This is a genomic window from Arthrobacter sp. DMZ02-1R (assembly GCF_057747935.1).
The window spans coordinates 4712607-4770277 of the sequence record NZ_CM173230.1; the positions used below are offsets into that span (position 1 = coordinate 4712607).

The 57671-nt window shown below is 63.9% G+C and carries 51 protein-coding genes and 1 pseudogene (1 of these 52 only partly in view); 22 read left to right on the forward strand and 30 right to left on the reverse strand.

Going from position 1 to position 57671, the window contains the following annotated elements:
- Positions 1 to 281: 281 nt before the first annotated feature.
- From AC3ANQ_RS22405 to AC3ANQ_RS22435, 7 genes are all read left to right on the forward strand, one after another.
- The gene (locus tag AC3ANQ_RS22405) at positions 282 to 1085 is read left to right on the forward strand and encodes a putative protein N(5)-glutamine methyltransferase (protein WP_488303076.1); all 804 of its coding nucleotides are present in this window, start codon (positions 282 to 284) and stop codon (positions 1083 to 1085) included.
- A gap of 255 nt (positions 1086 to 1340) precedes the next feature.
- On the forward strand, positions 1341 to 2927 hold the full coding sequence (locus AC3ANQ_RS22410) for an MFS transporter (protein WP_488303077.1): 1587 nt from the start codon (positions 1341 to 1343) through the stop codon (positions 2925 to 2927).
- 90 nt (positions 2928 to 3017) lie between these two features.
- Positions 3018 to 6728, forward strand: coding sequence for a nitrate reductase subunit alpha (locus AC3ANQ_RS22415; RefSeq protein WP_488303078.1), 3711 nt, complete (start codon positions 3018 to 3020; stop codon positions 6726 to 6728).
- Positions 6728 to 8437 carry a nitrate reductase subunit beta gene (gene narH, locus AC3ANQ_RS22420; protein WP_488303079.1) on the forward strand — a complete coding sequence of 570 codons (1710 nt, stop codon included), beginning with the start codon at positions 6728 to 6730 and terminating at the stop codon, positions 8435 to 8437. The genes AC3ANQ_RS22415 and narH overlap by 1 nt, the downstream gene beginning before the upstream one ends.
- A complete protein-coding gene (narJ, locus tag AC3ANQ_RS22425) occupies positions 8434 to 9054 on the forward strand; it encodes a nitrate reductase molybdenum cofactor assembly chaperone (RefSeq protein WP_488303080.1) in 621 nt (206 codons plus the stop codon). Before narH ends, narJ begins: the two co-directional genes overlap by 4 nt.
- 1 nt (position 9055) lies before the next feature.
- Positions 9056 to 9886: a respiratory nitrate reductase subunit gamma gene (gene narI / locus AC3ANQ_RS22430; protein WP_488303081.1), complete on the forward strand. Its 831-nt coding sequence runs from the start codon at positions 9056 to 9058 to the stop codon at positions 9884 to 9886.
- A 61-nt stretch (positions 9887 to 9947) separates the two neighbouring features.
- On the forward strand, positions 9948 to 11231 hold the full coding sequence (locus AC3ANQ_RS22435; RefSeq protein ID WP_488303082.1) for an MFS transporter: 1284 nt from the start codon (positions 9948 to 9950) through the stop codon (positions 11229 to 11231).
- Between the two features lie 63 nt (positions 11232 to 11294).
- Here AC3ANQ_RS22435 and AC3ANQ_RS22440 read toward each other — a convergent pair whose 3' ends face one another.
- On the reverse strand, positions 11295 to 11810 hold the full coding sequence (locus tag AC3ANQ_RS22440) for a hypothetical protein (RefSeq protein ID WP_488303083.1): 516 nt from the start codon (positions 11808 to 11810) through the stop codon (positions 11295 to 11297).
- 168 nt (positions 11811 to 11978) lie between these two features.
- Here AC3ANQ_RS22440 and AC3ANQ_RS22445 point away from each other — a divergent pair, with 168 nt between their 5' ends.
- From AC3ANQ_RS22445 to AC3ANQ_RS22455, 3 genes are read left to right on the forward strand one after another with little or no spacing between them, the layout of a single operon-like run.
- A complete protein-coding gene (locus AC3ANQ_RS22445; protein WP_488303084.1) occupies positions 11979 to 12665 on the forward strand; it encodes a response regulator transcription factor in 687 nt (228 codons plus the stop codon).
- Entirely contained in the window at positions 12662 to 14029 is a 1368-nt protein-coding gene (locus AC3ANQ_RS22450) for a sensor histidine kinase (protein WP_488303085.1), read from the forward strand. The genes AC3ANQ_RS22445 and AC3ANQ_RS22450 overlap by 4 nt, the downstream gene beginning before the upstream one ends.
- A gap of 9 nt (positions 14030 to 14038) precedes the next feature.
- Positions 14039 to 14440 carry a VOC family protein gene (locus AC3ANQ_RS22455; protein WP_488303086.1) on the forward strand — a complete coding sequence of 134 codons (402 nt, stop codon included), beginning with the start codon at positions 14039 to 14041 and terminating at the stop codon, positions 14438 to 14440.
- On the opposite strand, the gene AC3ANQ_RS22460 is transcribed toward AC3ANQ_RS22455, so the two are convergent.
- From AC3ANQ_RS22460 to AC3ANQ_RS22475, 4 genes are all read right to left on the reverse strand, one after another.
- Positions 14437 to 15741, reverse strand: coding sequence for a hypothetical protein (locus AC3ANQ_RS22460; RefSeq protein WP_488303087.1), 1305 nt, complete (start codon positions 15739 to 15741; stop codon positions 14437 to 14439). The genes AC3ANQ_RS22455 and AC3ANQ_RS22460 overlap by 4 nt on opposite strands.
- Positions 15742 to 17928, reverse strand: coding sequence for an acyltransferase family protein (locus tag AC3ANQ_RS22465; protein WP_488303088.1), 2187 nt, complete (start codon positions 17926 to 17928; stop codon positions 15742 to 15744).
- Between the two features lie 212 nt (positions 17929 to 18140).
- Positions 18141 to 19397, reverse strand: a complete 1257-nt coding sequence (locus AC3ANQ_RS22470; protein ID WP_488303089.1) for a glycosyltransferase 87 family protein — start codon at positions 19395 to 19397, stop codon at positions 18141 to 18143.
- Between the two features lie 250 nt (positions 19398 to 19647).
- Complete coding sequence (locus AC3ANQ_RS22475; RefSeq protein ID WP_265980610.1) at positions 19648 to 20103, reverse strand: SRPBCC family protein; 456 nt, start codon at positions 20101 to 20103, stop codon at positions 19648 to 19650.
- 163 nt (positions 20104 to 20266) lie between these two features.
- Between AC3ANQ_RS22475 and AC3ANQ_RS22480 the strand changes: the two genes are divergently transcribed.
- Positions 20267 to 21331, forward strand: a complete 1065-nt coding sequence (locus AC3ANQ_RS22480; protein ID WP_488303090.1) for an FUSC family protein — start codon at positions 20267 to 20269, stop codon at positions 21329 to 21331.
- Here the strand turns inward: AC3ANQ_RS22480 and AC3ANQ_RS22485 are convergent.
- From AC3ANQ_RS22485 to AC3ANQ_RS22515, 7 genes are all read right to left on the reverse strand, one after another.
- A complete protein-coding gene (locus AC3ANQ_RS22485; RefSeq protein ID WP_488303091.1) occupies positions 21297 to 22073 on the reverse strand; it encodes an SDR family NAD(P)-dependent oxidoreductase in 777 nt (258 codons plus the stop codon). The two genes, AC3ANQ_RS22480 and AC3ANQ_RS22485, sit on opposite strands and share 35 nt — an antisense overlap.
- A 443-nt stretch (positions 22074 to 22516) precedes the next feature.
- Complete coding sequence (locus tag AC3ANQ_RS22490; RefSeq protein WP_488303092.1) at positions 22517 to 23023, reverse strand: hypothetical protein; 507 nt, start codon at positions 23021 to 23023, stop codon at positions 22517 to 22519.
- A 194-nt stretch (positions 23024 to 23217) separates the two neighbouring features.
- Positions 23218 to 23754, reverse strand: coding sequence for a hypothetical protein (locus AC3ANQ_RS22495; RefSeq protein WP_488303093.1), 537 nt, complete (start codon positions 23752 to 23754; stop codon positions 23218 to 23220).
- Between the two features lie 144 nt (positions 23755 to 23898).
- Positions 23899 to 24432, reverse strand: a complete 534-nt coding sequence (locus AC3ANQ_RS22500) for a hypothetical protein (protein WP_488303094.1) — start codon at positions 24430 to 24432, stop codon at positions 23899 to 23901.
- A 193-nt stretch (positions 24433 to 24625) separates the two neighbouring features.
- Positions 24626 to 26287, reverse strand: a complete 1662-nt coding sequence (locus AC3ANQ_RS22505; protein WP_488303095.1) for a sigma-70 family RNA polymerase sigma factor — start codon at positions 26285 to 26287, stop codon at positions 24626 to 24628.
- Positions 26288 to 26354: 67 nt separating this feature from the next.
- On the reverse strand, positions 26355 to 26711 hold the full coding sequence (locus AC3ANQ_RS22510; protein WP_488303096.1) for a GNAT family N-acetyltransferase: 357 nt from the start codon (positions 26709 to 26711) through the stop codon (positions 26355 to 26357).
- Positions 26708 to 28054: an acyltransferase family protein gene (locus AC3ANQ_RS22515; RefSeq protein WP_488303097.1), complete on the reverse strand. Its 1347-nt coding sequence runs from the start codon at positions 28052 to 28054 to the stop codon at positions 26708 to 26710. Before AC3ANQ_RS22515 ends, AC3ANQ_RS22510 begins: the two co-directional genes overlap by 4 nt.
- 322 nt (positions 28055 to 28376) lie before the next feature.
- Between AC3ANQ_RS22515 and AC3ANQ_RS22520 the strand changes: the two genes are divergently transcribed.
- Positions 28377 to 31241, forward strand: a complete 2865-nt coding sequence (locus AC3ANQ_RS22520; protein WP_488303098.1) for an aminotransferase class I/II-fold pyridoxal phosphate-dependent enzyme — start codon at positions 28377 to 28379, stop codon at positions 31239 to 31241.
- Between the two features lie 229 nt (positions 31242 to 31470).
- Here the strand turns inward: AC3ANQ_RS22520 and AC3ANQ_RS22525 are convergent, their stop codons facing one another.
- The 5 genes from AC3ANQ_RS22525 to AC3ANQ_RS22545 form a co-directional block, all read right to left on the reverse strand.
- On the reverse strand, positions 31471 to 31863 hold the full coding sequence (locus AC3ANQ_RS22525) for a DUF1304 domain-containing protein (RefSeq protein ID WP_488303099.1): 393 nt from the start codon (positions 31861 to 31863) through the stop codon (positions 31471 to 31473).
- 58 nt (positions 31864 to 31921) lie between these two features.
- Positions 31922 to 32782, reverse strand: a complete 861-nt coding sequence (locus AC3ANQ_RS22530; RefSeq protein ID WP_488303100.1) for a class II fructose-bisphosphate aldolase — start codon at positions 32780 to 32782, stop codon at positions 31922 to 31924.
- Entirely contained in the window at positions 32782 to 34248 is a 1467-nt protein-coding gene (locus AC3ANQ_RS22535) for a GntP family transporter (protein ID WP_488303101.1), read from the reverse strand. The genes AC3ANQ_RS22530 and AC3ANQ_RS22535 overlap by 1 nt, the downstream gene beginning before the upstream one ends.
- A 101-nt stretch (positions 34249 to 34349) precedes the next feature.
- Positions 34350 to 35249, reverse strand: a complete 900-nt coding sequence (locus AC3ANQ_RS22540) for an NAD(P)-dependent oxidoreductase (protein ID WP_488303102.1) — start codon at positions 35247 to 35249, stop codon at positions 34350 to 34352.
- A 27-nt stretch (positions 35250 to 35276) separates the two neighbouring features.
- A complete protein-coding gene (locus tag AC3ANQ_RS22545; RefSeq protein ID WP_488303103.1) occupies positions 35277 to 36779 on the reverse strand; it encodes a four-carbon acid sugar kinase family protein in 1503 nt (500 codons plus the stop codon).
- 128 nt (positions 36780 to 36907) lie between these two features.
- On the opposite strand from AC3ANQ_RS22545, the gene AC3ANQ_RS22550 reads away from it, so the two are divergent.
- The 3 genes from AC3ANQ_RS22550 to AC3ANQ_RS22560 all read left to right on the forward strand — a co-directional run bounded on the left by AC3ANQ_RS22550 (position 36908) and on the right by AC3ANQ_RS22560 (position 39009).
- The gene (locus tag AC3ANQ_RS22550; protein ID WP_488303104.1) at positions 36908 to 37729 is read left to right on the forward strand and encodes an alpha/beta fold hydrolase; all 822 of its coding nucleotides are present in this window, start codon (positions 36908 to 36910) and stop codon (positions 37727 to 37729) included.
- Positions 37730 to 37757: 28 nt separating this feature from the next.
- Entirely contained in the window at positions 37758 to 38459 is a 702-nt protein-coding gene (locus AC3ANQ_RS22555) for a FadR/GntR family transcriptional regulator (RefSeq protein ID WP_488303105.1), read from the forward strand.
- Between the two features lie 340 nt (positions 38460 to 38799).
- The gene (locus AC3ANQ_RS22560; RefSeq protein ID WP_184740694.1) at positions 38800 to 39009 is read left to right on the forward strand and encodes a dodecin; all 210 of its coding nucleotides are present in this window, start codon (positions 38800 to 38802) and stop codon (positions 39007 to 39009) included.
- Positions 39010 to 39086: 77 nt separating this feature from the next.
- Here the strand turns inward: AC3ANQ_RS22560 and AC3ANQ_RS22565 are convergent, their stop codons facing one another.
- From AC3ANQ_RS22565 to AC3ANQ_RS22575, 3 genes are all read right to left on the reverse strand, one after another.
- Positions 39087 to 39359 carry a hypothetical protein gene (locus tag AC3ANQ_RS22565; RefSeq protein ID WP_488303106.1) on the reverse strand — a complete coding sequence of 91 codons (273 nt, stop codon included), beginning with the start codon at positions 39357 to 39359 and terminating at the stop codon, positions 39087 to 39089.
- The gene (locus AC3ANQ_RS22570) at positions 39356 to 39562 is read right to left on the reverse strand and encodes a hypothetical protein (protein ID WP_488303107.1); all 207 of its coding nucleotides are present in this window, start codon (positions 39560 to 39562) and stop codon (positions 39356 to 39358) included. The genes AC3ANQ_RS22565 and AC3ANQ_RS22570 overlap by 4 nt, the downstream gene beginning before the upstream one ends.
- 145 nt (positions 39563 to 39707) lie before the next feature.
- A complete protein-coding gene (locus tag AC3ANQ_RS22575) occupies positions 39708 to 40610 on the reverse strand; it encodes a helix-turn-helix transcriptional regulator (protein ID WP_488303108.1) in 903 nt (300 codons plus the stop codon).
- 164 nt (positions 40611 to 40774) lie between these two features.
- Between AC3ANQ_RS22575 and AC3ANQ_RS22580 the strand changes: the two genes are divergently transcribed.
- Genes AC3ANQ_RS22580 through AC3ANQ_RS22600 form a run of 5 tightly spaced genes read left to right on the forward strand, consistent with a single transcriptional unit; the run spans position 40775 to position 45627 of the window.
- On the forward strand, positions 40775 to 41620 hold the full coding sequence (locus AC3ANQ_RS22580; RefSeq protein ID WP_488303109.1) for an aldo/keto reductase: 846 nt from the start codon (positions 40775 to 40777) through the stop codon (positions 41618 to 41620).
- Between the two features lie 46 nt (positions 41621 to 41666).
- Positions 41667 to 42638 carry an aldo/keto reductase gene (locus AC3ANQ_RS22585; RefSeq protein ID WP_488303110.1) on the forward strand — a complete coding sequence of 324 codons (972 nt, stop codon included), beginning with the start codon at positions 41667 to 41669 and terminating at the stop codon, positions 42636 to 42638.
- Positions 42635 to 43639, forward strand: a complete 1005-nt coding sequence (locus tag AC3ANQ_RS22590) for an SDR family oxidoreductase (RefSeq protein ID WP_488303111.1) — start codon at positions 42635 to 42637, stop codon at positions 43637 to 43639. Before AC3ANQ_RS22585 ends, AC3ANQ_RS22590 begins: the two co-directional genes overlap by 4 nt.
- Positions 43640 to 43675: 36 nt before the next feature.
- Positions 43676 to 44506: an aldo/keto reductase gene (locus AC3ANQ_RS22595; protein ID WP_488303112.1), complete on the forward strand. Its 831-nt coding sequence runs from the start codon at positions 43676 to 43678 to the stop codon at positions 44504 to 44506.
- 50 nt (positions 44507 to 44556) lie between these two features.
- A complete protein-coding gene (locus AC3ANQ_RS22600; protein WP_488303113.1) occupies positions 44557 to 45627 on the forward strand; it encodes a lactonase family protein in 1071 nt (356 codons plus the stop codon).
- A 76-nt stretch (positions 45628 to 45703) separates the two neighbouring features.
- Here the strand turns inward: AC3ANQ_RS22600 and malQ are convergent, their stop codons facing one another.
- On the reverse strand, positions 45704 to 47917 hold the full coding sequence (gene malQ, locus AC3ANQ_RS22605; protein ID WP_488303114.1) for a 4-alpha-glucanotransferase: 2214 nt from the start codon (positions 47915 to 47917) through the stop codon (positions 45704 to 45706).
- 321 nt (positions 47918 to 48238) lie between these two features.
- Here malQ and AC3ANQ_RS22610 point away from each other — a divergent pair, with 321 nt between their 5' ends.
- Positions 48239 to 49264 (forward strand): PHP domain-containing protein, encoded by a 1026-nt coding sequence (locus AC3ANQ_RS22610; RefSeq protein ID WP_488303115.1) that lies wholly within the window; start codon positions 48239 to 48241, stop codon positions 49262 to 49264.
- A gap of 14 nt (positions 49265 to 49278) precedes the next feature.
- Here the strand turns inward: AC3ANQ_RS22610 and AC3ANQ_RS22615 are convergent.
- The 9 genes and pseudogenes from AC3ANQ_RS22615 to AC3ANQ_RS22655 all read right to left on the reverse strand — a co-directional run bounded on the left by AC3ANQ_RS22615 (position 49279) and on the right by AC3ANQ_RS22655 (position 56056).
- A pseudogene (locus tag AC3ANQ_RS22615) lies at positions 49279 to 49933 on the reverse strand (HoxN/HupN/NixA family nickel/cobalt transporter).
- Between the two features lie 25 nt (positions 49934 to 49958).
- Positions 49959 to 50939: an urease accessory protein UreD gene (locus tag AC3ANQ_RS22620; protein WP_488303116.1), complete on the reverse strand. Its 981-nt coding sequence runs from the start codon at positions 50937 to 50939 to the stop codon at positions 49959 to 49961.
- A complete protein-coding gene (ureG, locus tag AC3ANQ_RS22625; RefSeq protein WP_488303117.1) occupies positions 50936 to 51553 on the reverse strand; it encodes an urease accessory protein UreG in 618 nt (205 codons plus the stop codon). The genes AC3ANQ_RS22620 and ureG overlap by 4 nt, the downstream gene beginning before the upstream one ends.
- Positions 51554 to 51569: 16 nt before the next feature.
- Complete coding sequence (locus AC3ANQ_RS22630) at positions 51570 to 52286, reverse strand: urease accessory protein UreF (RefSeq protein WP_488303118.1); 717 nt, start codon at positions 52284 to 52286, stop codon at positions 51570 to 51572.
- Entirely contained in the window at positions 52267 to 52746 is a 480-nt protein-coding gene (gene ureE / locus AC3ANQ_RS22635; RefSeq protein ID WP_488303119.1) for an urease accessory protein UreE, read from the reverse strand. The genes AC3ANQ_RS22630 and ureE overlap by 20 nt, the downstream gene beginning before the upstream one ends.
- Before the next feature lie 18 nt (positions 52747 to 52764).
- Positions 52765 to 54549, reverse strand: a complete 1785-nt coding sequence (gene ureC / locus AC3ANQ_RS22640; protein WP_488303120.1) for an urease subunit alpha — start codon at positions 54547 to 54549, stop codon at positions 52765 to 52767.
- Positions 54546 to 54932, reverse strand: a complete 387-nt coding sequence (locus AC3ANQ_RS22645; RefSeq protein ID WP_488303121.1) for an urease subunit beta — start codon at positions 54930 to 54932, stop codon at positions 54546 to 54548. The genes ureC and AC3ANQ_RS22645 overlap by 4 nt, the downstream gene beginning before the upstream one ends.
- Positions 54933 to 54941: 9 nt before the next feature.
- Positions 54942 to 55244, reverse strand: coding sequence for an urease subunit gamma (locus AC3ANQ_RS22650; RefSeq protein WP_078106942.1), 303 nt, complete (start codon positions 55242 to 55244; stop codon positions 54942 to 54944).
- 203 nt (positions 55245 to 55447) lie between these two features.
- The gene (locus tag AC3ANQ_RS22655) at positions 55448 to 56056 is read right to left on the reverse strand and encodes a DedA family protein (protein ID WP_488303122.1); all 609 of its coding nucleotides are present in this window, start codon (positions 56054 to 56056) and stop codon (positions 55448 to 55450) included.
- A 509-nt stretch (positions 56057 to 56565) separates the two neighbouring features.
- Here AC3ANQ_RS22655 and AC3ANQ_RS22660 point away from each other — a divergent pair.
- Positions 56566 to 57671, forward strand: the 5' portion of a protein-coding gene (locus AC3ANQ_RS22660; protein WP_488303123.1) for an IS1380 family transposase. It continues 289 nt past the right edge of the window; the window shows 1106 of its 1395 coding nt (coding positions 1-1106); the start codon lies at positions 56566 to 56568; its stop codon lies beyond the right edge, outside the window.

Consider the following 57671-nt stretch of genomic DNA (forward strand, 5'->3'; position numbering starts at 1 on the left):
GGTCTATTCAAAAATCAGTGTTCCCATGCACCCACCCTAAACACTCCGGACCGGGTTTGTGAACCCTGACTTTCCCGGCGCGCGTTTCACGCATAGCCTCCGTGTCGGCTCTGGGCTAGCATGGCATTTCAAGCGACTCACGACGAGTCCGTAGCCGAGTCCTTACGCCAGGAGGTGAGACCCATCAAAGCAGCAATCCACGGGTGCTCCCTCCCGATCCCACGGCGAGCCTGAACTAGGTCGCCAGGAGAGCACCCCTCGGTATCCCGAAAGGCTCTCCCATGTCAGCACCCACGTTCCGCCCCTCCCACTCCGCCGTGACATCTCGGCTCCGTTCCGCCGGTTGCGTCTTCGCTGAAGACGAGGCCCAGCTCCTGATCGACGCCGCGCACGCTCCCGAGGAACTCGACCGGATGGTCGACCAACGGGTTTCAGGCCTGCCCCTCGAACACCTCCTCGGCTGGGCTGAATTCTGCGGCCAACACCTTGCCGTGGACCCGGGAGTCTTCGTCCCCCGCCGCCGCACGGAGTACCTCGTCCAGGAGGCGGCCCGCATCGCCCGGCCGGGCGCCGTCGTCGTCGACCTTTGCTGTGGTTCGGGTGCCGTGGGTACTGCCGTGGCCACGGCGGTGGGCGGCGTCGAACTGCACGCCGCCGACGTCGACCCAGTCGCGGTCCGCTGCGCCGCTCGCAACGTCGGGCCGGCAGGCGGAGAAGTGCATGAAGGCGATCTCTATTCAGCCCTGCCGGTCACTCTTCGCGGTCGCGTGGACGTCCTAGTTGCCAACGCTCCTTACGTCCCTACGGACGCGATCGGGATGATGCCGCCGGAGGCCCGGCTGCATGAACCGCTCGTGGCGCTCGACGGCGGCGCAGACGGACTGGACGTGCAGCGTCGGATCGCTTGGGAGGCGCCGTTGTGGCTGGCTCCCGGGGGTAACCTGCTGATCGAAACGAGCGTCCGGCAAGCCGCGTCGACGGCGGCCCTGTTTGAGCTCGCCGGTTTGGCCGCCGAAGTAGTCTATTCCGACGAATTCGACGCCATGGTGGTGCTCGGAAAACTACAGGAATCCCACCGGAAATGATCAGCAATCCGTGCGTTTCGTGGTCCTGCACCAAACAATTTGGTGACACCATCCCGGAACACGCCAAAATCCGCGTGGTTCCGGGGCTGTAGGCGGCAAATGGATGTCAAACGTTTGTGCCCAAAGTAGGCCGGAAAAGCACCGAAATTCGGAATCTGACTCTCAGTTTCTACGAATCTCGCGTAAAATTGAAACCCTGCCCAGAGCGGAGCAGCTGTATGTCGCAAGCAAATGATCTCCCTAGGAGAAACCCAAATGCCCACAGACCGAAGCATTACCGACTCTTCAGCAGGCGCTAGGAACGCCGCTGCAACGAGCAAGACCGCACCACGCGGTGCCTCAAAATTGAAACTTCCAACACGCCGCCGACTCAAGGTATCCGACGTCAATGTCGTAGACCAGCCCATGCTGAAAAAAGCACTTGGCGGCACGATCGTCGGTAACACCATGGAGTGGTACGACGTCGGCGTGTTCGGCTACCTCATCACCACCATGGGGCCCGTCTTCCTGCCCGAAGCCGACAAGTCCGTGCAGACCCTGTTCCTGCTGGGAACATTCGCCGCAACTTTCGTGGCACGGCCGCTCGGCGGCGTAATCTTCGGCTGGCTGGGTGACAAGGTGGGCCGCCAAAAGGTGCTCGCCACGACACTCCTGCTGATGGCGGCGAGTACCTTCGCCGTCGGACTCCTGCCTGGATACGCGCAAATCGGCATCTGGGCAGCCGTGCTGCTCGTCATTCTGAAGCTCGTCCAGGGTTTCTCCACGGGCGGCGAATACGCCGGTGCCACCACGTTCGTGAGCGAATACGCTCCGGACAAGCGCCGCGGCTTCTTCGCGAGCTTCCTTGATATGGGCTCATACATCGGCTTCGCCCTTGGCGCGGCCCTCGTGTCCATCCTGCAGCTCACCATCGGCCAATCGGCCATGGAGGATTGGGGTTGGCGCTTGCCGTTCCTCCTCGCGGGACCGCTCGGCATTATCGCCGTGTACTTCCGTAGCAAGATCGAGGAATCCCCCCAGTTCCAAGCCACTTTGGATGCCCAGGAAGCCCTCGCCGCGGACGCAGCAGCCGGCGATGCCGCAGTAGCCAAGGGCCCCATCGGCATCGTCAAGGCCTACTGGCGCCAGATTATCCTCGCCATGATCCTCGCCGCAGCTGCCAACACCGTGGGCTACATGCTGACTTCCTACATGCCCACCTACCTGACCGAGTCCAAGGGCTACGACCCCGTTCACGGCACTCTGCTGACCATCCCCGTATTGGTCATCATGGCTGTTTGCATCCCGCTGACCGGCAAGCTCTCTGACCGCATTGGCCGCCGGCCCGTGCTGTGGATCGGCGCCATCAGCACGGTCGTCTTCGCCGTTCCGGCGTTCCTGCTGATCGGTCTCGGTGGCATTTGGTCCACCCTTGCCGGTTTGGCCTTGGTCGCGTTCCCTGTCACGTTCTACGTGGCCAACCTCGCCTCGGCACTGCCGGCACTTTTCCCGACGTCAAGCCGTTACGGCGGCATGGGTATCGCCTACAACTTCTCCGTGGCGATCTTCGGCGGTACCACGCCGTTCATTGTCGCTGCCTTGATCAAGGCATCGGGCGACGACATGATGCCGGCGTACTACCTCATGGGCACGTCAGTGGTTGGCGCAATCGCCATCTACTTCCTGCGTGAATCTGCACAGCGCCCACTCCCCGGTTCCATGCCCAGCGTGGACACCCCTGCGGAGGCTCACGAGCTGGTGGCCACTCAGGACACCAACCCTTTGATCGACCTGGAGGAGATGCCGTTCGATGACGGCATCCTCGTAGCAGCGGAGCCAGACCGGGAGCACGTCCTGGCCTAGTCCCCGGCTTTCCGAAGGCTGTCCCGCATTGGCGGTCTAGGGCCGTTCGGCCCTATCCATGGGTGGAAACCGCAATTTAGGCTCGAAGGCATGACTGCTGAACCCCATGCGGGGTTAGATGGACCCGCATCAGACGCAATGTTGAAGCTGGCCCGGTTTTTCACCAAATGGGACCAGACCGACGACGGCAGGGCAGTCTTCAGGGAGGGCGGGCGCAGTGGCGATATTTTCTATCGGGACAGGTGGAGCCATGACAAGGTGGTTCGTTCCACGCACGGGGTGAACTGCACGGGCTCCTGTTCCTGGAAGGTGTACGTCAAGGACGGCATCATCACCTGGGAGTCACAGCAGACCGATTACCCCTCCGTGGGGCCGGATAGCCCGGAATACGAGCCCAGGGGCTGTCCCCGCGGGGCGGCGTTCTCCTGGTACACCTATTCGCCCACGCGCGTCCGCTTCCCCTACGCCCGGGGCGTCCTCGTCGAAATGTACCGCGAAGCGAAGGCCAGGCTCGGCGACCCGGTGCTGGCCTTCGCCGACGTCGTAGGGGACCCGGAACGCCGCCGCCGCTACCAGCAGGCCCGCGGCAAGGGTGGGCTGGTGCGGGTGTCCTGGCAGGAAGCCATCGAAATCGCCGCCGCCGCACACGTCAACACCATCAAGGCTTACGGCCCGGACCGCTGCTCCGGCTTCTCTCCGATCCCGGCGATGTCCATGGTCTCCCATGCCGTCGGGACCCGGTTCATCCAGCTGATCGGCGGGGTGATGACGTCCTTCTACGACTGGTACGCCGACCTGCCCGTTGCCAGTCCGCAGGTGTTCGGGGACCAGACCGATGTCCCGGAATCCGGTGACTGGTGGGACGCCGGCTACCTCATGATGTGGGGCTCCAACGTCCCCGTTACCAGGACCCCGGACGCGCACTGGATGGCGGAGGTGCGGTACCGAGGCACCAAGGTGGTGACCGTCAGCCCCGATTATGCGGACAACACCAAGTTCGCGGACGAATGGCTTCCGGCACAGGCGGGAACAGACGCCGCCCTGGCCATGGCCATGGGGCACGTCATGCTCAAGGAATTCTTCATCGAGCGTGAGGTGCCTTTCTTTTCCGACTACGTCCGCCAGTACACGGACCTGCCGTTCCTGGTCCGGCTCGAACGGCGCGACGACGGCTCCCTCACGCCCTCGAAGTTCCTCACCGCCAAGGACCTCCCGCTGGAGTCCGGGGCTGAGGACGCAGCGTTCCGCACCGTGCTGTTCGACAAGAAGACCGGCCTGCCAGCCGTGCCGAACGGCTCCCTGGGGTTCCGTTACTCCGGAAGTGGCGAGGGCAAGTGGAATCTGGACCTTGAAGGCATCGAACCCGCGCTGTCCCTGCGTGAGGTCTCGGCCCAAAACGCCGAAATCCTACTGCCTTGCTTCGAGGACGCGGGCGGAGCCGGCAGCGTGCTCCGCCGCGGCGTGCCCGTCATGGAGGTGGAGGGCCAACTGGTCACCACCGTGTTCGACCTCATGCTGGCCCAGTACGGTGTCGGCCGCGAAGGGCTCCCGGGAGAATGGGCCGCAGGCTACGACGACGCCTCGACGCCCTACACCCCTGCATGGCAGGAGGAGATCACGTCCGTCCCGGCGCAGGCCTGCATCCGGGTGGCCCGCGAGTTTGCCCGTAACGCCGAGGAGTCCAAGGGCCGCTCAATGATAATCATGGGCGCCGGAATCTGCCAGTGGTTCCACGGCGACACGACCTACCGGGCGGTGCTGGCCCTCGTGATGCTGACCGGCTGCATGGGCCGGAACGGCGGCGGCTGGGCGCACTACGTGGGCCAGGAAAAGACCCGCCCTGCGACTGGCTGGGTGTCCCTGGCCAACGCGCTGGACTGGTCCCGGCCGCCGCGGACCATGATCGGCACCGGCTACTGGTACATGCACACGGACCAGTGGCGCCAGGACGGCTACTCCGCGGACGCGCTGAAATCCCCGCTCTCCACCGGAGCCCTCGACGGCATGCACACCGCGGACGCTCTGGCCCAGTCCGCTCGGCTCGGCTGGATGCCGTTCTACCCGCAGTTCGACCGGAACCCGCTGGACCTCGCTGACGAGGCGGAGGCCGCCGTCGCCGCCGGCACCGCGAAGGACACCCCCGGCTACATCGCCGACGCGCTCAAGAACCGGACCCTGAACCCGGCGATCGAGGACGTGGATGCCCCGGAGAACTGGCCACGAACCCTCGTGTTGTGGCGCTCAAACCTGTTCGGCTCCTCCGCCAAGGGCAACGAGTACTTCCTCCGCAACCTGCTGGGCACCCACAACAACGTCCTGGGCAAGGACCACGCCGAAGGGCTCAAGCCCAAGGACGTGAAATGGCATGAGCAGGCGCCCGAAGGAAAGCTCGACTTGTTGGTCTCCGCCGACTTCCGGATGACCTCCACTACGCTGCTGTCCGACGTCGTGTTCCCGGCCGCCACCTGGTACGAGAAGCACGATCTGTCCTCCACTGACATGCACCCCTTCGTGCACGCCTTCACCCCCGCGATCGACCCGCCGTGGGAGACCAAGACCGACTTTGACACGTTCCACTTGCTGGCCCAGGAGTTCTCCCGGCTGGCGAAAACCCATCTAGGCGTCCGCCGGGACTTGGTCAGCGTGCCGCTGCAGCACGACACCCCGGGCCAGCTCGCCCAGCCCGGCGGGATCGTAAGGGACTGGCGGGACACCTCAATCCCCGCGGTGCCAGGCCAGAACATGCCCGTGTTCACTGTGGTGGAGCGGGACTACACTGCTATCGCTGACAAGCTGGCCGCCGTCGGGCCGCTGGCCGACAAGCTGGGCTTCACGGTCAAGAACGTCACCTACGAACTTGCCGGTCCCCTGAAGCGGCTCAGCCACGCCAACGGCGTCATGCTCGGCGGCGCCGCGGACGGCCGCCCCGCAATCGACACGGACGCGAAAATGGCCGAGGCCATCCTGGCCTTTTCCGGCACTACCAACGGCGCGCTGTCGGTGCAGGGCTTCAAGGACCTGGAAATCCGCACCGGCCGGAAACTCGCGGACCTTTCAGAGGGCTCCGAGGAAAAATTCATCACCTTCGCCCAGACCCAGGCCGGCCCGGTCCCCGTGATCACCTCGCCGGAATGGTCCGGCTCCGAAACCGGCGGCCGCCGCTACGCCCCGTTCACCATCAACGTCGAGCGGCTCAAGCCGTGGCACACCCTCACCGGGCGGATGCACTTCTTCCTGGACCACGACTGGATGATCGACATCGGCGAGGCCCTGCCGATCTACCGGCCGCCCCTGGACATGCACCGCCTCTTCGGCGAACCCAAACTCGGCCAGGACGGGGCCATGGAGGTGGTGGTCCGCTACCTGACACCGCATTCCAAATGGTCCATCCATTCCGAATACCAGGACAACCTGCTGATGCTCTCGCTGTCCCGCGGCGGGCCCACTGTCTGGATGAGCCCTTCGGACGCCGGCGCCATCGAAGTCAAGGACAACGACTGGGTGGAATGCGTCAACACCAACGGGGTTCTTGTGGCCAGGGCCGTGGTCAGCCACCGGATGCCTGCGGGAGTGGTCTACGTCCACCACGCGCAGGAACGCACCATCGACGTACCGAAGTCCGAGGCGACCGGACGGCGCGGTGGCATCCACAACTCCGTGACACGGCTGCTGGTCAAGCCCTCGCACCTGATCGGCGGCTACGGCCAACAGACCTACGCATTCAACTACCTTGGCCCCACCGGGAACCAACGTGACATGGTTGCCACCATCCGCCGTCGTTCACAGGAGGTGCAGTACTGATGCGTGTCATGGCTCAAATGGGCATGGTCATGAACCTGGACAAATGCATCGGCTGCCACACCTGTTCCGTGACCTGCAAACAGGCATGGACCAACCGTGCAGGCACCGAATACGTCTGGTTCAACAACGTCGAAACGCGTCCCGGGCAAGGGTATCCGCGCCGCTACGAGGACCAGGAGAAGTGGAAAGGCGGCTGGGAGTTGAACAAGCGCGGCAGACTGGTGCTCAAAGCCGGCGGCCGGGTGAAGAAGCTCCTAGGGATCTTCGCGAGCCCGGTCCAGCCCGAGCTCAAGGACTACTACGAGCCGTGGACCTACGATTACAAGACCCTCGTGGATGCACCGCTTGGCGACGATTTCCCGGTGGCCCGGCCCAAATCCCTCATCACCGGCGAGGACACCAAGATCACCTGGTCCGCGAACTGGGACGATGACCTCGGCGGAGCCCCCGAAATGGGCCATCTGGATCCGATCGTAGAGAAAGTCCGTCGGGAGTCCGAGGACAAGATCAAGTTCGCCTACGAACAGACCTTCATGTTCTACCTGCCCCGGATCTGTGAGCACTGCCTGAACCCTTCCTGTATGGCCTCCTGTCCCTCCGGTGCCATCTACAAACGAGTGGAGGACGGGATTGTCCTGGTGGACCAGGACAAGTGCCGCGGCTGGCGGCAGTGCGTCACCGGCTGCCCGTACAAGAAGATCTACTTCAACCACAAAACCGGCAAAGCCGAGAAGTGCACGTTCTGCTACCCGCGGGTCGAGGTGGGGCTGCCGACGGTCTGCTCGGAGACCTGTGTGGGGAGGCTGCGGTATCTGGGGTTGTTCCTGTACGACGCCGACTCCGTCACCGCGGCGGCGTCCGTCACGGACCCCCAGGAACTCTACGATGCGCAGATGGACGTGCTGCTGGATCCGAACGATACCGCCGTCCAGGCCGAGGCCCGGGCCCAAGGCATCCCCGAGGACTGGATCGACGCCGCCCGGCGCTCGCCGGTCTACGCCCTAGCCAAGGTGTACAAGGTGGCCCTGCCCTTGCACCCCGAATACAGGACCATGCCGATGGTCTGGTACGTTCCCCCGCTGTCCCCGGTGGTGGACCTGCTGCGGGACCAGGGGCACGACGGCGAGGACGCCGGCAACCTCTTCGGCGCCATCGATGCATTGCGCATCCCGGTGGAATACCTTGCGGAGCTCTTCACCGCCGGGGATTCCCACCGGGTCACCGCGGTTCTGAAGAAACTAGCGGCCATGCGCTCCTACATGCGCGGCATCAGTATGGGCAACGACCCCGACGATTCCATCCCGGAAGCCGTTGGCATGGACGGGCAGACGATGTACGAGATGTACAGGCTGATGGCGATCGCAAAGTACGAGGAGCGCTATGTCATCCCCAAGGCCCACGTGGAACAGGCCCACGACCTCGAGGAGATGGGCTGCTCACTGGACTTCGAAGGCGGCCCGGGCATGCAGGATTCCTCGCCGTTCGGCGAAGCCAGCGGCAAGCCCGTTCCAGTGGCGGTGGAAACCTTCAATGCCCTGCGGGACCGGCAAACCTCAGGCTCGGCGCCCGGCCAATCGACCCTGCGCGGCAGGGTGAACCTGCTGAATTGGGACGGCACGGGGGCCCCGGACGGGCTCTTCCCCGAGAAACCATTCCCCATGAAACCCGGCGGCCCCGCGGAGACCCCGACGGTCGGTGAACAACCATGATCCGGAATCAGCAAGTCGTCTACCTCGCGGCGGCCTGGTGCTTGTCCTACCCGGATGAGGAACTGATCGGCCGAGTGCCGCTCATGCGCTCCGCGCTGGCCGAATTCCCCGGGGCCGTGGCGGATTTCGCGGAAGTCCTGGACCGGCTGGAGTCCACGCCGCCCATGGAGATCCAGGCCCACTATGTGCGCGAGTTCGACCTCGGCAGGCGCCATGCCCTGCACCTCTCCTATTGGACGGACGGGGACACCCGGCGCCGTGGTGAAGTGCTGGGCAGCTTCAAGAAGGTATACCGCCGGAGCGACATCTTGGTGGACACCCACGGTGAACTGCCGGATTACCTCCCGATGGTCCTCGAATATGCGGCCGTGGTGGACATGGCAGCGGGCCGGGATCTGCTTATCCGGTACCGGGCCAGCCTGGAGATGCTCCGCTTCGGCCTGCTCCGGGACGAACTCCCGCATGCACGGATCCTGCAGGCCATCTGCGACACGCTTCCGGGGAAGTCCCCGGCGGACGAGCAGGCCGTCATGCGGATGGCCGGGTACGGGCCGCCCACCGAAGCCGTGGGGTTGGACCCCTACGATCCCCGCCTGCTGCCCGTGAAGGGAGCCTGAGATGAACCCGTCTGCGGAGGGCACCGCCATGCTTGCCATCACCCCCCTGGACATCCTGCTCTGGGGAGCCTTGCCGTACGTCATGGTGGTGGTGCTGGTTGGCGGGCTGGTGTGGCGCTACAAGTACGACCAATTCGGCTGGACCACGCGGTCCTCGCAACTCTACGAGTCCCGGCTGCTGCGCATCGCCTCCCCGCTGTTCCATTTCGGTCTGCTGGCCGTGATCGCTGGCCACTTCTTCGGCTTGGTCATTCCGATGGCGTGGACCCAGGCCGTGGGGATGAGCCAGGAGTTCTACCATTTCAACGCCTTGCTCGTGGGCGGGGTCGCCGGCGTCGGGACCCTAGGCGGGATCGTCTTGCTGATCTACCGTCGCCGCACCACCGGACCGGTGTTCATGGCCACCACCAAGAACGACAAAACCATGTACGTGGTGCTGACCGCCGCGATCCTTTTCGGTCTGTGGACCACTCTGGCAAGCGTCTTCGAAGGCGAGCACGGACACAACTACCGCGAAACGGTTGCCCCGTGGTTCCGGTCCCTCTTCATCTTCCAGCCGGACATCGCCGCCATGGCCACGGCGCCGTTCTCCTTCCACCTGCACACGCTGGTGGGCATGGCGCTCTTCGTGATCTGGCCTTTCACACGGCTGGTGCATGCCTTCACGGCTCCGTTCCACTACCTCTTCCGGCCTTACATCGTCTACCGCTCCCGGGACCGTGACCGGGACGGGAGCCGCGCTGGCGCCACCACTGCTAGGACCTCAGGGACGGCCGCCCGCCGCGGTTGGTCCGCCGTCGGAACCCGGGACCGGGACACCCGGAACCGCTGACCTGCACCCGCAAGCGCCGCCGGAGTAAACCGTGCCGCTGAACCACTTTGAGGAGGAATCCGTGGCCGGAACTCAGCCGCACACGATGTCCGCACCCGCCGACCGGACGCTCAACCTAGTACTCGCCACCTCGGCTTCGGTGATTTGTTTTTGGGCGTGGAACTCCGTGGCCACCCTGGGATCCTTCTACACTCTGAACCTGCATCTCAATCCGGCCGCCACGGGCGTGCTGGTGGCCATGCCCGTGTTTGTGGGCTCGCTCGGCCGGATCGTGGTGGGCACGCTGACGGACCGGTACGGCGGCCGTGCCATGTTCACGTTTGTCCTGCTGGCCGCCATCCTGCCCATATTGCTGGTGGCAGTGGGCGGAACCCTCAACTCATTTGCCGCGGTCCTCGGCGCAGGTCTGCTTCTCGGCGTGGCCGGGACTGTCTTCGCCGTGGGGATCCCGTTCGTGAGCGGCTGGTACGAACCCTCCCGGAGGGGCTTTGCCACCGGGGTATTCGGGGCCGGAATGGGCGGAACGGCCCTCGCCGCGTTCCTAAACCCGCGGCTCGTGGCCTGGATCGGGTATTTCCCGACGCACCTCGTAATCGCGGCGCTCCTGGCGGGCATGGCCGCCCTCATCTGGTTCCTCATGAAGGAATCACCCGACTGGAGCCGAAATAGCGCGCCCGTCATTCCCAAGCTCATGGACGCCGCCAGGAACCCGGTCACGTGGAAGATGTGTTTCCTCTACGCCGTCGTCTTCGGCGGGTTCGTGTCATTCGCGACCTACCTGCCAACGTACCTCCGCGATGTCTACAGCTTCGATCCGAACGGGGCGGGGGCCCGGACAGCCGGATTCGCCCTGGCCGCCGTCCTGGCGCGGCCCCTGGGCGGCGTGCTCGCGGACAAGCTGGGTCCCAAGCCGGTGGTGATCGCGTCGCTTGCCGGCGTCGCGCTACTCGCCTGGGTGGTGAACCTGCAGCCCGACGGCGAAGTCCGGGCCGGCCTGACGTTCGTGGCGATGGCGGCCGCCCTGGGTCTGGGCGCCGGCGGGGTTTTCGCGTGGGTAGGCGTGCTGGCGCCACAAGGAAAGGTGGGCAGCATCAGCGGCCTCGTCAGCGCGGCGGGCGGCCTGGGCGGTTACTTCCCACCGCTGGTGATGGGTGCAACGTACCAGGCCGCTACCCACAGCTACTCGATCGGCTTGCTGCTTCTGGTCTTCACGGCCCTTGTTGCCTTGGCCTTCACCGTCTTCGCCGTGAGGGGCAGAACCAAGGCGGCGACAGCACCGAAAGATCCTTCAACCCCTTCAAACAATGGCGGGCCACCGCCACCGGCTACCACAAACGCGCCCTGACCTGACGCGCCGCCGTTGTACTTTGCACCCGTCCTCATCTGAGGGTAATAAGGACACGCCCCACTAGGCCTTGCGGTCCGCTTTCTGCTCCTGCATCCGCTTTGCTTCCGCCTGGATCTTCGGACCATAGCCGCCATTCAGTGCAGTGTCCTTGATGTGCGTGGCCTTCGCGACGCGGTCGCCGTCCGCCGCGTCCTTCAGTGCCTTCAGGTCCGCCTGCAGCGCCGCTGGAAGCTTTGCAGCCAGCTTCGGACGCTTGTCCAGGATGAAGGTAGCGATCTTCACGGCGCGTTGGCCGTAGTTGGGCTTGCTGCTGTCACCATTCACGAAGAACCGCAGGGCAGCCGCCAAAGGGTGCCGCCCCAGGGCCGTCTTGGCTGCCGCCGCAGCCGTCGCGTTGGGCTGGGAGGTGGCTGCCGCCGTCGTGCTTGGTGCGTTAGTGGAGGTGGCCGCGTTTGCGGCGATCACGCCTCCGCCCAGCAGGAGGCTGGCCGCAAGGACGCCGACGACGGCGGTCCGGGCCTTGCTGCCCTTGCGCGGCTGAGTTGGGGTGCTGGAGAATGCGGTGTTGTTATTCATGGTCCGTGTCCTTTGCTTCCGGCCGGTGGCCTATCCACCGGCGCTCTGTACGACACTCTCGTCCAATGGCATGAACTGATTGTTCGGCCAATGTTCGAGGAATGTAAAACGTCGCCGTCAGCGGCCAAGGACACTCCGGGGAGCACGCGCGTGCTGTTGAATGGACGCATGGAGGACAGAGGATTGGTGCTGATTGCCGAGGATGAACAGGCAATCGCCGATATCCAGCGCCTGTACTTGAGTCGCGCGGGTTTCGGCGTGCACGTGGAGCGCGATGGGATTTCTGCGCTGGCACAGATCAGGCGGCTTAAGCCGGTCGCGGTGATCCTCGACGTCGGCCTGCCGGGAATGGACGGGATCGAGCTCTGCCGGCAGTTGCGGCAGGCCGAGGACTGGACACCGGTACTCTTCGTGACTGCCCGCGACGAGGAAGTGGACCGCGTCCTTGGCCTGGAACTGGGCGCCGACGACTATCTCACCAAGCCGTTCTCACCCTCCGAACTCGTGGCCCGGGTCAAGGCTGTGCTCCGTCGGACGGAAGGCACCCTACGGCCCAAACCGCTGGTGCTGGGCAACATCGAACTGGATCCGTTGAACCGGACCGCTCGCGCGGGCACCACGGAACTCACCCTGACGGCCACGGAGTTCGACCTCCTCGCCTATCTCATGGCCCAGCCCGGCCGCGTCTTTTCCCGTGAGCAGCTGCTTTCGGCCGTGTGGGGCCAGGCCAGTTATGCCGCTGGACGGACTGTGGACGTGCACATCGCGCAGCTCCGCGCCAAGCTCGGCGAGCACTCCCCCATCGCGACGAGCCGCGGCGTCGGGTACTCAGCGGTCGCCGGGGGCACCCGGTGAGGCGCTGGTTCGGCACACTGGCCGGGCGCACGACGGCGGTGATTGCCGCCGTCGCGACCGTCGCCGTCGTTCTCGCTGGCCTTCTGGCCGCGCAACTGGTGAACGCAACAGCGGTAGACGAAGCCAAGAAGTATCTCGCGGTCGAGGCCGATTCCCTCGGCAAACAAACGAGCCTCGGAAGCCTCCAGGATCTTCGGGCCGATCTGCTCACCCACGGCGCGAGGCTCGCGCAAATCGGTTCCGATGGCCGTGTGACAGGCGGCGGGGCCAGGCTGGTGGATGCGAAGACCGTGGCAGATGTGCTGGCCGGAAAGCCGGTATCCAGGACCGTCGACGGCCCGCAGAACACGGTGGTCCTTGAGGCCCGGCCCTTGGCGGCTGGCGGTGGCGTAGTGCTGGCGCAGCCCGTGTCCGAAATCCGTGCGGCCGCCGCTCCCCTGCTGAGCCGCATGCTGATCGCCCTCGCGGCCTGCCTCGTGTTCTCCATTGTGGCGGGCGGCCTGCTGGCGCAATGGCTCAGCCGGCCGTTGGTGCGCACGGCGCAATCGGCCCACCGGCTCGCAGCCGGTGAACGTTCCGTGCCGGTAGCGCCCGGCGGACCGGCCGAAGTGGCGGAGGTTTCGCAGGCCTTGGCCGCCCTCGACGCCGCGCTCCGGACCAGCGAGGGGCGCCAACGCGAATTCCTGCTCTCCATTTCGCACGAAATCCGGACGCCCCTCACCGCCCTTCGAGGCTATGCCGAGGCCCTGGCCGATGGCGTGGTCAGCGGAGACGACGTGAGCGGCGTCGGGCGGACCCTCGTCGCCGAAACCAATCGGCTGGACCGATTCGTGCGCGATCTCCTGGAATTGGCACGGCTTGAATCCGACGATTTCCGCGTGGAACTGCAGCCCGTGGACGCCTCCTTGATCCTGAGCGAGAGTTGGCAGGCTTGGCAGGCTGTGTGCCTCCAAAACGGGATCACCGGACGGTTCGAACTACCCCCAGGGCCTTTGCTCGTCCGTAGCGATGGCCAGCGGTTGCGCCAAGTGGTGGACGGGCTGCTGGAAAACGCCCTGCGAGTGACTCCCGGAGGCTCTCCCGTTGTGCTCGCCGCATACCCCGCCAGCGGCGCGCTCACCGTGGAAGTGCGCGACGGCGGACCGGGGCTCACGGAAGCGGATGCCGCCGTCGCGTTTGAACGCGGTGCGCTCTTTGCCAGATACAGCGGCGAACGGCCCGTAGGCAGCGGGTTGGGATTGTCCATCGCCGCAAGGATTGTGCAGCGGCTTGGTGGGCGCATCAGCGTGCGGACGGCGCCGGAGGGCGGCGCGGCGTTCGTGGTGGAGTTGCCCGCCATTCCTGCTGACTCCAAGCAAACGTAGACTCTGCGCATGGCTGAAGTTTCAGTGGGTTCGTTGCACCATGTAGAGATTTGGGTACCGCACATCGGCCGTGCCCAGGAAGAGTGGGGCTGGCTGCTGGCGGAGATGGGCTACGAACAATTCCAGGAGTGGCCCGATGGCTGCAGTTGGAAACTCGGAGCCACGTACATCGTGATCGAACAGTCCGCGGCGCTCACGGGAAGCACGCACCGCAGGACCGAGCCCGGACTTAATCACCTCGCCTTCCATGCAGGTACCAGGGAGAACGTGGACCGGCTCCGGGAGCTCGGCGCCGATTCCGGCTGGTACGAGATGTTCGAGAGCAAATATCCCCACGCCGGCGGCCCCGACCATTACGCCGCCTATCTGGTGAACACCGACGGCTACGAGGTTGAACTGGTTGCCGTCTAGGGCCTGAGCCAGTAGCAGGGCACAAGGACACCTGTCTTGGACCAACCGATCGGAGCAACCTGCACCGGGGTGGCCGCGCCGTCAACCGCCCCGAGACACGCCGTTCGCGCGTTGCGCACTCCCGCGCTCCACGACGGTCCCTGCTCCCGCGCCACCTGCGTGGGGAAATACGCGGTAGCCAGCAGAACAGCGAACGCCATGAGGACTCCGGCAGATGCCTGTGGCCGCAAAGCGCGAATGGAATCTGCCAGCAAAGGAAACAGCGCCAGGATAAACATCGCCGGGATCGCCGAATACCTCGTCAGAATGGACTTGGCCCAGTCGCTTTCCGTGAAATGGACATAGTCGAACTGTCCGCCGGGGTTTGCAACGAGACACGCAGCCCAAACTCCGAAAGATACGGTAACGAAGAGCAACGCCAGAAGGCGGTGTTCCCGTTTGGACTTCAGCAACAGATACGCAAGGGCGGCGATGATCGGAAGGCATGCAAGCACAACAGGGCCGGCTCCGAAATTCAAAACGTTGAGCCCCATGTTGCGCGATGATCCGAAGAAGACAACGCCCGCGATATTGATAAACCACCCGACTACAACGGACAGCGGATCCAAAGGGGGATCGTTGCTGGGGGTGCGCGGATAGTGAAGTGTGGTGTAGATCTGGAACGCTGCACCGATGATCAGGCCAGCGCGTGCCGGCCAGAAGGCCCTACGGCGGATACCGAGAAATACCAGAGGCAGGAACACCACGGAAATCACTTCCGTAAGCGCCGACAACAGCGCTGCCAGGAACAGAACTACGCCCTCGGAGCGGCTTCTCGCAGGCTTCAGCAGCAGCCATGGCATGAGCCACAGGAGATACCAATGGACATTTGCCGTGTTGCCGAGAATTTCATATGGTCCAACACTAAGCAGCACCGGGATCGCGGCCCACCCAAGCCTTACCCAAACACTGTCGCTCAGCGCCGAGGCGCAATGGAAGGTCAGGTAAGCAACGACGGCGACCACAAGGCAGGAGGCAAAAGCCAGGCCCACAGCGAAGTTCTCCACCGGCAGAACGCGGACGATCACGGCTCCGAACAACCGGGGCAGGACATGCAAGTAGCCCTCGTAAGGGGCGAAAATTGAGCCTACTCCGCCTCCGGACATGGCCCCGCGAAGAAAGACCGGGCCATCTTCGGCCCACACGCTATCCCAGACGGTCTGCGGCAGCCTAAAGAGAGAAACGAAGGAAGTGGCCGCAACAGCTAGGACGGCGATGGCCGGGCGAGCGGCCGTGACTCTCCACGATATTCGGCGCAGCATTTACTTCCCTTGTCTTAGGAGACCGTCACGCAATACTGGCCCAAGCATCTTCGAATAGTTCTCCGTCAGGTGGCCCCCATCCGCGAACATGGGCGTATTGCCCACGAAACTCGGACACTTGTTCTCCGAATCGCAGAACCACGACGTCGTGTCGAGGCTTGAAACATTGGATGGTGCCGCCGAGGCTGCTGCGAACTCCGCCGACTGCGTTTCTATTTGCTCTGCCGTCCGCTCGGCGATGCAGTCTTTGGGTGTGTTAACCGTAGTTGCACACCATGGGAGAACCTTGCCCTTGGGAGGCGGCCCGATCAGCACAGTCTTATTTGCAAGCGGCGCGAACTCCTTAAGGGTTTCCCCTGTGGCCTGCCCCCAAGCGTTGACCGCATCTTGGCCATTGGCACCACTGGCTAGACGCAGAACCGTCTCCTGTACGCTGCTCATGATGATCATGTCCGGATGAAGGCGGGCCAGGTAATCTTTTACCCATTCGTGGTGCTTGTCGCACTCCGGATAGCCAGGAGAATTTCCGTCGGCACCTTTGTCTTTTAGCACAGGGATGTTGATGGCAGGACATTGCTGAAGCGTCAGCGACTGAATCTTCCAGCCCGAACCCACCAGAGCCGCCCGCAGTCCGGGCATATAACTGATTGCTATAGAGTCGCCGACGAGAACTGCGGTCTTCGGTGCTCCCTTGTCTCCGTACATGCATCGGGAGAGATCTGCTTCCCAAACGTCCTGGCACGAGTCTTCCCGCCATTCGGGAACCCACGCCTTGGCCATCAGATTGTCGAGCGAGGGCGTGAGCGCGGGCCATGTCTTAGCGTCCAGGCCGCTTCTGATTTGTTTTGCGCGCAACGCCGGCACAATGTCGAGTTCCTTAATGTTGCCTGCCGCGCTTTCTTGCGCCGGGGCGGCAGCGGGAAGAGCGGAGAGCGCAATTGCGGCTAGGGTCGCGAGACAAGCCGGACCAACCCCCACCAAAACGATCTTGGGCCATGCGGACTTCCACCGCCGATGGATAACGGGCCGATCGGCGCTGGGCTTACGGTCATTGAGCCAGCTCGACTTCCGGACCGGGTCTTCAATCAAGTGGAAAGAGGCGATTGAAAGCAGCGCCATGAGGGCTACCTGCGCCAAAATTGTCAGGGGACCCTGCGGTTGTGGGAAGAGAGTCGCTGCAATCGTGATTACAGGGAAGTGCCAAAGGTACAGAGAATAGGAGATCTTTCCGAGATACTGCATCGGCTTCACCGAGAGGATGTCAAAGCGCGATTGCGTAACTTCTCCGGTCCCCGCGGCTATGACGAGGGCTGTCGCCAATACTGGAACGGCACCCCACGGGGCAGGAAAAACCGAGTGGGAATCGAGCAAGATTACCGATGCCACGATACCGACGAGGCCGACGCTGGCGAGGACCGGCCGAGCAGCCGCGGGGATGTGTGACAGCCGGGACGTGAGGGTGGCAATCAAAGCGCCGACGCCAAGCTCCCAGCCCCGGGAAAGGGTGGAGAAGTATGCCCAGGTTGGCTCTGCCCGGGACTGCCAACACGCATAGGCGAAGGAAGCGGCCGTGATGACGATCAAAGCCACCCGAAGTAGCCGGAGAGCGCGGGTCTTGCTCGACTTAAGACGATTTGCAGCCAGGCCCAGAACCACCACGATCACCACAGGCCAAATGAGATAGAACTGCTCCTCAACTGCCAAGGACCAATAGTGCTGAAGCGGCGAAGCCGGGACACGGGCCTGCATGTAGTCCGTGCCGGTCGCCGCAAAGTGCCAATTCGCGGCAAAAAACAGCGAGTACGCGCCGTCTTCAAGAACGGTTTTGGCTCGCCCGATACCGTAGGTGGAGAAAATTGCAATTACTGTCACCAGGAGGACAAGCACGGCCACGGGCGTGATCCGGCGCAGCCGCCGTCGGTAGAAGTCCGCGAACGAGATGGTACCGCTTCGCTCATATTCCCTCAGGAGCAATCCGGTAATCAGGAACCCGGAAATTACGAAGAAGATGTCAACGCCGACATATCCACCAGCAGGCCATTTGATCATATGGTCTAGAACGACGACCCCTACGGCAACCGCCCGAAGTCCTTGAATGTCTCGGCGAATCCCGGACGTCTTTCGTCCGGGACGCCCGTCTGTTGGGACTTGGACGGAAGGCATCAAGGCATCGGTGCGGACAGGCATGGGTGCTCCCCCAGGTAAGCGCGAACATCGCACGGATGTCAGCTTTGGGTCAACGTCAGATCGCAGGGAAGTGTCCGCGATCGGCGATGCCAACTCGCGAAAGACTCCACATCCCCCAAACGATCATAGCGAACTCGCAGGCCCTGATCGGTCGAGGACAAACGTCGCGAAGCATTCGTTGGCGCCGGACGCAGGTGTTCCTTCGACGGAAGCTATTTTGGAGACACGCCAGGAGCAGCCAAGATGGGGGCATCCTCTGTGGACTCCGGAACGGCAAGCTTCGCAGGCCTCACTAGGCTCAATAGCTTCAGCAATGACCACCCCAGGACCATGATTACCAGCAAATTTCGCAGCGTGAGAAGGGCGGCGACGCCCGGATTTAGCGCCGTGAGCAACTGCATATAGAGGATGGGGTAAACGACGGTTGTAATAATTCCAATAGCAACGATGGACACCACCGGCACTCCCCAACTCCGCCCGTTGAAAGCCGCCCCTACGCAGATCACTGCCGCCAGCCAGATCATGAACTGGGGTGAGCCCACCTTGTTAAAGACGATCATTGACGAAACCAAGGCAAGTGCGCCAATCGCCAACAGGTCTTGCCTGTCTGCGCCGCGGCGGGCCGCAATGTGGATCAGAAGGACTATGAGCACCACGACCAAACCGAGCAGCGGGTTCATCAGGGCACCCACCTTGTCGGCTAATGATCCTTGGATTTCCATCGTGGAGATGGCAAAGTTCGGGTGAATATGGGTTCCAAGGTGGAGAACTGCCTGCCACAAGCCGGGCGTAGTGAGTGGTGCTTCGAGCTGCATTCCCCGGTCCCCCTGTGCCTGGATGAATCCAAACAAGTTGGCTTTTCCACCGCCCACCACAACGCCAGCCACAATTAATGCAGATACGGCGACGCCAGCGACGAGAATTCGGACCCACGCTTTGCTAGACACCACCAAAGCAAGAACCACACCGGCCGGCCATACCTTGATCCACGTCGCCACGGAGAGCAGGGCGGAAGCCACAGCCGGACGAGTTGAGGCGAGAACAAGGCCCATCACAACAATCGGGGCTGAGATGCCGTCCACACGTGAGAAAACCAGGGGGCCAAGAATCGCGGTCAATGAGATCCAGAGATAGGCCGACTGCCAGCCATACCGGGCTGCCCTGGTCCTGAGTAGCGCGATCAACGCCCCAAAGTTAAGCATGCTGCAGAGGAGAAACCACCCAAGCATGTAGTGTTCGTGTCCAAACGCAGCGGCCGCAACCATTGGGAACATTGCTCCGATTGGATAAACCCAGGCAACGTTGACGCCCTGCCACATGCCTTCATTGAGTCCTTGGAAGGCCCACTCACGGTAAAGGCCCACGTCCCCATATGTTTCTCCGCCAGCGATGCGCGGGAGGAGCAGCAGTAGGAAAAGCCCATGAACCAACGCAAACGCAACCAGGACAGTAGACTTCCGCGAAAGCACTACGATCAAACTTGGCACATCTTTCTTCACAAGTGACTCTCTTTATGTCTGCGGTGACCTAGCGACGGACGTGAGGCAATGGTGTCCTCCACGGTGCGCCCCTAATAACGGCTACGTGATCCTGTGGGAGCTTACAGGATTGTCTTCGCGGGTAAGAATCGACCCAACCCGCCGTCGCATGGCGATCCTCGGCCACCGGCTCAAGCCCACCAAGCCCTCGCACTCCACGATGCCGCGCAGGCTGCCCTGATCATGCGGCGGCCGCGTTGCTGGCGAGGTATCGATTGCGCTGTTCAATGAGGTTCCGCAGATATCTACCCAGAACTGCTTTCTCCGCAAGCCGGCCCACGACGCCGAAGGGCGCCGCGAACTCCACGCGATCGATCATGAGCGTCCCGCCGTCGTCGGGAATGAACTCATGGACGTGCCGGAAGAAGCGGAAGGGACCGCGCACTTGCTCATCGGTGAAGGATTCGGGGAAGTGAAACTGGGTGATGCGGCTGCTCATCCGCAAGGGTACGGCGAAATGCCAAGCCTGCCAGGTGACCTCGTCCCCTTCGGACAGCAGTCCGGACACCACGCCGGCCACGGCACGTTCCCGGGACTTGGCCATGGAACCGACGTGCGCTTCGACGTTCCGCGCGAGGTCAAATAGCTCGCCGGGCTCGCGTTGGACGTGGGTGTGGCAGGTGAACGACACAGTCATGGTTCGATCCTGCCACTGTTTCGAACCTGCCTCAGCGCCGATCCGCGATCCTCCTTCGAAACACTCAGCAACGTTGTGACCCAGCTAATGGCGCGGATCTTGAGGTGCTGATAGCTTCCGATGGTCGGCTGAAATGATTGGTGGTGTCCCGTTGCGATCAATCATGGCCCATGCCCGCGCCCTTCATACCGTTCCACCGGTAAGCAACGATCACCTTGCTGCTGTCCGGGTCGCACTGAGCGTTGCCGTGCCTGCACTCGTGCTCCTGGCTTTCGGTCGACCGGACCTCATCATCTACGCCGTATTCGGCGCCCTGACCGGCATGTACGGCCGCGCCGAGTCACACCAATTGCGGCTCAAGCACCAAGCGCAAGCCGCCGCGGTCCTCTTGGCCGGCGTCTCGGTGGGCACGTTTTTGTCCGTCTCCCAAATCCATTCATGGGTGCTGGTAGCGGTGGAGGCGCTCTTGGCAGGCGTAGGTTCGCTGTTCTCGGACAAAGTACGGCTCAAGCCCAACGGCCCCTTCTTCGGCATCCTGGCGCTGGGGGCATGCGCTTCCGTTCCCGCGGCCATCCCCTTCTTCGCTGCTGTCCTGATCTGCGCAGCCTCGGCGGCGTTCTCGATGGTGGTTGGCTTTGCCGGATGGCTCCGGCACCGGACCTGGGAACGCGGCGCCATCCGGGACATTCCGGCATTTAGCGTGCAGCTGCGCCAGGCAGCCGGGGTCCACGCGGCCCGCTACGTGCTCGCCGTCGGCGCGGCAGGCGCCTGCGGAGTGCTCACGGGCAGCGGCCACCCGCACTGGGCCATGGCTGCCGCCGCTGTACCGCTTGCCGGCGCCGACTTTCCCAGCCGGCTACACCGCGGAATCCACCGCATCGTAGGGACGTTCCTCGGATTGGCGATCGTCGCCGTCGTACTCTTTCCCGGACCGCTGTCTCCGCTGCAGTATTTCCCGGGACAAACCGCACTTATCCTGGCCCTGCTGGTGATCGGCTTCCAGTTCCCCACCGAGTTGTTCATGGCTCGGCACTACGGCTGGGCCATGGTGTTCTTCACCCCGGTCATCCTGCTCATGACCCAACTGGCGGCCCCGGCAGATCCTGGGGTGCTGGTCTTGGAACGCGGAGTGGAGACTCTCGTGGGCGCAGTGATCGGGATAACTGTGGCGGTGCTCGTCCAGGCGCCTCGGCTTACTTCGCGGGGCGGCGGGGCGGACCTGACGTAAACTTCGCCGGCAGGAAACGCATGATCGCGGTGATCACCTTGTAGCGCTTCGTCGGGATGGATACCCCCTTACCCCGCTCATTGTCTTCCAGCCCTTCCCGGACAACGCGCTCTGCCTTCAGCCACAGAAAGCGCGGAGCTACTGATTTGTCCATGCCCATGCGATCGTGGAATTCCGTGTGGGTGAAGCCCGGGCACACCGCCGTGACTTTCACGCCGTTCCCTGCATACGCAAGGTTGGCCCAGCGGCTGAAGCTGACCTGCCAGGCCTTGGCCGCCGAGTAACTGCCGCGGTTCGCGAAGGCTGCAACGCTGGCGACGTTGATGATCCGTCCCGTCCTGCGGGCCAGCATGACTTCCAGGGCCGCGTGGCACAGCTCCAGAGGCGTCTGGACATGCAAGCGCAAATGCCGCTTTTCGTCTTCCAGATCGTTCTTCTCGAAGGACTTCAGGAGGCCGATGCCGGCATTGTTGACCAGCACGTCCACCGGCCGCGACGCGTCCCGCAACCGGTCCGCCACCGCCGCAACCCCGACGTCGGAGGTCAGGTCGGCGGGCAGAACCTCCACCGAGATGCTGAAGTCCCGTTCAAGCACCTCCGCGGTGGCCCGCAGTCGGCCTTCGTCGCGGGCCACGAGGACGAGGTGGTGGCCGGATTCGGCCAGTTGGCGGGCGAATTCCGCCCCAAGCCCGGCGGTAGCACCGGTGACCAAGGCTGTGAGTTCGTTGGCACGAGTTGTCATGCGCCCAGACTAGTCCCGTCGGGCGGGGTGAATGTGCGTATTGCTGCCATCTTTCCGTTGGCCTTGTCGCAAGAGGTCACGGGGGTGGTGCTGATGATTCCCGCGCGTCTCGCACAAAACGGACTCAATCTTTCGATAACGCGCGGAGAAACGGCCACCCACTTAAACAAGTGGATGTTGTTCGCGAATCGTGACGCGAAAAGTGAAACTAATTTTTCGAGGGGCCCAATTGACCCCAAATGTCCTAGAACCCGGATCCTTCGAGATGCACGCTGACGCTGATTGCAGTGGCCATCTATTCGTACTTTGAAGCCGACGGCTACAGAAATCTCATCAGTTTCGCTGTGGTCGCGTTCTGGCTCGCTATCGCCGCCGGGATCACGGTCAAGTTCCCCACCGGCCCATGACTTTCCAGCCCTCCGGGGACTAGGGGCGACGTTGACCTAAGAAATCGGTTTATGCAATGCGCCAAGGTGCGAACCGAGATCTTCCGTGAAAATCGCTGCCGGCGGCTTGGCTTCGCCTGCTCCCAGCCACATCACCACAAGATCCCCGAACATGGCAACCACCCCGGACACTCCGGCGGCCCGCAGTGCCCAGCCCTGGACGGCAGAGCCGTCAATTCGGATCAGAGCCGGTTCTGCGCTTGCCTGATCGAGGGCGGCGGCCAGCTGAGCTTCGTCCTCCGTCATGAGTTGCCTGCGCCCGAACGGAGACAGTTCTGCCGCCAGGAACGCCGCCAACCGGGCAGACCCTTGCCGGCCCGATACTGCCGGCTTCAACGTCACCAGGCACTCCGGTGCCTCGCCGGTCCGTTCTCTGTCACCGGTCACGTCGAAATTCGTGACGACGACGGTACCGTGGCGGTTCGGCCGCGGAGCGGAGACGGAGAGCGGACGTACTCCCGGAGACGATGAACGCGCCCCGTACAAGCCGAACTCCTCCGACACGGCCAAAACTATTGCACGACGTGCGGCCCGACCTGCATCAGGGGACGCTGGCCCGAACATTGATCCGCCCATGACTTGATTGTGCACCAGGGAAGGCCTCACTGGGTGGCGTCGGTAAGCATTACCGACGCCTCCCCCACAGCAAATGGAGTCAGTGCGGAACCTCCGGCACGGAAACCAAGGAAGCGGTCTCCTCAGGTCCTGTCGGCGTCCTCCAAGGTTCGGCGTCTTGCGACTACGGTCAGGGCGGTCAGGGCCATTGCTGCAAAGCCGATTCCGAAGGCCCAAGGCACGCCGAACCGGTCGATGATGATTCCGGCCACCGCGGCCGATGCGGCGAACGATCCCAGGGCAACCGAGGTAACCGCTGTAAAAGCCTCGGTGAGAGTGCCCCGCGGAGCGAGGTCCTCCAGTAGGCCGAAGTAACAGACCGCAACCGGCCCTATCGATGTTCCGACTAGGAAGACCGAGACTGCGAGCAGGGGGAGGGAAGGCATCACAGCGCAGAGGGCCAGGGCGGCCGCTGCTGACGCGAGGAGCAGTGCCAGCCTTGCCCATTGGCGCCCGACCCAGCGCCGCAAACCGTACGCGAACGTGCCGACCAGACTCCCCACCGAGAGCGCCCCGTAGAGCAGCGGTGCGCCCTCAGCAGCACCGACCTTCGCAGCGAAAGCGGCTGACGGAACCTGAGTCAGGGCCGTAAGAATACCTTGGCCGAAGCCGACCAGCACGATGGTCCTGACCCCTTTCGACCCGAGAGCACCCAGAAGGCGACTCCGTTCCCTTAATACGGGCTTCCAGGCCCGTGACGCCTTGCTGGCGGAAAGCAGATATGCCCCGGCTGTGAAGCACACTCCGGCGAGAAGCACGCCGAACTACGGGTTGGCAACCACCAGGACTGCCGCTAGCAGCAGAGGCGCGACAATGATCGGTGCTTCGAACAAGATCGAAGACAGAGCCGTCGCCACGTGGCGCTGCTCTGGACCAACGAGTGTCGCCCAGAGCGATCGCAGACTAGCCCCGACCTGCGGTTCGCCAGCCCCGGCACTGAACGCCAACACGCAAATGGCCCATACGGGCCAGCCGGAACCCACCCCGACGACGAGAAGCACGAGGAGAACAAGCTGAATCGTTGCCACCGGAATGAGCACTCTCGGTTGCCCGAATAGGTCGATCAGCCGGCCTTGGAATGCCATCCCGAGCCCCGTCCCTAGACCGAGTGCCCCGACGACCAGCCCTGCACCTGAGAAGCCAGCGCTGGACTGCTGGACCATGAGCAGGACGGACAGGCCCAGCATTCCGATGGGTAAGGTGGCCAGCATGGTTCCGACCACGGGCAACGCAGCGCCTGGCGCGCGCACAATGTCTGCATAACGCGATACCGCCGCTCCAACCCCACCAAGCGTCATCGTGGTTACCTTCCGAACTCGTCATTGACCCGGTGCTGCGTTCAGGCTATCGGTTCACGGCAGCGAGAACGTGTCCGTATTTCTGGGCAGGAGCGGTTCTTCGAAGACGCTGTCCACCTGTCTTCTGAGAAGAAACCAGTTGTGGTGACAGGGCATTCCCCACCGGCCCATGACTTCCAGCCCTTCGGCGTGTCTAGTTGAAAGTGTTGGTGAATGTCGTCGTGGCGATGCGCTGCCCGCTGAATTGATAGCTCAGCGTGGCGTGATCGGCTCCGCTGGAGATCATAGCGTCCAGCGTGAAGCCGAGGCTGTGGGGGTCGATGGATGACGTGATACAGCGGATGTAGCCAGACGACTGGTCCGGGCAAGTCCAACCGGCCGGCGCCATGAGTTTCCCGGGGACGAATGCCGCCTCAGGTGAAAGGCTGAAGAGCGTTTCGCCCGTGGTCGGCGTGCCATCGCCGTGCAACGAGAAGGCCACGTCGATCTGACGTTCGGGCTGCCCTGTGCCTGGCTGACTGCCGAAGGAAGCCGAGACGGTTTGCGGGGGTGGCGCCGTGGTGGAAGGTTGCGGAACCGGAGTTGCGACGACCGTTGCGGAGGGTCGCGGAACGGGGGGTGTGACAACCGCTGCGGAGTTGATCGCCTTGGCCGTCTTCTGCGTCACGGGCACTGCCGCGGGGGCGGTCCTGTGAGGGATTGGCGCAGCAACAGGCACGGGGGCAGGCGCCGCAAGCTCAGGCGCGGGAGGCTCGAGTGCCGCTATGGCGGACGGGTCCGACGTCGGGACCGGGCTGGGTAAGGGTGCCGACAGTGTCGGCGCGACTTCCGGCACGGACCGAGGGGCCGCCGTCGCGCTGCTCGCAGCATCGGCGGCGACGATAGGCGAGGTCTGTCCGAGCCACATGAGGACCGCTGCAATCGCGGCACCAAACAGGACCAGCGCGGCGACTGCCATCTTCCAGATGCCTCTCCCCGGCCGATGTCCTGCTGCGGCCGGATCACCGAATCCGGGATCGAGAGCCTCCAGGGGAAGGTAACCAGCGGCCGCCGCCGGCGTGAAGACAATCCCGGCCACGAGCGGGAAGACAGCTGCCCGCATGCCTGCCTGGACGTCGTTGAGTTCCACCAGCACGGCTGTGCACTTCGAACAGGTCTCCAAATGGGCCTCGACCTTTTCGCGCGAAGTACGTTTCAGGCCGTCGCGGGCATACTTTCCGAGCTGGCTTGAATACTCGAAGCATGAGTCGTCATCCGAGGAGCTGACATGATTCTGCAAATAGGCCTGCCGAAGTCCCTCACGCGCCCGGATCGCAAGCGACGAGACTCCGTTCGGGCTCAAGCCGATGAACGGCGCGGCCGCGGCGGGCTTCAGTCCTTCGATGTCTACGTGCCAGAGCACCGCCTGCCAGCGCTCCGGAAGAGAGGTGAAGGCCTTCACCATGGTGCTGGACTCAAAGGTCGCAAGGACCCCGTCGGCGTCAACAGCAACCGTGTCCAAGCTGGATTCGTCCCCCACGGCCAGCGTTCGCCTTGCCTTCCGGTTCCGGTCGTGGGCAATTCGCCGCACGGCAGTCAGGAGATAAGAACGGAAGAACTGGGCCGGGCCCTTGCCCTCAGTGAGTGCTTGGAAAATCGAAGCGAATGCCTCGGACACGACGTCGTCGGCGTCACTGGCATTGTCCGTTTGGGCGCGGGCAACATACTGGGCAGCTGCCCCATGTCGCCGGTAGAGGACGTCGAACGCCGATGTGTCACCCCCGCGCACCATCGCCACAATTTCGGGGTCACTGTGGGTCCCTGCATCCCAGGACGGGCGCGAGCCACTCGGCCCAAAGTCAGAATCCTGCTCCATAGCAATCTAGTGTGACACCAGATCGCATGTGACTTGAAACTTACGTTGGTCCCCGGCTATCCCCCGACTATTCGTTGTCCGGTTCCCCCACCGGCGGTTCCGGCGGCCAATCGACGTCGAGCTCGTAGCCCTCATGATTGCGCAGATAGCCGGCGATGAACGGGCAATGCGGAATGATCCGCTTGCCCGAGGCCACGACGTCGTCCAAGGCAAAGTGCGCCAGAACCTTGGCCAGCCCGCGTCCTTTGAACTGCGAGCGCGTCTCGGTATGCAGGAAGTCGATGTGGCCGGGCTTGTCCATGAACTGGGAGATCACGGCCACTTCACCGTCAACCAGAAGCTCGTAGCGGTGGAATTTGTCGTTCCTGACCGTTGTGACGTCCGGGCTGAACGACTCTGCGGTTGAATCCGTGAACTCAGTCATGAGTCGAGATTCGCACGTAAACCGTGCTCTGGCAATGGCACCGTGGGGGCATCAGGAACCGCCGGAGAAAGGACTCCGGCCGGCACCCGTCCCAGCAGCAGCACCGCAAGCGCGAAGCACGCCGCTCCCCCACCGAGCAGGGTCAGCGTCAGTCCGTTAACGACGGCGTCCACCACGGGGATGAAGACCACGACGCCGGAAGTCACCACCGCGGCGTGCGCCCTGCCGCGCGCGTGGACGGCCGCCGTCGGGCGCTCTTCGAGCCTGCCGCACAGCAGTAGGACCGGCAACAAAAGTACGACGACGGCGAGCAGCACCAGAGGGCGGGCCCACCACCATTCAGCCGTACCGGCCGCCGGCTTGGGGAAATCCGTGAGCAGAAGCAGCCCTGACAAAGCTGCAAGCAGTGGCAAATGCCACAGATAAACCGTCATGGACCGGCGGCCCGCCACGGCCACCACCCAGCGAATCCAGCGCACCTGCGCCACCCATTTCAGGCCAGGGCGCAGCAACTGCAGTGTAGCTGCCTGCGACAGGCCAAGGAGGAGCATGCAGAAGTTGGGCGGATTCAGGTCCACAATCATGTTCCCGGAGTAGACCCCAATTCCGGTCACGAATCCCAGCAGCAGGTTGCTGCCGACAATCAACCCCACGAACCAGCCCCGGCTGCGTCCAGCGAAGATGCCGTCGGCAATGAAGAAGCCGAATTGCTGGACAGCGCACCAGACAAAGAGCATGTTGACGAAGGCGAGCATCGGAAAAGCCCCGCGCAATGAGTCGAGGGTGATCACTGCGGCCACCAACGCGCTGAGGGTCAGCCAGGGGGAATGTCCGTGCAGGCGGGCCAGCAAGGGAACACTGAGTTGAGTAGCAAGGTAAGCGGCCAGGAACCACAGGGGCATACCCGCGCCGGTACCGATGAGCTGGACCACCTGCGGGTCAACACCCAGGAGGAGCGCTGCCCACAACCCCACGAACATCGAGGCCAGCAGCGCAGTTGCCGGACGGATGAGGCGCAAGAGCCGCAGTTGCGCATAGTCGACGCCGGAGCCGCCGCGCGCACGCAGCCGACGCCATGACTCCAGTCCCGTGATGCCGCCGAGGACGAAGAACAGCGGCATCACTTGTAACACCCACAGGACGGGTTCGAACCAATGCTGTTCCATGAGCGTATTTTCGGTGGTGACGGTGCCGTCGGGATGCAGGACCGGGCTGACCATCATGCAATGCGAGAGGACCACCAGGATGAGGCAGAAGAACCGGGCCAGATCGATCACGGGATCCCGTGAGCGGCCGAGCGCTGCCCGGCCTGCGGATACCTTCTGCTGCCTCAAGAATCCCATTGCACTCCCTTGCGAACTGCTGAGTCCATTGTCCGCCCGCTCGACCACGGGAACCAGAGGGGCGGACGGGGAGTCGGCACCGCACACGCTCGCTCACCTTTGACGCGAAATCCTCCGACGCTCGCTCACCTAAGACGCGAAATCCCGCGACGCTCCTGCAGATGATCTGCAGGAGCGTCGCGGCTTTTTGCCGCAAAAGTGAGCGAGGGTCCGGTTCGCCTACATCTGGAAACCCAGACGGCAACCCCAACAATTGCCCTGCGGTGCGGCGAATCCCGGCGTTTAGTAGAGAGTGCTATCAATCCATGACAAAGGAGTCATCGTGGCACGCGCCGATTTATCGACAGTGCAGTCAGCCCCATTTCCCCTCGCTTCAGCCTCCTCCATTGCCCATGGCACGGCGATCGGCCTCGGCCCTGAACCGACGGCAAAACCACATGCCTCCGACGATTCAGAGGCCGGCGGCGAGGTCCCCAGCAGTGCCTGGCGGGTACGGGCAGATGCTTGGGAGTTCCTTGGCTACGCCGTCAAGCAGCTGGCTGCCTCAACATCGCGTTCCGGGGGTGGTCGAACGCCGCGGGAACTGCCGCGGGAGGTTCGAAGGTTGCTGCCGTTGCTGGAATCCCTCGAAATGTATTGGGCGTCTCCGGGGCCGCAATATGTCATGGAGATGCGGCGAAGCTTGGAAGCCGGGAAATACCCTGAGGCTCTGGGCCTCATAGAGCCGGTCGCACGGCGCGTCGCGGGCCATAACCAGCATGCCCCGGAACCATCCACGGACACTGAACGCGAGGCGGACAGGATTGAAGAACCCGCCGATGCGCGGAAGCGGTTCGAAGTCCTGGTCATCGACGACGTCTCCGATGTGGACCGTGAAGCCCTCCAAGCAGAACTTCTCAACCAGCGGCGCCCCGCCGACGCCTTCAACTACGAGCTGGTGTTCGTCCCGAGTTTCGAGGACGCCATCGTGGCCGTCCTCCTCAACCCCGACATTCAAGCGTGTGTCCTGCGGCCCGGATTCGTCCTCAATAGCACGCAACGCCTGGGCCGGGACATGCGCGGTTTCCTGGATGGGTTCTTGGGCGGTTCGCTCCCCGAGCGCCCCTTGGACCGCATCCTGAGCCTGGCGGAGAAACTAGGTCAACTCCGCCCCGAACTCGACCTTTACTTGGTAGCGGGAGTGGGGATCGAGGGACTCGCAGGTTCCTTGAGCCGCCGATTCCGCCGGATATTCCGCCGCCAGGATGGGCTGGAACTCCATCTGTCCTTGCTGGCTGGCGTCGCTGAACGATATGAGGCGCCGTTCTTCCACGCGGTCCAGCAATACAGCCGCAAACCCGCCGGCGTCTTCCATGCGCTACCGGTGTCCAGGGGAGGATCAGTTATCCATTCCAAGTGGATCAACGACCTCGGCGAGTTCTATGGCCTCAACCTGCTGCTGGCCGAAACCTCCGCCACGTCCGGCGGGCTCGATTCGTTGTTGGATCCCCACGGGTCCCTCAAGCAGGCCCAGAAGCTGGCTGCCCGGGCATTCGGTGCCCAAAAATCGCTGTTTGTCACCAACGGAACCTCAACAGCCAACAAGATCGTGCACCAATCGATTCTTGCGCCCGGGGACGTAGTCCTGGTGGACCGGAACTGCCACAAATCGCACCATTATGCGCTCATGCTGGCTGGCGCACAGGTTTCCTATTTGGATGCGTACCCGTTGAACGATTTCTCGTTCTATGGAGCAGTGCCCTTGGAAAGCATCAAACGGATGCTCTTGGACTATCGCCGGGCTGGCAGGCTTCACGAGGTCAAGATGCTCGCCCTCACCAACTGCACCTTCGACGGCATCGTCTACGACGTCGAACGGGTCATGGAAGAGTGCCTGGCCATCAAACCGGACTTGGTATTCCTGTGGGACGAGGCGTGGTTCGCGTTCGCGGGCTTCCACCACATCTACCGCCGTCGCACTGCCATGGCCTCGGCGCGGTCACTCGAAAAGTCGTTCGCGGATCCGGCCTACGCACGGCGCCACGCCCAGCAATTGCGCGAGCTTGGGGCGGCTGGCGAGCTTGGGGCGGCTGACGCGGCTGACGGCCTGGATTCAGTAAGTGATGAGTTGCTCTTGAAGACGCGGCTCCTGCCCGATCCGTCCAAGGCCCGCCTGAGGGTCTATTCAACGCAGTCGACCCACAAGACCCTGACTTCGCTCCGCCAGGGGTCCATGATCCACATCCATGACCAGGATTTCGGACAGTTGAATGAGGAAAGCTTCCGGGAGGCGTACATGACGCACACCTCCACCTCGCCCAACTACCAAATCCTGGCATCGCTGGACATGGGCCGGCGGCAAGTCGAGTTCGAAGGCTACGAACTGGTGCAACGGCAGGCCGACCTCGCCGTCAGCATCGCCCAGGCCGTGGCCAGGCATCCCTTGCTGAAGAAGTACTTCCGCGTGCTCGGCACCAGGGACCTCATTCCGGCGCAATACCGCGAGACCAGCCGGCAAATGCCCCTGCGGGACGGACTGGCCGCGATGTCGGAGGCCTGGGAGCGGGACGAGTTCGTCGTCGATCCGAGCCGTTTGACCCTGCACATCGGCCTCACCGGCGTGGACGGAGATACCTTCAAGCACGACTACCTGATGGACAAGTACGGGATCCAGGTCAACAAGACGTCACGGAACAGCGTGTTGTTCATGACCAACATTGGTACCTCGCGGAGTGCCGTTGCCTACCTCGTCGAAGTTCTGGTCAAGCTGGCCGAAACTTTCGAAGACGAGCAAACCGGGCTGAGTGGCTTGGGCAAGCGGGCCCGCAATGCCCGCGTTGCCGCGCTGACCAGCACGCCGCCACCCCTGCCGGACTTCAGTCGCTTCGCCGAGCGATTCCGCAAAGACGCAGAAACTCCTGATGGCAACATGCGCGCAGCCTACTTCGAGAGCTACAAAGCCGGGTCCTGCGAATACTTCAGTGCGGCCGAACTCGCATGCAAGGTCGCCGCGGGCGAAGAAATGGTTTCGGCGTCCTTCGTCACCCCCTACCCGCCGGGCTTCCCCGTCTTGGTCCCCGGGCAAGTCATCACTGAGGAGATCCTAGCCTTCATGTCAGCTCTGGATACGAGGGAGATCCACGGCTTCAATGCGGAGCTGGGGTTCAGGGTGTTGACGGGCAAACCCTCATTGCCAGACGGCACGTAGCGGCAATGTTGACGACGGCCGGGCACCGGTCGGCGTTAGCCCGCCAACCGCCGTCGTACTTCATGAAACGCTCCTGCAGATTTCGACCCCAATCCACCGACGCTCCATCACTTTTCGGGCAAATACCGTCAGCGCTCGCGCACAAGATGTGAGCTAGGGTCACCCCAAAAGCCCATATATGTGAGCGAGCGACGGGCCTGGAGGGCACATACGTGAGCGAGGGTTGCGCTTAGCCGAGCGCCACGGCCAGAATGCCGAGCACGACGGCGAGTAGCGGCGTCGTGCCCTGGAGAACCGCGGCGCGGAGGTACTTTTTGCCGCTCAAGGCAAGCACGATTGCCGCCAGCAGCATGGAGCCGCACGAACTGAAGACGAGGGTCCAACCTACCTGCGGGTGACCGAGCGCGACCACCACGATCCCTGCGAGCGCGCCAATGGCGAGGAAAAGGTTGTAGAAACCCTGGTTGTAGGCGAGGGGCTTGGTGGTTTCGGCGTCGGCTTGGGATGTGACGCTGAAACGCTTCCACGTGGCCGGACGGGTCCAGGTGATGGACTCCATGCTGAAGATGTAGACGTGCAGTAAACCGGCAATGAGGGCAAAAAGCAGGGAGGCCAGGATCATGTGCTGATCCTAGCCTCCCAATGTTGCGCGGCCGCCCCGCGAGCCGTGCCACCCCCACCTAGCGGCTGAGCATGTCCAGCGTTGCCCCGGCGAAGGTCGAGGCGGAGGAGTTCCAGCGGCCCAGCAGGCCCTGCAGGTTCTCGCCGTCGGCCCGGTGCGGAGTGGTCTCGGCCTCGAGCGTGGCGAGGATGCCGGTGCGGAGCTCTGTATTGAAGTTCACCTTGCCCACGCCCATGGACGTGGCCTTGACCAGGTCCGCGGCGGGGATGCCCGATGCGCCGTGGAGGACCAGCGGAAGCTCCATGCGCGAGGCAATATCCTGCAGCACCTCCCAGCGCAGCTTGGGTTCCCCGGTATAGCGGCCATGTGCATTCCCCACGGCCACGGCCAGGAGCTGGGCACCAGTGCGGTATACGAATTCCAGCACTTGGTCGGGATCGGTCAAGCCTGCGGGATGGGCACTGGTGTCAACACCGAAAGCCTTGTCTTCGTCACCGGCCAGTCCGCCAAGTTCGGCTTCAATTACGACGTCGGACGCGCCGGCGGCTGCCAGGACAGCCCGGACCTCGCGGACCAGGGCGATGTTCTCCTCAAACGGTAGGGACGAACCATCCGCCAGGACGGCGTCGGCACCGGCCGCTACCGAATCACGGATGACATCCAGATCCGAGGCGTGGTCCAGCTGGACCGAGACCGGCACGCTGGCGTCGTCGGCCAGAGCGCGCAGCGCCGTGATCAGCCGCGGACCGGACGGAGCGGCGGCAGTCTTTGGCGCTACCAACAGGATGACCGCACGGCCTGATTCTTCGGCTGCGGCCACCACCGCAAGGGCAGTGGTGAAGTCGTAGCACGTGAAGGCCGGGACCGCTGCCCCTCGCTCCAGTGCGGAACCTACAAGATCGTCAAGACGTACACGCATCAGTGGGCCAGGCCTCCCACAAGGATCCAGGCGACATAGCTGAGCAGGAAGCCGGCGACCCCAAGAATGGTGGTGAGAACGGTCCAGGTCTTGAGCCCATCGGACACCGTGAGGCCGTAGTAGCGCACCACAACCCAGAAGCCGGCGTCGGTCACGTGGGACAGGCCCAGGCCGCCGAAGCCGATGGCGATCACGATGACGGCGATCTGCGCCGGGGTGTAGCCGCCGTGCGCCACGGCAGCCGAGAGCAGGCCGGTGGTGGTGACGATGGCAACCGTGGCCGAACCCTGCGCGGCACGCAATGCCAGGGAAATGATGAATCCGAGCAGGATGATCGGCACGCCGAGGGAGTCCAGCGTCTGGGACAGCGCCGCGCCGATGCCGGAGACCTGCAGGACACCGCCGAACACGCCGCCGGCTGCCACAACCATGAGGATCGAGGCGATGGGAGGCAGGGCACCTTCGAAGATCTCGCCGGTTTCCTTGAGCGACCACTGGCGGCGGACAGCCAGCAGGAAGAAGGCGAGCGCAACGGCCACCAGCAGGGCGAAGAACGGGTTGCCCACGAAAGAAGAGACGCCGTACCAGTAGTCCTTCTTGTTGATCAGGAGCGTACCCGCGGTACCAAGCAGGATCTGCACGATCGGGGCGGCAATGAGGAAAATGATCAGGCCCGGGCGCGGCGGGGCGACGGCGCTGGCGCCAGGACCGTCGTGGCCCACCCGCACGAGGGAGTCGGAACCGAATTCTTCAATCTGGTCGCGGACGCCCGGAAGCAGTTCGTAGTCCTTGCGGTTCATGATGCTGGCAACCCAGTAGGACAGGAAACCCAGAGGCACGCAGATGATCAGCGAAATCATCGCGATGAGCCCGATGTCGGCGCCCATGACGCCCGCCCCGGCAACAATGCCCGGGTGCGGGGGAACAGCGACGTGGATGGAGAGCATGATGCCAGCCATGGGAAGGCCGAACTTGATGGGGTGCAGCTTGGCGATCTTCGCGAAGGCGTAAACAATCGGCACCAGCACGATGATGCCCACTTCGAAGAACACGGGAATCGCCACGAGGAAGCCCACGGCGGTCAGGGCCACGGCGACGCGCTTGGCTCCGAGCTTCGCGGTGAAGTGGTTGGCCAGCGATTGCACGCCGCCTGACACCTCGATCATGCGGCCCAACACGGCTCCGAGGGCAATCAGCAGCGCAACCTTGCCCATGGTTCCGCCCACACCGTTGGCAACAACGGTGAAGACGTCCGCCAAGGGGATCTGCGCGGCGACGGCCACCAGGATGCTCACGGCCAGCAATGCCACGAAGGCCTGGATCTTGAATCGGATGATCATGAGCAACAGCAGCGCGACGCCCGCAACGGCGATGGTCAGCAGCAGCGGAGTCCCAAGCTCCACGGCCGGCTTGATGGCAGGGGCATCAGCTGCCCGGACTGCCAAGGAATTGATGAGGGGATTCATCGGGGGTGTCTCCTTTGACTACGCCAGCCTGGACTTTAGGCCGGCGAGAGCGGCGACGACGGGCGGAGGGGGACCGCCGTCGTCGCGAGTTGTGCGAGGGGTTAGTTTGTGCGCCTGGTGGGCGCGACGACCTTGATGACGGCTGAATCGTCGGAGGCGGCGAGGCCTTGGGCCTGGCCAAGGAGGTAGAGCTGTTCGGCAGCGGCGGCAACGGGTGCGGCGAGGCCGGCGGCGCGGGTAGCCTTGCCGACGATGCCCATGTCCTTGACGAAGATGTCCAGGCGGCTGAGGACCTCGGCGCCTTCTTCGTTGTACGCCTCGAGGATTCGGGGGCCGCGGTTGGACAGCATGAACGAGCCGGCGGCGCCCGCTTCGAGGGCGGCGAGGGTCTTGGCTTGGTCCAGGCCCAGGGCATCGGCGAGTGCCATTGCCTCGGCGGCAGCGGCGATATGGACACCGCAGAGGAGCTGGTTGACGGTCTTCAGCGCCTGGCCGTCGCCGGGCTTGTCACCCACGATGCTCAGTGTGGAGGCCAATAGTTCCAGGGCAGGGCGAGCCTTTTCCTGCGCAGCCGGAGTAGCGCCCACCACGATCAGGAGGTCGCCTTCGCCGGCACGCTTGGGGCCGCCGGAAAGGGGCGCGTCAACGAGTTCGACGCCGTACTCCGCCAGGCGGGCGACAGTGGCCGGAATCGCTTCGGTACCGACGGTGCTGCCGAGGATCACGACGGCGCCCGGCTTGAGCACGGATGCGACGCCGTTGGCGCCGAAGAGGACCTCGTCGAGTTGTTCGCCGTTGCGCACGGCGAGGAGAAGGGCATCGGCGCTGTCCGAAGCTTCACGGGCCGAAGCGAAGGTGCGGATTCCGGCGTCGGCGGCGAGCTTCAGCCGCGGTTCGGCGATGTCGAAGCCGTGGACGGTCAGCTGGGTTGCCAAGCGGGTGGCCATCGGCAGGCCCATGGCGCCAAGGCCGAGGACGGCGACGGTGTATTTCCTGGTCATGGTGTTCTCCATTGAATGGGGGGTCGGTCAGAAGGTGTTGCTGAGCTTGCGCGTGACTTGCGCCAGGGATTCGTCGTCGCCTACGTTGCCGGCGAACACGATGTACGGGATGCCCTTGGCGGGTCCGTCCACCGGTTCCCACAGCGAGACGATGCCGGGCAGCATGGGGCCGCGGACAATCGCGTGCCGGATTTCGAGGCCGTGCGCGGCCACGTCCGAGGACGTGATCCCGCCCTTGGCGATGACGAAGCGCGGCGGGAAGGTCTTGAGCGTCCGGTTCACGACTGCGACGACGGCGGCAGAGACGGTGCGGGCAATCTTCAGGCTCGCTGCGGCGTCGTCGGTCTTGATGAGCAGGCGGCTCGTGTGGACGATCACGTCGCCGCTGTGGAGGGCGTCGACGACGGCGGCGACCGTTTCGTCGATGTACTCGTCCGCGCCACTAACGAGAAGTCTTTCCACGTCGATCTCGATGATGCGGGCAGCGCTGTGCTGGGCCGTCAGGGTGTTCAGCTGACGCGTCGTGAGACCGACATGCGAGCCAACAACAATGAGGCCGCCGGCCGTTGAGGGAGTGTTGCCTTCGTAGGCTTCCTCGCCGCTGAGTGCCTCGCGGATTTCCTGGCCGATCCGGCCGCGGACGAACGGCGGGCCCACACGGTAGAGCAGTTTCTTACCGCGGCGTTCGGCCTCTTCGAGTCCAAGGGCGAGTGCGCGGAGGTCGTTCTCGGTGACGATGTCCGCGACGATCGGCGTGGAGTTCGTGGCGGGTTCGATGGCGTCGGCGATGGCCTTCGCGGAGAGCTCGGGATCCCCTGAGGATCCGTTCGCAGCGGCTGCGCCGGCGCGGATGATGTTCAAGTCGAGGACGATCACGGAGTCCGCGGCGAAACGGCCCTTCGACTTCTCCTCCACATACTTGGCCATCTCGGAGTTGGCGAAGCCGAAGCTGGCGTCCTTGGCGAACTCGGTCTCGGAGACCGGGGTGAGCTTGCCGGCGTCGTCCCCGGCACCGCGCATGTAGTGGACGCCGCCGATCGTGACGCGACCGGCGTCGGGGAAGGCAGGGACCATCACGACGCCGTCCGTGGCTTCTCCGGTCACGTCGGCGACAGTGGCGGCAATAACGTCGGGTTCCAGCGGATAGTAGCCGCGGAGGGTGGAGTCGGAGCGGCTGACGAAACCGAGGCGAACATCCTTGCCCGCTGCGGCGAGGGCGTTGCGGACGATTTCCTCGTTGCGGGCAGCGGCCTCAACCGGGTCCAGGCTGCGGGTGTTGGTCAGCACGTACACCGCGGGCTGGGACTGGCTTTCCGCGATGTGGGCGAAGGCCCACGCGAAGTCGGCGACCTCCCAGCGGGTGAGGACCGGCAGGTTGGCAACTGACTGGGTGCCCGTGGGGTCGTCGTCGAGGACTACCAGGACGCGGGGCGAGGTTGCGGAAGACGCTGCTACGGCGTCGGCAACCAGCTGCGCGGGGATCTGGACTTCAGCCGGGAAGGCGGCCAGAACATCGGCTTCAAGGGTCACTGTGCACTCCATCGTGGGAAATCTCTGCTTCTGAACGTAAATGTAAGATGTCAGACATCTAATTTGAGTGCTAGTGTGACACACCCACTTTCCGGTGTGCAAGTGTCAGTCGTCACTATGCTTGGCGCATGCTTCAAAAGCCTCCCGCCGTCGCGGCGCTGCACGTGGACATGCGCCTTCCAATGCCCGCCAGCACGACGCCGGCCCTTCAGTCCCAGCCTCCCGTCCTGTTGCTGCACGGCTGGGCCTCGACGTCCGCCTATTGGGAGCCGCTCGCCGCCGAATTGCTCGACGCCGGGCGTTCAGTGTGGATCGTCGATTTGCCTGGGTATCACCGCGGGGATGTATTGCCCGAAGGCTTCGAATGGACGCTTGAGTCGGCGGCCGCTTCCGTCGCGGCCATTGCCGCCCGGAACCCCTCGCCGGTCCACATCGCTGGCCACTCAATGGGTGGCAGCGTCGCCCTGACGTTAGCGGCAGCGTATCCGGAGCTGGTGGCGAGTGTGGCCCTGATCGGCATGGTGCCGGCGCCGCCGAACGATGCCTTCAAGTCGATGCTCGAATCCCAGCTCGGCCAAGGCTTCATTGACGACGCGATGCGCGCCAAGTGCATGAAAGCCTGGTTTGGGGCGTTGCCTACGGAGGACGAACGGCTGCTGAGCCGCGGATTCGAGCTCCCCTTTGAGGTCCTGGGGCCTAGCGGCCTCGCGGCAATGGCGGGCGTGGCTGCGGATGTCCCCGAAAAGGTGACCGCACCGACGCTCGTGATTGCCGGCGTCGGGGACCGCTTACGCTCGCTGGACCAGGCGGAAGCCTTCGTGGCGGCCAGCCCCATGAGAAGGCTGGTGGCAATCCCGAACGCCGGGCACAGCGTCCATTGGGAGCAGCCCCATGCTTGCGCGGTGGCGCTCGGCGCGTTTTGGGACGAAAGCCGGCAACCCTCGGCGTAAGATGTCAGACATCTAAGAACGGAGCACCATGGCACGCAAGTCGCTGGTCGGCGTCGTAGCTGACGAGCTGTTGGACCGCATCGTCGCGGGCGAATTTCCGCCGGGCACTGTGGTTCCCGGCGAACTCGAGTTGAGCGCAAAGCATGAGGTCAGCCGCATGACCGTGCGCGAGGCGATGAAAACCCTTGAGGCCCAGCGAATCCTGAGCGTCGAGCGTGGCCGAGGAACGTTCGTCAATCCCCTGAACCGCTGGGCTTCCCTTGAAGCGGTATTGCGTGCGGCTTCGGAAGGAAAGAACGACGCCGTAGCGGCCGTCCAGCTCATCGAGCTGCGGCGCATGCTCGAGACCGGCGCCTGCGAACTCGCCGCCTCACGGGTCTCCCCCGAGGAAATCGACCAGCTGCAGGTTCATGTGTCCGCCATGCAGAAAGCCCACGATTCCAACGATGTGAGCGCTTTCGTCGAGGCGGACCTCGGGTTCCACGATGTCATCCTGCATGCTTCCGGCAACGTGTTCGTGGCCGTGCTCTTCGAACCCCTGCATCGCGTCTTGGAAACCCGGCGCACCCAAACCTCGCAAATCCCCGACATCCAGCGGCACGCGATCGGACATCACCGGGCCATCCTGAAAGCCCTCGAAGCCGGAGACTCCCCCCGCGCCCGCGAGGCCATGGACGCGCACATGCAGCAGACCCTGGACGATCTTAAGACCTACGTCCTGGAGGCGTAAGTTCCCCGACGCCCGCTCACATGTACGGGCCATCCTTCCAACCCTCGCTCACATATACGGGCCAATCCCCCGACGCCCGCTCACATATACGGGCCATCCTTCCAACCCTCCTGCAGATCATCTGCAGGAGGGTTGCCGCCATTTGGCCTCATAGGTGAGCGAGCGTCCGCCGACAGCGCCTCAAAGGTGAGCGAGCGTGCGCCCGGGACAAGCCATAAGTGAGCGAGGGTCGGCCTGACACAAGCCAACCCCTGTTGCCCCGGCCCTGCGTCAGCTAGTCTGCTTTCACGGCCTGCCAGGCCCGCAGTTCAGGCATCAAGGACGATCATGAGGAGCAAGAATGGCTGACCACACATATAGCGTTTCCGAAATTGTTGGAACCTCGTCCGAGGGCGTCGACGCCGCCATCAAGAACGGGATTGCGGCTGCCAGCCAGACCCTCCGCAATCTCGACTGGTTCGAGGTCAAGGAAATCCGCGGCCACCTCAGCGAAGGTGCCGTTGCCGACTGGCAGGTAACCATCAAGCTTGGCTTCCGCCTGGAGCGTTAGGCCCTACAAAGACCAAACGACGATGGCCGTCAGCCTTTCTGTGGAAAGGCTGACGGCCATCAGTTGCGAGGCTGGACTTACCCGCGGGTCCAGACTTGGACGGGGTCACCGCCACAGAGGAGTCGCCGGCCACGGCCGGCAAATTCGATCCACAGGAATTCGTGGTCAGAGGAAACTTCGTCCACGAGCCCGGCGTCGAAGCCCCATTTGTCTTCGTGGATCCAGACGGTCTCGCCGCGGCTGAGTTCGGACCACTTTGACGGCGGCAGGTTCAGCGCCGCTCCGGCGGGCCGCTGGGCCGACGTCGTGAAGTGTCTTGGGCCCCAAGCCCCTAAGGTTTCGGGACTCATCGGGACTCAGCCGCCAGGTACTGGCGATGCCACACTGTTGCCACTCCATTGTGGGACGGGAAGACGTGGCCCTCGAAAAAGGTGTGCACGGCGTGCGGTTCGACTTCAGGGCTCCACTGACCGGATGCTGGGCAATGCGAGCCCGTGGATCCCGCGGACCCGGCGGTGGCTGCCCGTTCCCGCAGCAGCGCGATGCGTTTCATCGTTGAATTCCATCCTTGATATGCGAAAAGGTCTGGATTCAGCCTAGAACGCCATCCAAGGGCCACCCAATGGGCACATAGACAGAATCATGCCAATTCACTATGCAGCAGCACAGTGACATGAAGCACATTCTGCTGAAACCCCTCAGCCCTCGCTTGCCGCCTGCCGCTCAGAGAGCTCCGAGCTCGTCGCCGTTCCCGCACCAAGCGCCGTTCCCGCACCAAAGCTGCCCAGCAGCTTGAGCGCATCGTCCGACGGCGAACCCACTTTTGCGGAATAGACGCGCAGGACTTGGTCCGGGTCCTGCGGCAGTGCCAGATTCTCGAAGTTGAGCTCAACGTCCCCCACCGCGGGGTGATGCAAGCGGACAGTGCCGGCCGAACGGGCCGCCACCCGATGCCCTGCCCACCATTGCCGGAAGTGTTCGCTATTGACAGCGAGCTCGCCCACCAACTGGTTGGCTTGGGGATCGTCGGGGTGGCGTCCGGTGTCCGCCCGCAGGGATCCAGCAGCTTCCGCGGCCACGGTTTTCCAGTCCCGGAACAGTTCCCGGGCCTGGGGATCCAGGATCAGCCAACGCGTGAGATTTCGCTCGGCGGGAGGCATGGCGGGGAAATCGGCAAACAGTAAAACCGCCATGCGGTTGGCGCCAAGGACGTCGCTGCGTCGGCCGAGCAGGAGCGCGGGAACGTCGCCCACAGCGTCCAGGAGTTGGCGCAGCGCAGGCCGCACACGCGTAGTGGAAGCCGGTGCCTTGGCGCTCTCCGCACAGTGCTCAAGGAGGTCCATCATGTGCGTGTGCTCGCTTGAGTCCAGGCGAAGTGCCCGCGACACTGATTCAAGGACCGCCCGGGACGGATGGATGTGCCGGCCCTGTTCGAGGCGTGTGTAGTAGTCGGTGCTGACATCGGCCAAGCGGGCGATCTCTTCCCTGCGCAGCCCGGGGACGCGACGAGCGCTGGACGCTTCCGGCAACCCTGCATCCTCCGGCGACATCCGGGCACGCATGGCTTTGAGGAATCTTCCAAACTCGGCGCTTTGACCCATGCCCCCCATTCTTCCCTTCTGGAGGACCCGTTTCTACGGCCAAGGTAGGACTGCGAGTCCTAGGAAAAACAGGGGGCGTCAAAACTACTGATTGTTGTGCCGAAAGTGCATAGGCTCAAGAAAGCCGGCAAGGCAATCCACCCACCAAGACGAAAGGGCCGGACATGTCCAACGCTCAGAATTCAACCGTTCCCGGGCTCGTCCTGAACAACTCGGTCACCATCCCCCAGCTCGGCTTCGGCGTCTTCCAGGTCCCACCTGCCGAAACCCAGAAGGCCGTGGAGGACGCCCTTGAAGCCGGGTACAGGCACATCGACACAGCCGCGGCGTACCGGAACGAATCCGGCGTCGGTGCCGCGATCAAGGCTTCCGGCATCTCCCGGGAAGAACTCTTCATCACCACCAAGCTCCGCAACGGCGAACAAGGCCGGGCAGCGTCAGCGTTCAACCACAGCCGCCGCGAACTTGGCCTCGACGTCATAGACCTCTATTTGATCCACTGGCCGGTGCCGTCCCAGGGCTTGTTCGTGGACGCGTGGAAGGCACTGGAGAAGATCCATGCCGACGGCGGCGCCCGGGCAATCGGCGTCTCCAACTTCCTGCCGGATCACCTCGACACGCTCCTCGAGTTCGCCGACGTCGTACCTGCCGTCAACCAGATCGAACTGCACCCGACGTTCCAACAGCGAGAGCTGGCAGCGAAGAGCCGCTCGCACGGGATCGCCGTCGAGGCCTACAGCCCGCTGGGGCAGGGAGCGGACCTGGGGTCGGCTACGGTCACCGACTTGGCCGAAAAGCATGGTGCTACCCCGGCGCAGATCGTGCTGGCTTGGCACCTGGGAACCGGCAACATCGTCATCCCCAAGTCCGTTCACCCTGAACGGATCCGCCAGAACCTCGCAGCGGCGTCGTTGCAGCTCACCCCGGAGGAACTGGCGGCAATCAGCGCGCTCGACGCCGGTGCCCGCCTCGGCGCCGACCCCGCCGTCGCGTCCTTCAGCCAGATGTAAAAAGCTCACCAGGAACAAGACCCACCACAGCGTAAGGAACCTAACCATGCAGTACACGCACCTGGGCCGCTCCGGCCTCAGCGTCTCCCGCCTGTGCCTCGGAACCATGAACTTCGGCCCGCAGACGGAGGAATCCGCCGCCCATTCCATCATGGATTCCGCCCTGGACTCCGGCATCAACTTCTTCGACACCGCCAACGTCTACGGCGGCCACGACAACCGCGGCTGGACCGAGGAAATCATCGGCCGCTGGTTTGCCAAGGGCGGCGAGCGCCGCGAACGCGTCGTCCTGGCCACCAAGCTCTACGGCACAATGACGGACCGTCCCAACGAGTCCAAGCTGTCCGCCCTGAACATCCGGCGCGCGTTGGACGCCAGTCTGAAGCGACTGCAAACTGACTACATCGACGTCTACCAGTTCCACCACGTGGACCGGAACACGCCGTGGGACGAGATCTGGCAGGCTATCGAGGTTGCCGTCCAGCAGGGCAAAATCCTGTATTCCGGCAGCAGCAACTTCGCCGGCTGGCACATCGCCCAGGCCCAGGAGGCGGCTGCGCGGCGCAACTACAACGGACTCGTGAGCGAGCAGTCCATCTACAACCTGCTCACCCGCAACCTCGAGCTTGAAGTCATCCCGGCTGCGCAACAGTACGGCCTCGGGCTGATCCCGTGGTCGCCGCTGCACGGCGGTCTGTTGGGCGGGGTTCTGAAGAAAGAGCGCGACGGCGTCCGGCGCCTTGAGGGCCGCGCGGCCGAGACCCTCAAGAAGCACGAAGAGCAGATCCGCCAGTACGAGGACCTCGCCGACGACCTTGGCCACGAGCCCGGCGACGTGGGACTGGCTTGGTTGCTGCACCAGCCAGCCGTGACCGCACCGATCGTTGGCCCCCGCACCCAGGAGCAGTTGGACGCTGCCATCAGGGCTTTGGATGTCACCCTCGACGCCGACGCCCTCAAGCGGCTCGACGACATCTTCCCGGCCCACCGGACCGCACCGGAAGACTACGCGTGGTGACTTCAGCCCCCTTGCGCCTGCTGTTCATCGGCGGGACCGGGACCATCAGCGCGGCGGCGGCGAAGCTCGCCGTCGCGCTCGGTCACCGGCTCACGGTTCTCAACCGCGGACAGACCTCGGACAGGGCCCTACCGGCAGAAACCGAACTGCTCCGGGCCGATATCCGCAACGCCGCCGAGGTGTCGGAGGTACTGAACGGACGCGAGTTCGACGTCGTCGCGGACTTCATCTCTTTCACTCCGGAGCATGTCTCGGCAGCGATCGAGCTGTTCCGCGGCCGGACCGGTCAGTACATATTCATCAGCTCGGCGTCGGCCTACCAAAAGCCGCCCGCACACTTGCCGATCCTTGAGTCGACCCCGTTAAGAAACCCGTTCTGGAAGTACTCGCAGGACAAGATCGCGTGCGAGGACCTCCTCACCCAGGCCTACCGCGACGACGGATTCCCGGTCACCATAATCCGGCCGTCGCATACCTATGACCGCGCTCGAATCGCCTTGCTGGGCGGTTGGACGGACATCCATCGCATGCGGGAGGGGCTGCCGGTGATCGTCCACGGTGATGGTACCTCGCTATGGACCCTCACCCACGCGGACGACTTTGCGGTGGCCTTCGTGGGGCTCCTCGGCCGACCGCAGGCCGTGGGAGAAAGCTACACCATCACCTCGGACGAAGCGCTCCCCTGGGATCAGGTTTACCGGCTCTTCGCCACGGCTGCAGGGGTCCCGGAACCCGAACTGGTGCACATCGCCTCGGAGACCATTGCCGCGCACTCCCCGGAGCTTGGGCCCGGGCTTCTGGGGGACAGATCCCACTCCGTGGTCTTTGATAACACCAAGGTCAAAACCCTGGTGCCCTGGTACCGGGCAGAAATTCCGTTCGCCGCAGGCGCGCGGGAGATCGTCCGGTGGCATGATGAACATCCAAGCATCAAGCACGTGGACCAGGACTTCATGAAACTGAGCGACCAACTGGTCCAATGGGCACGGAGGCCGATCTAGTAATTGAGGCGATCTAGTAACTGAAAGGACAGGACCATGGCACTTGCTCCGACCGTCAGGCTCAATGACGGCAATGCCATTCCGCAGATCGGCCTCGGAACCTGGCCGCTCGACGACGCCGAGGTAGCCGCGGCGGTGGTGTCCGCCGTCGAACTTGGCTACCGGCATGTCGACACGGCCTACCGCTACGGAAACGAGGCCGGCGTCCGGCACGGCGTGCGGGACTGCGGCATCCCGCGCGAGGAACTGTTCATCACCACCAAGCTGGACGGAACCTACCAAGGCCGCGATCGTGCCGTTGACGGGCTTGAGGGCTCCCTCAAGCGCCTCGGCCTGGACTACGTGGACCTCTTGCTGATCCATTGGCCGCTCCCCCAACGGAACGAGTTCATCTCCACCTGGGAGACTTTCGAGCGGCTCCAGGCCGAGGGGAAGGCGCGATCGATCGGCGTGTCCAACTTCAAGCCCTCGCACCTTGAGCGGCTTCTGGAGGAGACCTCTGTGGTGCCGGCCGTCAACCAAATCCAGATCTCACCATCCGTCACGCGGATCGACGAGCGGGCCTTCAACGGCAACCACGGCATCGCAACGGAGTCATACAGCCCGTTGGGAGCCGGGCGGGATCTCCTGAACGCCCCCGTCCTGGCCACGATCGCGCGGAAACACGGAAAGACACCCGGGCAGATCGTGCTGCGCTGGCACGTCCAGGAAGGGCTTGTGGCCATCCCGAAGTCCGCCAATCCGCTGCGCATGAAGGAAAACCTGGACGTGTTCGGCTTTGCCTTGGACCATGAAGACATGTCGGCGATCGCCACGTTGGACGCTGGTGCCGACGCCGGCGTCGACTCGGACGTGCAAGGACACTGAGGCAGGGTTTACTCGGCGGGCAGCACTCCATCACCAACACTGAGGACGGCATGGCAGAGAACATCGATGGAACGCTCATCTGGGCGGGTTCGTACACGGCGGACAGCAACGGGCACGGAGCGGGCATTGGCGCCATTGCCGCCGGTGACGACGGAAGCCTTAGTTGGCTGGGCACCGCCGTCGAAGCGCCGTCGCCGTCGTTCCTTGCCGTTCATCCCACCCTGCCCGTGGTCTATGCAGTAGCCGAGGCCGCCCAGACGGTCCGCGCCTACCGACGGACGGGGCAGTTCAGCCTCGAGCCTCTGGGTGAGGCCTGGCCCGCAGGTGCTGCGGCCTGCCACGTCGCCGTGGACCCGGACGGCCGCTTCATCGTGGTTGCCTGTTGGGGTGACGGCAACGTTCTGCTCTATGGGCTCGACGACGACGGCGGCATCACCTCGCGCCTTGCCGCACCACCGGCGAAGGATCCACACGCGCGCGTCGACGGCGGCATCGACATCGCCACGGGCGGCCCCCGAGTGAGCCGCGCGCACGCGAGCCTCATGCTCAACGACGGCCGGATCATGACCACTGACCTCGGCTTCGACCTCGTGCGGGTGTGGAACTACTTCCCGGACACCGGTCTGCTCCCCGACCACCAAGTCACTCTCCCCATGGGCAGCGGCCCGCGGCACTTGGTCCAGCACCCCACCGCGGATGCCGTCTTCATCGTGACCGAGTACTCCATCGAAGTGGCGCTGCTACTCCCCGGTGCGGACGGCCGCTTTGTGCTCCACAGCCGCGGTCCTGCGACGGTCGGCGGCGCTTCCGACGGCGATGCAGCCGCCGAAATCGCACTGTCCCCGGACAATCGCTTCGTCTACGCGGGCATCCGCGGCTCCAACCGGATCTCGGTATTGGCCGTCGAAGGCAGCGGGACCCGGCTCCGACCTGTGGCCGACGTGCCCAGCGGGGGTGACTGGCCCCGCCACCACCTGGTCCGCGACGGCTGGCTCCACGTGGCGCACGAGCGTTCCAACCAAGCCACCACGTTTGCCCTGGACCCGGCGACTGGCATCCCGGGCGAGGTCCTGGACCAGTTGGAAACGTACTCGCCAACGGCTTTGGTCGCGGCGCTCTAACCGGCTAGTCCATGCGTGAGATCTCGCCCCTTTCGCGCCCCCAAAAAGGCGAGATCTCACGACTCGTTGGTGGTGGCTAGGCCCGCACAGCCTCGTCAACCGCGGCCAGCAAGGAATTGAACCGCGGGTTCGCGTCGAGGTCATCAATCAGCACCGCACGGCCGAGCTCGTCGGCCAGTGGCACTTGCCAGTTGGGGTAGACCTCGGAGGTCGTGCCCGGCTGATTCTGCACCCTCCGCTCCCCCACGGCATCCACCAACGCAACGCCCAACAACACTGACGGTGCCTGTGCCAGCAGCCGATGCAACGCCTCGATGACCTGTTCCTCGCCAAGCGTCGGAGCGTCGTTGCCGTCGCCGCCGCCGTCGGGAGGCAGCAGGCCGCGTTCGCGCAGCAACCCCATCATCTTGTCCAAGGTGGCCTCGTGCTCGGCCCGTTCCTCGGCCACGCTTCGTTCAAGCAAGCCCAGTTGACCCCGGAGTTCCACGTGGTCGCCGGCGAGATACCCGGCGGTCGGCGGCAGATCATGGGTGTTGACGCTCGCGAGGGCCTGCGTTCGGTACAGTTCGGGCGGCAGGGGCAAGTCGCCGTCGTACTCGAACCACAGGATCGATGTGCCCAAGATGCCGCGCACCGCAAGGTAGTCCCGTACCCAGGGTTCGAAGACGCCCAGGTCCTCGCCGATCACCACTGCGCCCGCGCGGTGCGCTTCCAAGGCGAGGATGCCGATGAGGGCCTCGTGGTCGTAGCGGACGTAGGCGCCGTCGCGAGCGGAGTTGCCAGCGGGCACCCACCACAAGCGGAACAGCCCAAGGATGTGGTCCACACGGATGCCGCCAGCGTGGCGAAGGACGGTGGAGAGCATCGCGCGCAAAGGCACGTAGCCCGCCTCGGCCAAACGGACTGGGTGCCACGGCGGCTGGTTCCAGTTCTGGCCGAGCTGGTTGTACATGTCCGGCGGTGCACCCACGCTGACACCGGGCGCGAAGCTGCTGCGCAACGTCCAGGCGTCGGCGCTGCTGAGGTCCGCCCCGACGGCGAGATCGTGGACCACTCCCAGCCGCATGCCGGAACGCTTCGCCGCAGCCTGGGCCGACTCAAGCTGCTCATCACAGATCCAATGAAGCCAACGGTGGAAACCAATCCGATCGGCCAAAGCCTGGCGCATCGACTCAACTTTGGGCGAGCCGAGGGTGGCCGTGGGGTCCTGCCAGAAGGGGTCGTCCGGCGACCGGTCCTCGCGGATGGCGCACCAAAGCGCGAAATCGTCCAAGCCCGGGCCGGCCTCGCGACAGAATACCTCGAAGGCGCGCTGCCGGGCCGGAGAAAGCTTGACCGTGTGAAGGAGTTCCAAGGCAGCGAGCTTGGCGGCGAAGATCTGGTCCCGGTCCAGCCGTTCCGCGTCCTTGTTGAGCGCATGGACGTGATCCAACAGCCGGTCCAACGTTGCCCGTTTCCGGGGCTTCACATATGCCAATTCGGGAATGGCTTCCACGCGGATGTAGAGCGGGTTGAAGAATCGCCTGGTTGACGGAGAATACGGGGACGCTTGGACCGGCGGCACAGGATCCGCAGCATGCAGGGGATTGACCAGCACGTAGTCGGCCCCACGTGCGCCGGCCAAAGACGCCAAATCGGCCAAGTCCGTGAAGTCTCCGATGCCCCACGAGCGCTTGGAGCGCACGGAGTACAGTTGCGTGGCGAGTCCCCAGCCGCGCCGTTCCTGGAGCTGTGCCGCCGTCTGCAGTTTGGCCGGAACCACCGCGAGCGTGGCGGTGGCCATGACGCCGTCGGACTCGGCGGTGAGCGAATGCCAACCGAGCGGCAAACCGGCCGGCACCTCAAACGTGGCACGGCCGGTGGGCACGCTATCTACGTCACGCGGCGGCGCCCAGTCCTCCTGTTGGGCGGCCGCGAGTTCCGTTCCATCCTCCAACCGGATCGTCAGGCGCGCCGGTGAACCGTCACGCACATGCACGTGCACAGCCGCCGTCGTTCCCTCTTGGACGACGACGGCGGGCGGCAGCATCCGCCGCCATGGCGCCAGTTCGGCCTCCACAAGGGCCGCCTCGATCTGGGCGCTGGAATCCGCAGCTACTCCCAAGGCGCCCAGTACTTGGATCAGCGTGGTTGGCGAAACGTTGTGCTGCAGCCCGTCCCAGCCGTGGAAAGATGTCCCGACGCCATGAGCGTCGGCGAGCCGGTGAAGCAGTTCTTCGTCGGTGGCGGCGTCCAGGTTCCCCGTTGTTGGCTGGGTTACGGTGTCCTGCTGGATGGGAGTGTTGGTCATGTCCGCCTCGTCTGCAATGTGATTCGTCCGAAGGTGCATACCGCCCCACGTGCAACACGAGTGAGGCAACTGGTTCCGATTATTGCAGGGTGGCCGGGGCCGTCGCAGTTATTCCGGCAGCATGACGCCCCAACCCGAACGCCCTCTCATATGATCTGAGTGAGGGTCCCCGGAAAGGCCCATATAAGTGAGAGAGCGTCAGGAACCCCGAACGCTCGCTCACATATGGGCCCCAGACCCGAACGCTCGCTCGCATATAGGCCGCCAGACCCGAACGCTCGCTCACATACGCCTGAGCGCAGCGTGGTACATCATTGAGCTATGGACGCCGTAGACGCGCTCAACGAAACCGCCTTCTGGCTGGAACGGGAACTCGCGGACAGCTTCAAAGTCCAGGCGTTTCGCCGAGCTGCCGACGTCATCGCTGGTTTGAGCCAAGAGGAACTGGCTGCCCGGGCCAAGGATGGCCGCCTCAAGCGGACCAAGGGAATTGGCAGCCGGACTTTCGAGGTGATCAGCCAAGCCCTGGGTGGCATGGTTCCGGACTACCTTGAGAACCTCCGCCGCCGCGGCGCCGAGCCCTTGGTTAACGGTGGACGCAAGCTGCATGCCGAGCTTCGCGGCGATCTGCACAGCCATAGCAACTGGTCGGATGGCGGCTCGCCGATCAAAGTTATGGCCGACGCGGCCCGTATACTCGGCCGGGAATATATCGCCTTGACCGATCACTCCCCCAACCTCGCCATCGCCAACGGTCTCAGCCCGGAGCGTTTGATGGAGCAACTCGCGGTTGTGGACGGGATCAACGACGGATACGGACAGGATCCCGGCTTTCGGCTGCTGGCCGGCATCGAAGTGGACATCCTTGAAGACGGCGAGTTGGACCAGTCCGTGGAACTGCTGAGCCAACTAGACGTTGTGGTTGCCAGCGTCCACTCGAAGCTCCGATCCGACAAACGGTCCATGACACGCCGGATGCTCGCCGCCATCGAAAACCCGCACACGAACGTCCTTGGCCATTGCACCGGCAGATTGGTCAAGGGATCACGCGGAACAAGGCCCCCATCGGAGTTCGACGCCGAAAAGGTGTTCGCGTCGTGTGCGGAGTACTCAGTCGCCGTCGAAATCAATTCGAGGCCGGAACGCCAGGACCCGCCGGATGAATTGATTCGGATTGCCCTCGATGCTGGCTGCCTTTTCAGCATCGACAGTGACGCGCATGCCCCTGGCCAGCTCGATTTCCTGCAATACGGAGCGGAGCGGGCAGAAGCCAACGGTGTACCCGCCGATCGGATCATCACGACGTGGCCGTTGGATCGGCTTCTTGAGTGGTTCCCGCCCAACTAACCGCGCCGGCACCATCAGCGGCGTCGCGCCGCGCACATCCGTACAGCCGCAACCACCCACACGACGGCGAACACCCCGATCAGCAGCAGCCCGGCGTCGCCGAGGTCTATTTCGCCCAGCCACGTGGTGACAGGATCAGTCAGGCCGAAGGCCGCGTTCAGGAAACCGCCCAGCGTGATGACCGAGACCTCGCCGCCAGCCTGGGCGGCACGGTACAGCTGTGCGGTGCGAAGGAAAGCCGAGCCGTTGAAGATGCCCATAGCCAGGAGGAAGAGCCCCGAGACTCCGCTGCCGATCAACCCCAGCACCAAGTGTCCGGTGGTGCCGTCCTCCATGAGTTGGCCCACCAAGCTGGCGCCGCCAATCACCATCACGCCGGCCAGGATCACCACGGAGCTGTGGCCCAGCAAATCCGACGCTCACGGGGTCTTTGCGCTGTGCCACGAACTTCCGCGTGGAATTGTCGATCGCGGCGATGTGGTCCCAGTCGTAGCTGTGCTTAATGCCGGCCACATAGGCGGTCAGTAAGAGCCCCAGCGCGAGCGGTTGCCCGCCGTCGGAGCCACCCACCAGCAGGAGCACGACGGCGGCAAGGTGCAGGAGGACAACGGAGCCGAACATGAACGCGAGCCGCGACTTCATCGGGAGATGCTCGCGCCGGCGGTACATCGAGGCGAACTCCGCGAGTGACAAATCAGTACTTCCTTAGGTTCAGCGGCGCCCTGCCGTACCAGCGTTCGCGCAAAAGGCCGGTACAGGCACCAAGCAATCGATTCAGTTCCTCAGTGCTGCTCGAGAGGGACCGAAGGACCAATCCGGTTGTGCCCGCAATGGTTCGCGTCAGCGACAACCCGGAGTACGCGTCATACCCTGCGGTCAACCGGTGCAGTTCATCGGCGAGCGCCTGATCAACCCGCGGATCCACCAGAATGAGCGAACCCAGGTGGCTGTAGCCTTCCATGAAGCCCATTCCCGTCACATCGCCGAGGGACGGCCGGATCAGGAGGTTGTCCAGCGCAAGCAGCCCCGTGCCGTCGTCGCTCTCCACCCGGATTTCGTTCCGGAGCCGGAGTTCCCGGTACTTGAAAGAAGCGCCGTCCGGCGACCAGCCGGGGGTGATGACTTCAGCCATGATAAGGCTCGACGTCGGATGGACAGTGATGTGCGTATTCTGCCGATAGCTGGCCTCCCGATAGGCGATGAGCTGGTCCGGAGCCAACTCCAGTTCCGCACCGTCCCCCAGACGGATAGTCATCCGCTGCTCCGCAAATGACCCGGGCGTCCGATAAATCTTCGTGGCCGATTGCGTCGTCAAAAGCAAGGACGCCCCGGCCTCCACCTCCACCTCCACGACATAGAGATCCGCCCCCAAATACGCCCCGCCAGGATTGACCACGACATAACAAACCTGTCCGGACCCATCCAAGTAATGCGGCCTCAACACCCGCAAGGCACCCTGATGAAACTGCTGCACGGCCACGGAACGCTGAGCACGGAGGGCGACCCGAAGGCTGAGCTCTCCTCGCGGCGAGTTAGTCGAAGAGGCGGCGAAGCCGGATTTGGGGGCCGCGGCGTGGCGGGCATCGCGAAGCGGGCACGGCCCCAAATCCGGCGGAGCCGCCGGAGGTGACCCGTCCCCCGGAGAGAGCTCAGCCGCCGTCGCCGTCGTGCTCATTGCGCCAGGTCGAGCATCAGGACGTCGTGCCGCATCCATGCGATGACCTTGTCGAGCCCTTCGTCGGTTTTGAGGTTGGTGAAGCAGAAGGGTTTGTCGCCGCGGAATTCCTTGGAGTCCCGCTCCATCACGGAGAGGTCGGCCCCAACGAACGGTGCGAGGTCGGTCTTATTGATGATGAAGAGGTCCGATTTGATCATGCCTTGGCCTGCTTTGCGGGGGATTTTCTCTCCCTGGGCCACGTCGATGATGTAGATCGAGAAGTCCACGAGTTCGGGGCTGAACGTGGCGGAGAGATTGTCGCCGCCGGATTCCACGAAGATGACCTGGAGGTCCGGGTGGCGTTTCTTGAGTTCTTCGATGGCCGCCGTGTTCATGGACGTGTCTTCGCGGATGGCGGTGTGCGGGCAGCCGCCGGTTTCGACGCCGATGATGCGGTCCTCGGGCAGGACGCCGTTGGCAGCGAGGATCTTGGCGTCTTCGATCGTATAGATGTCGTTGGTGATGGCGGCCATGGAGATTTCCCGGCTCATATGGCGGGTCAGGCGCTCCACGAGCTGCGTTTTGCCGGCTCCAACCGGGCCGCCGATGCCGATCTTAATGGGTTCAGACATGTGTCCTCCTGTGGTTCTAGCTCATGAACATGCGGGCACGTTGCCATTCGTGCCGCATCTGCGAAATTTCCAGCCCGGGGCTCACGGCCCCGAAGTCGTCCGGCGCCAGGTGCGCGACCCGCTCGACGGCGGCAGCGACGTCGTCGTGCGCCTTTCGCAGCACCCGCTGCCCGGCGTTCTGGCCGAGCGGGATGGCGCGCACGGCGTTCTGCGTCAGGGTGGTGACCGCCGCGAAGAGGTATGCGGCGAGCGCTTCCTCGAACGGCACGCCGAGCGAGCGCGCGACGACGGCGAACGCCAGCGGCTGATGGCCGGCGGCACGGCCGGTGGTCACCAGCGCACGGTACGCCTCGAGCTCCGCCGAGGGAAAAACTTCGCTCCCAATCTCGATCAGCCGCCCGCCCATCTTGGTACTGGCCTCCCGCAATTGCCGCGGCAAGAGCTGCGCGCTCAAATGAGCATCCAACCCACCCAGATCCACCCCCTCATAAAGGAACCGAATGGCCAACCCGTCCGAATAGGTCAACTGCTGCCCCACAAACGCAGACAACCAGGTGCTGAACGAGGCTTCATCTGATATGAGCCCACGGTCGATGTACGTCTCAAATCCGAGCGAGTGTGCAAACGCTCCAGTAGGCAGGGCGGAGTCAGTTAGCTGCTGAAGCGCGAGCTGATACGAAGCGCTCCCAGCCGCGGCCGCAACCGAAGCCGGCCTAGTGCGTGTGTTCAGCATGGCGGAAAGGCACCGGCATTACGCGTTCCTGGCGGCGATACGGCACGCCGACGTGTTTGAGGTAGTCCTCGACCGTGTGGTCGTACTGGCACACCATGACTTCGGCCCCGTACTCGGAGTCGGCGTCGAAGAATTGGGCCTGCAGGTGCCGGTTGCCCAAGGAGTGCGCCACCACGCCCATTTCGTAGATGCTGCGCGCGGCGATGACCAGGACATCGGTCGGCAGCACGGAGACCACAATGAGGTTCGTGTCTTCGACGGCGAGGATGTCGCCGTCGCGCAGGTCCCCGGACCCGGCAGGGAGGCGGATGCCAAGCTCCTTGCCGTGGTCCGTGGTTACGCGTTGGATGCGTTTGACCAGTTGGGCGCTGGGCATTACAACCTTCTCCTTGTGGAGACCGGCATACTGTTCGGGATTGGGCAGTTCGTGCAGATTTCCCAGGATCTTTTCAATGATCATGTGTTCTCCTCCGGCGATCTAGAAAAGGAAGTAGCGCTGGGCCATAGGCAGCACGTCGGAGGGCTCGCAGGTGACGTCCTCGCCGTCGACCGTCACTTTGTAGGTCTCGGGGTCGACGGCGATATCCGGCGTCTCGCCGTTGAACTTCAAGTCCGCTTTGCTCAGGTTCCGGATGCCGGACACCGGCCGGATAACGCGTTGCAGGCCGAGTTCTTCCGGGACGCCGGCGTCGATGGCCGCCTTGGACAGGAACGTGATGGAGGACTGCTGCAGCGCCTTCCCGTGGGTGGCGAACATCGGGCGCATGGTGCGCGGCTGCGGGGTGGGGATGGAGCCGTTGGAATCGCCCATGAGTGCGTAGGCAATCTGCCCGCCCTTGAGGACCAGGTCGGGCTTCACGCCGAAGAAGGCCGGATTCCAGAGGACGAGGTCGGCGAACTTGCCCACCTCCACGGAGCCGATGGAGTCCGCCATGCCCTGCGCGATGGCCGGGTTGATGGTGTATTTGGAGATGTAGCGCTTGATTCTGAAGTTGTCGCTTTCCCCTCCCAAGCCGTTTTCAGCGCCGTGGCTTGCGCCGGACGGGTCCTTGAGGACGCCCCGCTGCCGCTTCATGGCATCGGCTACCTGCCAGGTGCGGATCACGACTTCGCCCACACGTCCCATGGCCTGGGAATCCGAGGACGTCATGGAGAAGATGCCCAGGTCCTGGAGCACGTCTTCGGCGGCGATGGTCTCGGCCCGGATGCGGGAATCGGCGAACGCCACGTCTTCCGGAATGTCCGGGTTGAGGTGGTGGCACACCATGAGCATGTCGAGGTGCTCTTCGATGGTGTTCCGCGTGTACGGGAGCGTGGGGTTGGTGGATGCCGGGAGCACGTTGGGCAGTCCGGCGATCTTGATGATGTCCGGGGCGTGCCCGCCGCCTGCTCCTTCGGTGTGGAAGGTGTGGATCACGCGGCCGTCGATCGCCTTGATGGTGTCCTCCACGAATCCGCACTCGTTGAGGGTGTCTGTGTGGATGGCTACCTGTACATCATATTCATCGGCTACGCGCAGCGACATGTCGACGGACGACGTCGTGGCGCCCCAGTCTTCATGGACTTTGAGGCCCACCGCGCCTGCGCGGATCTGTTCGGCCAGCGGCTCGATGGCAGAGGCGTGCCCCTTGCCCAGGAGGCCGATGTTGATCGGGAGCCCCTCCGCCGCTTGCAGCATCCGCGAAATGTGCCATTTGCCGGGCGTGATGGTGGTGGCCTTGGTACCTTCGGCCGGTCCCGTGCCACCGCCCACCATGGTGGTGACGCCGCTGCACAGGGCAGTGGGGACCTGGTCCGGGGAAATGTAGTGGATATGGGTGTCGACGCCACCTGCAGTGAGGATCTTGCCCTCCCCCGCGATCATCTCGGTACTGGCGCCGATCACGATGTCCACGCCGTCGGCGATCTGCGGGTTCCCGGCTTTGCCGATCTTGAAGATGTGCCCGTCCTTGAGCGCCACATCGGCCTTGTAGATTCCGGTGTAGTCGAGGACCACCACATTCGAAATGACAGTGTCCGGGACGTCAAGGGCCTGGTCCGAGGCCGCGTTGGACTCGGGCAAGCGGCCGTCGCGGGTCACTTGGCCGTTCTGCCCCATCCCGTCGCGCACCACTTTGCCGCCGCCGAACATGACCTCTTCGCCGTAGACCGTGTAGTCCTTCTCGATCTCAAGGAAAAGTTCGGTGTCCGCCAAGCGGATGGAGTCGCCCGTCGTCGGGCCGTAAAGGTCTGCGTACTGCTTGCGCGAAATTTCAAAGCTCACTGGGCTGTCCCTTCTTTGCTGGCTCCGGGCCCGTCCGTGGCAGCGGCAGCGCCGCCGTCGTTCTCTCCGGTGCCGGAATCAAGCGATCCGTTGACGACGTTCCGCAGGCCGTAGACCTCGCGGCTGCCGGCAAGGGCCACCAGTTTGACCGTCTTGGAGTCGCCGGGTTCGAAGCGTGCGGCCGTGCCAGCGGGGATGTCAAGGCGGCGGCCGTGGGCGGCCTTGCGGTCAAAATCGAGGGCGGGATTCGCTTCGGCAAAGTGGTAGTGCGATCCCACCTGGACGGGGCGGTCACCACGATTGACCACCTCGATGGCGATTGCCTCGCGTCCGCTGTTGCACTCAATGGGCTCTGCTTGGAGCCGGTACTCACCTGGAATCATGGCGGCCTCCTAGCGGATGGGGTCGTGGACGGTGACGAGCTTGGTGCCGTCCGGGAAAGTGGCCTCAATCTGGACATCGTGGATCATCTCGGGCACGCCCTCCATGACATCCTCACGGCGAAGCAACGTTGTCCCGTAGCTCATGAGTTCGGCAACGGTTTTTCCGTCCCGGGCACCCTCAATCAGTTCGTAGCTGATGATCGCGACGGCTTCGGGAAAGTTGAGTTTGAGCCCGCGGGATTGCCGACGGCGGGCGAGGTCGGCCGCCACCACGATCATGAGCTTTTCCTGCTCACGGGGCAAAAGATGCATCGGTTCTCCTTAGAAGTTGTGTGCTGCAGAAGCGGACATCAGTTCACTCAGAGACTCAGAAAAGCCGAGGACGTCGGGGCAGCTACTACGGTTATAACGCCAAACGTCAGACGTATCCAGTTCGCCCATTCACCGCCCCTCCCGAACGAATTGTGACCAGCCTAAGCCGACCAGGTTTCAGCCAGATTTCCGCTACCGCTTCCTCAAACCTTCTTGGTCTTATGCTTCCTGACCTGCCAGACGAGCAGGATCGCCACCGCAACGACTGCCACCACAGCTGCAGCACCCCGGCCCACCGTGCGGGCCACTTCCTCGTATGAGTTTCCAGCCACAAAACCGAGAGTCACGAACAAGGACCCCCAGACGATGCCGCCGCTGAAGTTCCAGAACGCGAAGCGCCGGTACGGCATGCGGCTGAGTCCGGCGAGAGCCGGCATGACGGCGCGGAAGAAGGCGGTAAACCGGCCCAGGAACACGGCGAGGCCGCCCTTGTCTTTGAGGAAGTCCTCGGCCCTTTGCAGTTGGGCACGTCTCTTGTCCAGAATCTTCAGGGCCATCACCCGGGGACCAAAGTGCTTGCCGATTTCATAGCCCACGGTGTCGCCCGTGATCGCGGCAGTCACCACAATGACGATCATGAGCCACAAAGGGAAGATTCCACGGCTTGCAATCACCCCGCCCACCACAGCCGCGGTTTCACCGGGGATCACAAAGCCCACAAAAATTGCGTCCTCGGCAAAGACGAGGGCGAAAACTATGCACCCGATCAGGAGCGGGCTGGTATTCAAGAGTCCATCCAAAAGGGCCTGCATGAAGAACAGTCTGGCAGTTGAAGGCGCACTTGGGCAGGAAAAGAGAAAAGGCGCGGTTGCCCGCGCCTTTTCACAATGGGTGGGCCCTGTGGGATCGAACCCACGACCCACGGAAACAATCCGCCAGTATCCGCCGCGATACGTCCTCGATCCGTTAGGTCGAAAAACCGCGAGAATCCGCGCCTAAACAGCCCGCCAGTCACTGCCAAGAATCCCGCCAAATCTTGCCAGCTCTGGGAGAGCATGTATCCAGAGTTTACCCACGGGCAGTGGTCGGTTGGCGTCCTGTATGGGTCGAGTCATGACGACCCCTCACATGCCCCGGCAGCCTCAGAACCCCCCAGGGTTTCTGACCTCGGCCATGAAGCGACTCAGCCCGACGGGTTTAGCCTCGGTATTTCAGGGGGTGGTGCGGCCAGTGCGTGTTTAAGCAGGGAAAGGTGCCCCTGAGCTGGGAAAATAGTGTTGTTGACGCACTGTTTTGACCCGCTCGAAGGAGCACCTTTCTGGTGAACCACTTTACCCCGTCGTACCCGTCTGTCCGTGTTGATTCCGCCGGGGACGGGGTGGTGTCCCAGGCCGGTGGGCTGGTGCTGACGGAAGCCGTCCGGGCAACGGGGTTGATGGCTGGCTTGTCGGCCGGACTTGGGCCGTGGCGTAAGCCCTTCGCCCGGCATGACCCCGGCAAGATCCTCACCGACCAGGCCCTGTCCCTGGCGACCGGCGGGGACTGCCTGGCGGACGTGGACCGGCTCCGGACCCAGCCGGAGGTTTACGGGCTGGTGGCCTCGGATCCCACGGTCAGCAGGCTGGTCAAGGTGCTCGCCACGGTCGACCCGGCCAAGGCGCTGGCCGCGGTCAACAAGGCGCGTGCCGAAGCCCGCGCCCGTGCCTGGAACGCTGCCGGGGACGCCTCCCCGTTGCACAACGCCAGCGTCTGGAACCCGGTCGTGATCGACGTTGATGCCACGCTCCTGAGCGCCCATTCGGACAAGGAACACGCCCGCCCGACGTGGAAGAAAGGCTTCGGGTTCCACCCGCTGGCCGCGTTCATCGACCACGGCGCCGAGGGAACCGGTGAACCCCTGGCAGTGATCCTGCGCCCGGGCAACGCCGGCTCCAACACCGCCGCCGACCACATCCAGATCGTCAAAGACGCGCTGAAACAACTCCCGGCCGGACACCGGTCCGGGCGGAAGCTCATGATCCGCACCGACTCCGCCGGCGGCACCCACGAGTTCCTGCACTGGCTCGCCGCCCGCCACCGGAACCTGGGGTACTCGGTCGGATTCCCGATCCATGGTGCCCTCGAAAACGTCCTGCCGCTGATCCCTCAAAAGGCGTGGACGCGGGCCTACAACAGCGACGGGGAAGAACGTGACGGCGCCTGGGTCGCGGATGTCACAGGCATGCTCGAGCTCTCCGCATGGCCCAAAGGTTTGCGGGTCATCGTCCGCAAGGAAATCCCGCACCCGGGCGCGCAGCTGCGGATCACCGACATCGACGGGATGCGCTACACAGCGTTCGCGACAAACCAGGCCCGCGGGCAGCTCGCCGATCTTGAAGCACGGCACCGGTTGCGGGCCCGGTGCGAGGATAGGATCCGGGGCGTCAA

Coding starts and splice junctions, on each gene's coding strand:
- AC3ANQ_RS22555 (WP_488303105.1), top strand. CDS start 37,758: ATGGCACGCAAGTCGCTGGTCGGCGTCGTAGCTGACGAGCTGTTGGAC.
- AC3ANQ_RS22630 (WP_488303118.1), bottom strand. CDS start 52,286: ATGCTGAACACACGCACTAGGCCGGCTTCGGTTGCGGCCGCGGCTGGG.
- AC3ANQ_RS22465 (WP_488303088.1), bottom strand. CDS start 17,928: ATGCCTGTCCGCACCGATGCCTTGATGCCTTCCGTCCAAGTCCCAACA.
- narI (WP_488303081.1), top strand. CDS start 9,056: ATGAACCCGTCTGCGGAGGGCACCGCCATGCTTGCCATCACCCCCCTG.
- AC3ANQ_RS22575 (WP_488303108.1), bottom strand. CDS start 40,610: ATGGGTCAAAGCGCCGAGTTTGGAAGATTCCTCAAAGCCATGCGTGCC.
- malQ (WP_488303114.1), bottom strand. CDS start 47,917: ATGACCAACACTCCCATCCAGCAGGACACCGTAACCCAGCCAACAACG.
- AC3ANQ_RS22475 (WP_265980610.1), bottom strand. CDS start 20,103: ATGACTGTGTCGTTCACCTGCCACACCCACGTCCAACGCGAGCCCGGC.
- ureE (WP_488303119.1), bottom strand. CDS start 52,746: ATGATCATTGAAAAGATCCTGGGAAATCTGCACGAACTGCCCAATCCC.
- AC3ANQ_RS22485 (WP_488303091.1), bottom strand. CDS start 22,073: ATGACAACTCGTGCCAACGAACTCACAGCCTTGGTCACCGGTGCTACC.
- AC3ANQ_RS22445 (WP_488303084.1), top strand. CDS start 11,979: ATGGAGGACAGAGGATTGGTGCTGATTGCCGAGGATGAACAGGCAATC.
- AC3ANQ_RS22525 (WP_488303099.1), bottom strand. CDS start 31,863: ATGATCCTGGCCTCCCTGCTTTTTGCCCTCATTGCCGGTTTACTGCAC.
- AC3ANQ_RS22610 (WP_488303115.1), top strand. CDS start 48,239: ATGGACGCCGTAGACGCGCTCAACGAAACCGCCTTCTGGCTGGAACGG.
- ureG (WP_488303117.1), bottom strand. CDS start 51,553: ATGTCTGAACCCATTAAGATCGGCATCGGCGGCCCGGTTGGAGCCGGC.
- narH (WP_488303079.1), top strand. CDS start 6,728: ATGCGTGTCATGGCTCAAATGGGCATGGTCATGAACCTGGACAAATGC.
- AC3ANQ_RS22510 (WP_488303096.1), bottom strand. CDS start 26,711: ATGACTGAGTTCACGGATTCAACCGCAGAGTCGTTCAGCCCGGACGTC.
- narJ (WP_488303080.1), top strand. CDS start 8,434: ATGATCCGGAATCAGCAAGTCGTCTACCTCGCGGCGGCCTGGTGCTTG.
- AC3ANQ_RS22530 (WP_488303100.1), bottom strand. CDS start 32,782: ATGCGTGTACGTCTTGACGATCTTGTAGGTTCCGCACTGGAGCGAGGG.
- AC3ANQ_RS22595 (WP_488303112.1), top strand. CDS start 43,676: ATGGCACTTGCTCCGACCGTCAGGCTCAATGACGGCAATGCCATTCCG.
- AC3ANQ_RS22515 (WP_488303097.1), bottom strand. CDS start 28,054: ATGGGATTCTTGAGGCAGCAGAAGGTATCCGCAGGCCGGGCAGCGCTC.
- AC3ANQ_RS22570 (WP_488303107.1), bottom strand. CDS start 39,562: ATGAAACGCATCGCGCTGCTGCGGGAACGGGCAGCCACCGCCGGGTCC.
- AC3ANQ_RS22550 (WP_488303104.1), top strand. CDS start 36,908: ATGCTTCAAAAGCCTCCCGCCGTCGCGGCGCTGCACGTGGACATGCGC.
- AC3ANQ_RS22650 (WP_078106942.1), bottom strand. CDS start 55,244: ATGCATCTTTTGCCCCGTGAGCAGGAAAAGCTCATGATCGTGGTGGCG.
- AC3ANQ_RS22405 (WP_488303076.1), top strand. CDS start 282: ATGTCAGCACCCACGTTCCGCCCCTCCCACTCCGCCGTGACATCTCGG.
- AC3ANQ_RS22580 (WP_488303109.1), top strand. CDS start 40,775: ATGTCCAACGCTCAGAATTCAACCGTTCCCGGGCTCGTCCTGAACAAC.
- AC3ANQ_RS22585 (WP_488303110.1), top strand. CDS start 41,667: ATGCAGTACACGCACCTGGGCCGCTCCGGCCTCAGCGTCTCCCGCCTG.
- AC3ANQ_RS22500 (WP_488303094.1), bottom strand. CDS start 24,432: ATGACGCTTGGTGGGGTTGGAGCGGCGGTATCGCGTTATGCAGACATT.
- AC3ANQ_RS22560 (WP_184740694.1), top strand. CDS start 38,800: ATGGCTGACCACACATATAGCGTTTCCGAAATTGTTGGAACCTCGTCC.
- AC3ANQ_RS22410 (WP_488303077.1), top strand. CDS start 1,341: ATGCCCACAGACCGAAGCATTACCGACTCTTCAGCAGGCGCTAGGAAC.
- AC3ANQ_RS22505 (WP_488303095.1), bottom strand. CDS start 26,287: ATGGAGCAGGATTCTGACTTTGGGCCGAGTGGCTCGCGCCCGTCCTGG.
- AC3ANQ_RS22600 (WP_488303113.1), top strand. CDS start 44,557: ATGGCAGAGAACATCGATGGAACGCTCATCTGGGCGGGTTCGTACACG.
- AC3ANQ_RS22565 (WP_488303106.1), bottom strand. CDS start 39,359: ATGAGTCCCGAAACCTTAGGGGCTTGGGGCCCAAGACACTTCACGACG.
- AC3ANQ_RS22455 (WP_488303086.1), top strand. CDS start 14,039: ATGGCTGAAGTTTCAGTGGGTTCGTTGCACCATGTAGAGATTTGGGTA.
- AC3ANQ_RS22620 (WP_488303116.1), bottom strand. CDS start 50,939: ATGAGCACGACGGCGACGGCGGCTGAGCTCTCTCCGGGGGACGGGTCA.
- AC3ANQ_RS22540 (WP_488303102.1), bottom strand. CDS start 35,249: ATGACCAGGAAATACACCGTCGCCGTCCTCGGCCTTGGCGCCATGGGC.
- AC3ANQ_RS22460 (WP_488303087.1), bottom strand. CDS start 15,741: ATGCTGCGCCGAATATCGTGGAGAGTCACGGCCGCTCGCCCGGCCATC.
- AC3ANQ_RS22655 (WP_488303122.1), bottom strand. CDS start 56,056: ATGCAGGCCCTTTTGGATGGACTCTTGAATACCAGCCCGCTCCTGATC.
- AC3ANQ_RS22440 (WP_488303083.1), bottom strand. CDS start 11,810: ATGAATAACAACACCGCATTCTCCAGCACCCCAACTCAGCCGCGCAAG.
- AC3ANQ_RS22535 (WP_488303101.1), bottom strand. CDS start 34,248: ATGAATCCCCTCATCAATTCCTTGGCAGTCCGGGCAGCTGATGCCCCT.
- AC3ANQ_RS22415 (WP_488303078.1), top strand. CDS start 3,018: ATGACTGCTGAACCCCATGCGGGGTTAGATGGACCCGCATCAGACGCA.
- AC3ANQ_RS22480 (WP_488303090.1), top strand. CDS start 20,267: ATGGCCCATGCCCGCGCCCTTCATACCGTTCCACCGGTAAGCAACGAT.
- AC3ANQ_RS22645 (WP_488303121.1), bottom strand. CDS start 54,932: ATGATTCCAGGTGAGTACCGGCTCCAAGCAGAGCCCATTGAGTGCAAC.